Source organism: Pseudomonas sp. NPDC098747, from assembly GCF_044760045.1.
In the GTDB taxonomy this organism is placed as follows: Bacteria; Pseudomonadota; Gammaproteobacteria; order Pseudomonadales; family Pseudomonadaceae; genus Aquipseudomonas.
In genome coordinates this window covers 1-47,096 of sequence record NZ_JBIWAL010000045.1, presented here as the reverse complement: position 1 = coordinate 47,096, position 47,096 = coordinate 1, and the positions used below count along the sequence as shown (strand labels likewise).

At 51.4% G+C, this 47,096-nt stretch carries 32 protein-coding genes and 7 pseudogenes; 18 read left to right on the top strand and 21 right to left on the bottom strand.

Features of this window, described 5'->3' with window-relative positions:
* Nucleotides 1-13: 13 nt before the first annotated feature.
* The gene (locus tag ACIQVE_RS22505; RefSeq protein ID WP_402812343.1) at nucleotides 14-1,417 is read right to left on the bottom strand and encodes a hypothetical protein; all 1,404 of its coding nucleotides are present in this window, start codon (nucleotides 1,415-1,417) and stop codon (nucleotides 14-16) included.
* 388 nt (nucleotides 1,418-1,805) lie between these two features.
* On the opposite strand from ACIQVE_RS22505, the pseudogene ACIQVE_RS22500 reads away from it, so the two are divergent.
* The 6 genes and pseudogenes from ACIQVE_RS22500 to ACIQVE_RS22475 all read left to right on the top strand — a co-directional run bounded on the left by ACIQVE_RS22500 (nucleotide 1,806) and on the right by ACIQVE_RS22475 (nucleotide 6,689).
* Nucleotides 1,806-2,824, top strand: a pseudogene (locus ACIQVE_RS22500) (IS30 family transposase).
* A gap of 32 nt (nucleotides 2,825-2,856) precedes the next feature.
* Nucleotides 2,857-3,087, top strand: a pseudogene (locus ACIQVE_RS22495) (transposase); the annotation flags it as partial.
* A gap of 583 nt (nucleotides 3,088-3,670) precedes the next feature.
* Nucleotides 3,671-4,195 carry a helix-turn-helix domain-containing protein gene (locus tag ACIQVE_RS22490; protein WP_402812340.1) on the top strand — a complete coding sequence of 175 codons (525 nt, stop codon included), beginning with the start codon at nucleotides 3,671-3,673 and terminating at the stop codon, nucleotides 4,193-4,195.
* Nucleotides 4,196-4,352: 157 nt separating this feature from the next.
* On the top strand, nucleotides 4,353-4,973 hold the full coding sequence (locus ACIQVE_RS22485) for a hypothetical protein (protein ID WP_402812337.1): 621 nt from the start codon (nucleotides 4,353-4,355) through the stop codon (nucleotides 4,971-4,973).
* A gap of 157 nt (nucleotides 4,974-5,130) precedes the next feature.
* Nucleotides 5,131-5,628: a DUF1353 domain-containing protein gene (locus ACIQVE_RS22480; RefSeq protein WP_402812335.1), complete on the top strand. Its 498-nt coding sequence runs from the start codon at nucleotides 5,131-5,133 to the stop codon at nucleotides 5,626-5,628.
* Between the two features lie 91 nt (nucleotides 5,629-5,719).
* Nucleotides 5,720-6,689 (top strand): annotated as a pseudogene (locus tag ACIQVE_RS22475) (IS30 family transposase).
* Between the two features lie 52 nt (nucleotides 6,690-6,741).
* On the opposite strand, the pseudogene ACIQVE_RS22470 reads toward ACIQVE_RS22475, so the two are convergent.
* The 5 genes and pseudogenes from ACIQVE_RS22470 to ACIQVE_RS22450 all read right to left on the bottom strand — a co-directional run.
* Nucleotides 6,742-7,397 (bottom strand): annotated as a pseudogene (locus ACIQVE_RS22470) (IS3 family transposase); the annotation flags it as partial.
* A gap of 71 nt (nucleotides 7,398-7,468) precedes the next feature.
* On the bottom strand, nucleotides 7,469-8,272 hold the full coding sequence (locus ACIQVE_RS22465; RefSeq protein ID WP_402812345.1) for a DUF3560 domain-containing protein: 804 nt from the start codon (nucleotides 8,270-8,272) through the stop codon (nucleotides 7,469-7,471).
* A 21-nt stretch (nucleotides 8,273-8,293) separates the two neighbouring features.
* Nucleotides 8,294-8,434 (bottom strand): annotated as a pseudogene (locus ACIQVE_RS22460) (ArdC-like ssDNA-binding domain-containing protein); the annotation flags it as partial.
* A gap of 3 nt (nucleotides 8,435-8,437) precedes the next feature.
* Nucleotides 8,438-8,602, bottom strand: a complete 165-nt coding sequence (locus ACIQVE_RS22455; protein ID WP_402812333.1) for a hypothetical protein — start codon at nucleotides 8,600-8,602, stop codon at nucleotides 8,438-8,440.
* Nucleotides 8,603-10,040: 1,438 nt separating this feature from the next.
* Nucleotides 10,041-11,015 (bottom strand): DNA-binding protein, encoded by a 975-nt coding sequence (locus ACIQVE_RS22450; protein WP_402812330.1) that lies wholly within the window; start codon nucleotides 11,013-11,015, stop codon nucleotides 10,041-10,043.
* A 246-nt stretch (nucleotides 11,016-11,261) separates the two neighbouring features.
* On the opposite strand from ACIQVE_RS22450, the gene ACIQVE_RS22445 reads away from it, so the two are divergent.
* Nucleotides 11,262-11,930 carry a hypothetical protein gene (locus ACIQVE_RS22445; RefSeq protein ID WP_402812327.1) on the top strand — a complete coding sequence of 223 codons (669 nt, stop codon included), beginning with the start codon at nucleotides 11,262-11,264 and terminating at the stop codon, nucleotides 11,928-11,930.
* Nucleotides 11,927-13,069 (top strand): tyrosine-type recombinase/integrase, encoded by a 1,143-nt coding sequence (locus ACIQVE_RS22440; RefSeq protein ID WP_402812324.1) that lies wholly within the window; start codon nucleotides 11,927-11,929, stop codon nucleotides 13,067-13,069. Before ACIQVE_RS22445 ends, ACIQVE_RS22440 begins: the two co-directional genes overlap by 4 nt.
* A gap of 266 nt (nucleotides 13,070-13,335) precedes the next feature.
* Here ACIQVE_RS22440 and ACIQVE_RS22435 read toward each other — a convergent pair whose 3' ends face one another.
* The 5 genes and pseudogenes from ACIQVE_RS22435 to ACIQVE_RS22415 form a co-directional block, all read right to left on the bottom strand.
* A complete protein-coding gene (locus ACIQVE_RS22435) occupies nucleotides 13,336-14,334 on the bottom strand; it encodes a ParB/RepB/Spo0J family partition protein (RefSeq protein WP_402812321.1) in 999 nt (332 codons plus the stop codon).
* Nucleotides 14,335-14,442: 108 nt separating this feature from the next.
* Entirely contained in the window at nucleotides 14,443-15,576 is a 1,134-nt protein-coding gene (locus tag ACIQVE_RS22430; protein WP_402812319.1) for a ParA family protein, read from the bottom strand.
* 84 nt (nucleotides 15,577-15,660) lie between these two features.
* Entirely contained in the window at nucleotides 15,661-15,894 is a 234-nt protein-coding gene (locus tag ACIQVE_RS22425; RefSeq protein ID WP_402812316.1) for a hypothetical protein, read from the bottom strand.
* Nucleotides 15,895-15,961: 67 nt separating this feature from the next.
* Entirely contained in the window at nucleotides 15,962-16,372 is a 411-nt protein-coding gene (locus tag ACIQVE_RS22420; protein WP_402812315.1) for a hypothetical protein, read from the bottom strand.
* Between the two features lie 48 nt (nucleotides 16,373-16,420).
* Nucleotides 16,421-16,691, bottom strand: a pseudogene (locus tag ACIQVE_RS22415) (hypothetical protein).
* A gap of 172 nt (nucleotides 16,692-16,863) precedes the next feature.
* Here ACIQVE_RS22415 and ACIQVE_RS22410 point away from each other — a divergent pair.
* Nucleotides 16,864-17,165 (top strand): annotated as a pseudogene (locus ACIQVE_RS22410) (type II toxin-antitoxin system RelE/ParE family toxin).
* Nucleotides 17,162-17,458, top strand: a complete 297-nt coding sequence (locus ACIQVE_RS22405; RefSeq protein ID WP_402812312.1) for an addiction module antidote protein — start codon at nucleotides 17,162-17,164, stop codon at nucleotides 17,456-17,458. The pseudogene ACIQVE_RS22410 and the gene ACIQVE_RS22405 overlap by 4 nt, the downstream one beginning before the upstream one ends.
* A 359-nt stretch (nucleotides 17,459-17,817) precedes the next feature.
* Here ACIQVE_RS22405 and ACIQVE_RS22400 read toward each other — a convergent pair whose 3' ends face one another.
* The 3 genes from ACIQVE_RS22400 to ACIQVE_RS22390 all read right to left on the bottom strand — a co-directional run bounded on the left by ACIQVE_RS22400 (nucleotide 17,818) and on the right by ACIQVE_RS22390 (nucleotide 19,157).
* Nucleotides 17,818-18,480 carry a recombinase family protein gene (locus ACIQVE_RS22400; protein ID WP_402812309.1) on the bottom strand — a complete coding sequence of 221 codons (663 nt, stop codon included), beginning with the start codon at nucleotides 18,478-18,480 and terminating at the stop codon, nucleotides 17,818-17,820.
* A gap of 132 nt (nucleotides 18,481-18,612) precedes the next feature.
* Complete coding sequence (locus ACIQVE_RS22395; protein ID WP_402812306.1) at nucleotides 18,613-18,903, bottom strand: type II toxin-antitoxin system RelE/ParE family toxin; 291 nt, start codon at nucleotides 18,901-18,903, stop codon at nucleotides 18,613-18,615.
* Nucleotides 18,900-19,157, bottom strand: a complete 258-nt coding sequence (locus tag ACIQVE_RS22390; protein ID WP_402812303.1) for a type II toxin-antitoxin system ParD family antitoxin — start codon at nucleotides 19,155-19,157, stop codon at nucleotides 18,900-18,902. Before ACIQVE_RS22390 ends, ACIQVE_RS22395 begins: the two co-directional genes overlap by 4 nt.
* A gap of 100 nt (nucleotides 19,158-19,257) precedes the next feature.
* On the opposite strand from ACIQVE_RS22390, the gene ACIQVE_RS22385 reads away from it, so the two are divergent.
* A complete protein-coding gene (locus ACIQVE_RS22385) occupies nucleotides 19,258-19,572 on the top strand; it encodes a hypothetical protein (protein ID WP_402812301.1) in 315 nt (104 codons plus the stop codon).
* A 564-nt stretch (nucleotides 19,573-20,136) separates the two neighbouring features.
* Here the strand turns inward: ACIQVE_RS22385 and ACIQVE_RS22380 are convergent.
* From ACIQVE_RS22380 to ACIQVE_RS22365, 4 genes are all read right to left on the bottom strand, one after another.
* Nucleotides 20,137-23,016 carry an RHS repeat domain-containing protein gene (locus tag ACIQVE_RS22380; protein ID WP_402812298.1) on the bottom strand — a complete coding sequence of 960 codons (2,880 nt, stop codon included), beginning with the start codon at nucleotides 23,014-23,016 and terminating at the stop codon, nucleotides 20,137-20,139.
* Entirely contained in the window at nucleotides 23,013-27,554 is a 4,542-nt protein-coding gene (locus ACIQVE_RS22375) for a SpvB/TcaC N-terminal domain-containing protein (RefSeq protein ID WP_402812295.1), read from the bottom strand. Before ACIQVE_RS22375 ends, ACIQVE_RS22380 begins: the two co-directional genes overlap by 4 nt.
* Nucleotides 27,555-28,235: 681 nt before the next feature.
* Nucleotides 28,236-32,168 (bottom strand): neuraminidase-like domain-containing protein, encoded by a 3,933-nt coding sequence (locus ACIQVE_RS22370; RefSeq protein WP_402812292.1) that lies wholly within the window; start codon nucleotides 32,166-32,168, stop codon nucleotides 28,236-28,238.
* A gap of 10 nt (nucleotides 32,169-32,178) precedes the next feature.
* Entirely contained in the window at nucleotides 32,179-37,425 is a 5,247-nt protein-coding gene (locus ACIQVE_RS22365) for a hypothetical protein (protein ID WP_402812290.1), read from the bottom strand.
* 376 nt (nucleotides 37,426-37,801) lie between these two features.
* Between ACIQVE_RS22365 and ACIQVE_RS22360 the strand changes: the two genes are divergently transcribed.
* From ACIQVE_RS22360 to ACIQVE_RS22350, 3 genes are all read left to right on the top strand, one after another.
* Nucleotides 37,802-39,619: a Tc toxin subunit A gene (locus ACIQVE_RS22360; protein WP_402812287.1), complete on the top strand. Its 1,818-nt coding sequence runs from the start codon at nucleotides 37,802-37,804 to the stop codon at nucleotides 39,617-39,619.
* Nucleotides 39,620-39,664: 45 nt separating this feature from the next.
* Nucleotides 39,665-40,762 carry an RHS repeat-associated core domain-containing protein gene (locus ACIQVE_RS22355; RefSeq protein ID WP_402812285.1) on the top strand — a complete coding sequence of 366 codons (1,098 nt, stop codon included), beginning with the start codon at nucleotides 39,665-39,667 and terminating at the stop codon, nucleotides 40,760-40,762.
* Nucleotides 40,763-40,845: 83 nt separating this feature from the next.
* On the top strand, nucleotides 40,846-43,233 hold the full coding sequence (locus ACIQVE_RS22350; RefSeq protein WP_402812282.1) for a hypothetical protein: 2,388 nt from the start codon (nucleotides 40,846-40,848) through the stop codon (nucleotides 43,231-43,233).
* A 119-nt stretch (nucleotides 43,234-43,352) separates the two neighbouring features.
* Here ACIQVE_RS22350 and ACIQVE_RS22345 read toward each other — a convergent pair whose 3' ends face one another.
* Nucleotides 43,353-43,847 (bottom strand): LPD29 domain-containing protein, encoded by a 495-nt coding sequence (locus ACIQVE_RS22345; protein WP_402812279.1) that lies wholly within the window; start codon nucleotides 43,845-43,847, stop codon nucleotides 43,353-43,355.
* Nucleotides 43,848-44,328: 481 nt separating this feature from the next.
* Between ACIQVE_RS22345 and ACIQVE_RS22340 the strand changes: the two genes are divergently transcribed.
* Both ACIQVE_RS22340 and ACIQVE_RS22335 read left to right on the top strand, forming a co-directional pair.
* Nucleotides 44,329-44,460 carry a hypothetical protein gene (locus ACIQVE_RS22340; RefSeq protein WP_402812276.1) on the top strand — a complete coding sequence of 44 codons (132 nt, stop codon included), beginning with the start codon at nucleotides 44,329-44,331 and terminating at the stop codon, nucleotides 44,458-44,460.
* Nucleotides 44,461-44,568: 108 nt separating this feature from the next.
* Complete coding sequence (locus tag ACIQVE_RS22335; RefSeq protein ID WP_402812274.1) at nucleotides 44,569-44,793, top strand: hypothetical protein; 225 nt, start codon at nucleotides 44,569-44,571, stop codon at nucleotides 44,791-44,793.
* A 234-nt stretch (nucleotides 44,794-45,027) separates the two neighbouring features.
* Here ACIQVE_RS22335 and ACIQVE_RS22330 read toward each other — a convergent pair whose 3' ends face one another.
* A complete protein-coding gene (locus tag ACIQVE_RS22330; RefSeq protein ID WP_402812272.1) occupies nucleotides 45,028-45,501 on the bottom strand; it encodes a DUF6392 family protein in 474 nt (157 codons plus the stop codon).
* A 94-nt stretch (nucleotides 45,502-45,595) separates the two neighbouring features.
* Nucleotides 45,596-45,937, bottom strand: a complete 342-nt coding sequence (locus ACIQVE_RS22325) for a helix-turn-helix domain-containing protein (protein WP_402812270.1) — start codon at nucleotides 45,935-45,937, stop codon at nucleotides 45,596-45,598.
* Between the two features lie 133 nt (nucleotides 45,938-46,070).
* On the opposite strand from ACIQVE_RS22325, the gene ACIQVE_RS22320 reads away from it, so the two are divergent.
* Both ACIQVE_RS22320 and ACIQVE_RS22315 read left to right on the top strand, forming a co-directional pair.
* Nucleotides 46,071-46,733, top strand: a complete 663-nt coding sequence (locus ACIQVE_RS22320) for a transcription termination/antitermination NusG family protein (RefSeq protein WP_402812268.1) — start codon at nucleotides 46,071-46,073, stop codon at nucleotides 46,731-46,733.
* A gap of 108 nt (nucleotides 46,734-46,841) precedes the next feature.
* The gene (locus tag ACIQVE_RS22315; protein WP_402812265.1) at nucleotides 46,842-47,039 is read left to right on the top strand and encodes a hypothetical protein; all 198 of its coding nucleotides are present in this window, start codon (nucleotides 46,842-46,844) and stop codon (nucleotides 47,037-47,039) included.
* Nucleotides 47,040-47,096 lie beyond the last annotated feature (57 nt).

Below are 47,096 nucleotides of genomic sequence, written 5' to 3'. Positions count from 1 at the left end.
GATTGGGGTTGGATCAGCTGTTATTGGGTGACGGTTCCTCGCTGATAATATCCCACTTGCTACCCTCATCAGTTTGGACAGAAACGAAGACAATGACGTCATCGCGCGCCATGGAAATAGACTTGAGGTCGGGAGTGATACAGTCATCCAGCGTCAATTCCCATTCCAATGTTGTATTGGATGAAACCACGACTATCTGCCCCTCAATGAGGGTCGAGTCGGGTGACGGCAAGGCGACAACTGGAGCCCAACAGGTGTCATCGATTTCATGACTGATATGGGTTTGAGCAGAGATATCCAAACGACCATTATTAGAGGTATGCAATTTCAAACCTGGGTTTCTAAACTGGTTCGCATAGATGCAATTATCAACAAACCGATGGCGTAGCGACCAGTCCGTATTAACGATGTAGTATTTTTGGATTGGGCTGTTTGCATTGTCCGCCGAAAACCAGCTCATGACATCGCCAGACATGTCGTCAGGCACATGAAAAGGCAAAACATATTTGGCGGCTTGAATGGCTCGCAACTCATTCGCCGGTTTGGTCTCCGCACCTACTTTGTCTACGAAGGCTTTTAGTTCACCGCTCGAGGGGGTGTTATGTCCAATCCATCGCTGATTGACCCCATTCCAGAATAGCGCGTCCCGAGGCCCGGCGTTATAAGCGATCACAACGTTTTTTCTCAGCTGCCAGAGTTGGCTAACAACCAGGTTATTATAAGCCGGACTGATTATTTTATCTCCGAACCATGCTTTCAAAACACGGGCCAGTTCGTGATGGGCTGCGTCGGTAAAATTCTTAAATTCGTGGAAATCTAAAATAACGATCTCTTTATCCGCGGCCGAGTAAAGATTAATTGCCGCTGGAATAATATCGCCCACGATGGTGCGTCCGCTGTTCCCTCCATGAAAAATCTGGAATGTCCGCGGATCTGAATAACCATAGCCAGAATAGAATTGCACCCGTATATCCAGCGCCCTGATGCCACACTGAAGCTGAACGTTTGGAGAGACATCCTGACAGGTTTCCCAGTTGCTTTGGGACTGCGCTTGTTTGTCGTAGCCAGAATTATGCGTTCCCGGAAGAATGGTGTCTTGAATCTTGCTGTTACTTACCGTTTGATAGGTTCCCATCCAGCTACTTCGATACGCATTGTTGAATGGCCGGCATACACCACCGTCCCAACTGCCTCCAGGACACCATCCTGCCTTGCTTTCGATGAATGTGTCAGCATCGGTCGGCCCAGGATCGCCAGGTAGAATATCAGCCAGTGTTGGGAACGCTTGATTCCGCTCATCGCTTGAATACACAGTTTCAAGAACAGGAAAGACATAGGGGATTATTGATCCGTCGTCATTCAAGTCTTGTGGATGTACGTCTAGTTTTTTAGCCAGTAATGCTTTTTTTTCAGTCATGTCACACTTCCATGGACGGGGTTGTTGTTGAACTCGATGTAATTAATAGATGCATCGGTGTAAGTTCAATCGAATGCGTGCTTGTTGTAGCAAGTCATGGTTAAAACTGCAAGCAGCAGTATGAAATTGGACTTCCTGAATTCAACACATAAGTGCAACGCTCACCCCTGCATACACTTCGTACGGTGTCTTCCAGCCCAAGCGCTTGCGCGGGCGTAAATTGATCTGCGTTACAACGCCGAAGCGTTGCCACTACTGCGACCTCTATCGGATACAGCCGGTAATTCCGTTGCGCACGATGTAACTCGAGCCTAAGCCGGGATTACCGAGACTGTTTGATCTCGGCGGTCTCAAGGACCAAGTGCAACACCTGATGTAAGGTGTTGCCATGCCAACAAAGTACACACATCTCAGCACTGAGGAGCGCGTCGCCATCATGGTGATGCAGCTTCAACAACTCACTCTGCGAGCTATCGCCGTTTTGCTCAGGCGTCACCCCAGCACCATCAGCCGTGAGATCAGGCGGCACAGCCAACTGGGGCGATACGATTCAGCTCACGCCGCAATCAGGGCACGAGTACTGCGTCACAAGCCGCGCCGTCAGTCGCGTTTGTGCTCTGGCTCTGAGCTTTTAAAGTGATCATAGAAATGTTGCGCATTGGCTGGTCACCCCAGCAAATCGCCAGCAGACTACGCTGTATCTGGCCCGATCACCCCGAGCGACATGTGAGTCACGAAACCATCTACTTGGCTATTTATGCCTATCCGCGAGGCGAGTTGAAACGCCAGCTCATCAGCTACTTGCGCCAAGGTAAAGGCAAGCGTCGCCCGCGAACCCAGAGTGCCATACGTCGAGAGCGCTACCCTGCTGAGCTCAGCATCCACTTGCGTCCGCCGGAGGTTGCCGATCGCCTTGTTCCAGGACACTGGGAAAGCGACCTGATCATCGGGGCCAACAATCGCTCTGCTGTCGCCACGATGGTTGAGCGCACCAGCCGTTACGTGATCTTGGCAAAACTCGACGCACCGACCGCCCAGGCAGCCGCTCAAGCCATTACCCGAGAGATGTCGCGCATGGCGCCATCGCTGCTGAAAACCATGACGCACGATCAAGGCAGTGAAATGGCCCGCCACGCTGAAATCACGGCCCACACGGGCATGAAAATTTACTTTGCGGATCCGCACAGCCCCTGGCAACGCGGGAGTAATGAAAACACCAACGGCTTGCTGCGTCAGTATTTGCCCAAAGGTACTGATCTCTCCCTGGTCAGCCAGGAGCGACTGGACGAAATTGCCGACATGCTGAACACTCGACCACGTCAGACGCTGGGCTGGAGATTTCCGGTCGAAGTACTGGTTGATTACCTTCAGCTATTAGCGAGCAACAAGCTCGAAACCATTAACTGACTGTTGCACTTGGTCCTTGAGACCGCCAACCGATTACTCTGATCGAACCCCATTACCCGAAGGCTGATGGCGGTCGTCCGGCCTATCCGTTGATGGCGATGCTGCGTGTCCACCTGCTGCAAAATTGGTTCGGCTACAGCGACCCAGCTATGGAAGAGGCCCTGTACGAGACGACTATCCTGCGCCAATTTGCTGGGCTGCGCTTGGAGCGCATCCCCGACGAAACCACCATCCTCAACTTCCCGCGCTTGCTGGAGAAACACTAGAGAATGGCATAGGGGAACTATTTGTGAATTATTAATTTATTACATAATGCTTCGCTATGGTGTTTAAGTTCGTGCAAATGGATGACCTCAAAGTTGTTGTGTAAAAATTCGTAATGTAAAAAACCAGAATTATCTACTCCAGTACTTTTTCAGACTGTGCTCGGTGAGGATGATGCCAAAACCGCTTGAGCTCACTCATTATATATTGATGTCATTCGTAACCTTCTAATCACCTCGGCCCATCAAAAAATGCCACCCTCAAGTAGCTTTAAGGTGCTGACTCCAGTATTGGGAGCTTGTGGGTTGAGGTCTGATTTAATATCGAGGTTGATTTTTTTGTTTTGTGGGGTAACTATATAGGTGGCACCAAGGAAATAATGAGTTAGAAATCTATGATGGCTTGATTCAAAATATCTAGACAGCTATTGAAGTTTGCTATATTGCAGACGGCATAATTAACAAGGAGTTTTTTTGTGATCTCTAAGTACAATATCGTTTCTGATAAAAACAGAGATAACTTTGACTGCGTGAAAAATTATATTAAAAAAAAGGGATTTTTCACATAGATGAAGCCGGAACAGTGTTATGGCCGAAGGAAGTTCCAAGAATATATTTGCTCATCAGCGGCGTCTGGGAAATTAGAGTAGGTCATTCAAAAATATTTGATTTAGCCTGGGACGACCGTTTGGTTCTTGTCGACAAATCATCGCCGAATCATAATGAAACTCAGGTCTCGTGCAATATTATACAGAGTTCGTCATATGTCGAGCTGTCGATACAAACGTTACTTGTAAATGGCGATAAAAGTTCGATTGATAATTTCCGGGATTTTATCTCTTGGCGATTCAATTATTTTTATAGGCGCTGGCTCCATTTGTGCCTGAATGACTCTTATCGGGAGGTAAGGTATTCGCTCGAATGGCTGGCGAGCACGCCAACAAAAATAAGAATGGCGATCAGCGCTATATATTTCGTTACCAATACATCCAAGGTATCCCGCTCGCATGCTTTATCTATTATTAAAGCGCTTAGAATTGGGGGGTACGTTGAAATGAAGGAAGGATACCTTATTAGGTTGTTAAAAGCGCTCCCTGAGCGTTATTGAACGTAACCATTACGATGCTTGGCGATGAGCAAGATAATAGTAATGTTTTGACTCATCTCGATTGATGCGTGGGTTATTGTTGAAAGGTTTAAACAGCTAGGCGAGAGCAATTTGTATGCCGTGCTCATTGTTGCTAATAGAGAGTTTGGTAAATATTATGCCTGGTCGGATCAGTATCAAAGAAGTTATCGAGTTTTTCAAATGGTTTGTTGGACAACTAACGTGGAAACTCATTGCGCAACTTTCTGTGGCTTTCCTGCTCACCGGGATTTTTTATATAGTCTGGGATAAGCGAGGAACATTAGTTTCCATTGCATTGAGCCAGTGGGGTTATCCCGAAATTGATAAAGAGCGTCTGCCGGAGTTTGTCGATGGCTTATCAAAAGAACTGAATCCGGCGACAATATTTTTATGGTCCGTCAACGTATCTAACAACACCCGCCGAGCAGTGTATGTTTGGGCTAATGGCGTGCGGCGCCAAGAGTTGGAAGGTCGCGTAGAAATGTTATTCCCTGATGATATCCAAGGGGTAAATAATGTAGTTAGGCTTATTCGAGGCGAACAGTTTTGTGACGAGATTAAAGCATGGTCGCCACATATAACATTATTAAAAGAATCAGGGGTGATGTGGGGCTGCGCTGTTGCTATTCCGCCGGAAATATCGCGATTAATTGGTGCTGTCACTATTGGGTTTTCCGAATCTCGAGTTGAGGAATTTCCGAAAATACGAACATCCATTATTCGCTGGTCGCAATATTTAATTGGTGAGGCTTTGTGATGTCGATAATGGATAGCAAATTGTAAACTCTGCGTGCTGAATGATAGAAGAGGAAATATGTTGGCTGAATGTGAAGTGGTTCGGTGTATTGCGCCACATACGAACAAGGTTAGGGTTTTCAGTGCATTAACATTTATCTAGATTAACTGGTGGTATGATGAGTGGCTTTACAGAATTTAGTGCGCCTCTGAATCTTGAGTACGATTATGAGGCGAGCAAGATTTTAGATGCTGATTATTGGAGGGTCACCCAAGAATTTCGTTATTACATAAAAGGGCAGGATGACCGCACATGGGTCGATGTACCGGCTGGCTATCTCACTGACGGCGCGAGCGTTCCCCGCATTTTTTGGTCATTGATTCCTCCTTGGGGGGCTTACGGCCAAGCTGCGGTAGTACACGATATTCTCTGCGAATCTTTGAGTTTCACAGTTAATGGTAAAGCGCATTCAATCGCACGTAAAACCTGTGATGACATTTTACTAGAGACTATGAATGTACTCGGCGTGCCTTTTTTAAAATGCCAAATTATTCATAAGGCTGTCAGCCTTTATAGAATTTTCTCGGGTGTTGACAAGGCCACTATTAGTGAAAAAAAGCGTGCTCTTGAGGTGGAGTGGACCGCTCCCCCTCCAGCCTGTCAATACGAGCTCTGAATTCACAGAATAACTGCAACGCTTGAAACGAGAGGGAGAGTGCCCGCCACCGGTAGAATCCAGGCTCTCACACCAAAGGATTCAAGCGGAGATGACCACGCCTTACCGGCAGCTAACTCAGGGCCAAAGTTACCAGATTGAGGCTGGCCTGAGGGCCAACGAGAGCCAACGAGAGCCAAGCCAGCATCGCTAAACAGGTAGGCGTGCACCCTTCGACGATCAGCCGTGAGGTTCGCCGTAACAGCCCTAAAAAGATGTACATGGCGGTTTGTGCGACCCATGAAAGTGATACCCGGCGAGCCGGAGCGCGTAAGTTTTTCAAGCCGCTTACCTGGCTGAGCCATCACCTGGTGATATGGCTCAAGCATGGGATGAGCCCGGAACAGATTGCTCATCGGTTGAAGCAAGAGAGGCCGGATCAGACGGTCAGTCACGAGTGGATTTATCGGTTTATTGCCAGCGACCAACGAGGTGGCGGCCAGCTTTATACGCATTTTCGCCACCGTCGAAAGCGCTACCGTAAACGCTATAGAAGCCACGACCGGCGGGGGCTGTTGCGAAATCGAGTGTCGATCACCGAGCGCCCTGAGAAGGTTGAAACCCGAGAGCGGCTGGTGGATTGGGAAGGAGACACGGTGCATGGTGTGGGCGGTAATCTGGTCACCCTGGTTGAGCGTAAAAGCGGCTATCTGAGCGCTTACCCGGTCAAGCGCGAACTCGCCGTCAGTCTCCCGGGCGATCAACTTACAGTTCAAAAGACATGTGGTGCACACACTGACGTTGGACAACGGCAAGGAGTTTGCCGGTCATGAGCACATCGCGCGTAAGAGCCGTTGCCAGGTGTATTTTGCCGATCCGTATTCATCCTGCCAGCGCGGCACGAATGAAAATACCAACGGTTTGCTCCGCCAGTATTTCCCAAGGGTAGCGACTTCAGCAAGCTGACCGTTGCCGGCGTAAACCGGGTGGTCGCGCAGATCAATTTACGCCCGCGTAAGCGCTTGGGCTGGAAGACACCGTACGAAGTGTATGCAGGGGCGAGCGTTGCACTTATGTGTTGAATTCAGGAACCATTAGCTTCGTAGAAGAGAGTGATTTAGCCCGCAGAGTTGCAAGTTTCGCGTCCGGACGCGTGCCCACGGACCAACTGACCACGAGCCCGTCGAAGCAGTCGATCATGGGCGACAGATATACTTTGCCCGCTGGCAGCTGGAATTCAGTAAGTCGGTAAGCCATTTCTTGTTTGGCACCGCAGACCGGAAGTCTCGATTGATTAGGTTCTCCGGGGCGGTGTCCAGTTCCCTTGGTAGGAGCTGTACCGGCGCCGCTTCACTGTAGCGACTAGTGAGCTGCTCCTGCTTCATCAGCCGGCGCACGACCTTCTCGGAGACATGCCCGCGTCCTCTGGCCAGTGCCGCGTGGATGCGACGATATCCGTAGCAATGGTGATTGGCTTTGAAAAGAGCGACAACGGTCTGGCGAAGCTCTGCGTGCTGGTCACCAAGGCGCAACTGCGCCCGATGATAAAAGTAAGAACTGCGAGCTAGGTCAAGCTGTGTAAGAAGCTCCGGCAGTGCGTGGATCTGTCGCAAGGCATCAACCAGCAGCGTCTTCTCCCGGTTTGTCAGGAGCCGCAGATCGATGCCCAGATCTTTTTTTAACAGTTCATTGGCCTTCTTCAGCAGGTCGTGTTCGAGTTGCAGGCGCTGAACATCCCTACGCAGAGTCTCAAGCTCGCGTTCCAGCTCTTCCTGGCTGGCTGTTTGTGGTAAACCGCGATTGAAAAATGACGTAATATGGCGACTTTGCTGGTTATTTATGAAGCCAGCTTTCAGCCGTGTCAGTGCCATATTGTTGCTTCCATGGTTTCAATTGGGTTTTCTTCCACGTCTTCGCGATAGGTGTAACCCTCGGTTTGGACCTCGACGGCCTCCCAGTTGCGGCGCGCTTCCAATTCCTGGATACGCTTTTTGATTCGGGTCATATTGGCGTTGTTGTTGCTGAGACTGTAGGCCGCAAAACCCACGCGGCCGCAAAAGTCGCCCTTGAGCAAGCTGCGCGCCGTCGCTTCGCCGAAGCCCAGAGCCACAAGGGCCGGGATTTGTTTTTCTGGTGTTTTGCCGGCGCGAATCGCCTTGTTCGCGGCTTTCATCCGCTCTTGGTCGGCTTCACGCTCGGCCAGCTCGGCGCGCAGCTTTACCAGCGCGTCCGGGTCGTCACTGGAAATGCCGCCAGTGCCTACCGTCTTGGCTTTTTGCGCGTAATGCTTAGCTTTGCCGAAGGTGGTGTCGATCTTGCCCCGATAGTTGCGGTCGCGGCGCTCGCTGTGGTGGCCCACCAGGATCGATTGACCGAAAGGAATCACTGACGCCATGTCCCGCGCTCGACTATAGGTCGCAGCACTGGCAGCTTGCGCGTCGGTGGCTCGATCTTCATAACGCTCGCGGCGGGCCTGTTGTTTCAATTCATAGGCGTTCAACGGACGCGGCGCAGCGGTTTCAACGGTTTCAACAACGCTAGCCGGGGCCGATTCGATGGGCAAGCTTGCGGCTTGGCAACCTTCGGCTGTGTCGGTGGTTGGTTCGCTATCCAGTGCCTCAGTCTGGCTGAGATGGAAAACGGTCGTGGTTTTGACCTTTTTCACCGGCACGCTTTCGCCGGTGGCCTCGTCCTTTTTGGTGCATGGAATCACCGTGACGATTTTCACACCACGCTGACCTTTTTTGACCACACGGCCCAGCGCTTTCCAAGCGTTAAAAGTAAATACGTTGATACGCGGCTTGATGTTCTCAGGGGTAATACCCATCGCCTAAAACCCTTCAAAAATCGCTTGATAGTTGGCTACGCTTTGGTTTGTCAGCGCGTTTTCCAGGGCTTGCTGTTGTACCTCGGCCTTGCTTGGCTTTTCGCTGTAAACCATTGCTTTGCTAGATGCTTGGGCCGGCTTTTGATGTTGCTGTGTCGAGTGATTCATGTCGGTTTTCCGCCCTGGGTTGTGAACATTGCTTCGCTGAGTGCCTTTCGCCGTGGCACGTAGGTCGATCAGCCGGGAAAGGAGCGTTGCAAGGGCGGAAGCCGAGGCCGCAGCTAAGGGAGCGCAGCGAGTCTGAACGGGGGAGGATGCAGGCCGTAGCCGGCCCCTTGAAACGCGGCCCGGCTGATCTACCGTTGAGTGCAGGTGAAAGGGATTCAGCGAGGCATACACCCAATCGCACCGACGATATGAACAAGGCTTTATTGCAGGGCGCAGCACTGCAAACGCCGGTTAAAAACCGGCGTGAGTGTTCGGCACGAATACTCGCTGTTGATCTGGCTGTTGCTTTCGTTGGCAGGCTATCGCCAGGCGACTACCAACGCGAAAATCGAAGTCGAAGGGCCCTGCCCTACCACCCGCAACGGCCGCGTTGACCTCAGGAGCGCGGGGCGGTGAAGCAACCCCACACTCCCGAGGCAAGGCTTGATCGGATTGGGGCTGTTCAAGGGTACGCTCCGCACGGGACTCCGTTCGCCGCGACGATGGAGCGGTCACGACGAGCCGGGGTCGCGCCCCTTGACCTGGGGCGAGTAATTAATAAACTTCAGGCAAAAAAACGCCCTCACCGAAGTAATAGCGGCCTTCCCAGTTCAATTGCTATTCAAGCCAATTGTCCCAGTTGTCACGGATGAATTCGTAGATGATGTTACTCACCAACCGGATCATCAACCCTTTCAGAATATTCGGCTTGCGCGTCATATTGAAGGCCCTCTGAAGCGGCCTTACCCCCGGCGCTTTTCCGGAACACAGCACGCCTTCGGAACACGTCAATGCTTCCTGTGAGGTTCAGCCGGGTTAAAGGGCCTCGGGTTTCATCCGCGCGGGTTAGTAGTCCGCGCCCGTGGTCCAAAATTCGTTAAGCAACCCGACCCACATCACGTTTCACGTTTTGACTGCGCTCATCTTACTTGAGAATTTCGCGCTGTCATGGGGCAAAGCGGCGCATTCCTGGTGCAGCAAAGCACCGATCACCGCCCGAGGCCCGGCGCATGGGCCTTTGGCCAGTGCATATTTTTTTCGTGGCGCATCAACCACTTCAAAAGCCGGTGAAAACCCACTCGGTGATAACGGCGGGAAACCACAAGCAATCGCTTGTAATTGCTTGTGTACGGTGGCACCACCTTGTATTCTTCATTACGTCAATGCTTCCTGTGAGACGGTAGAACGCTTAGTAACCGGCCTACCAAGAAAAAAACCGCCCTAGTAAGGCGGTTTTTTTATGCCTGCGATTTTATGCGGAGCCGCTGTCGCTTAACCACTGCACTGGCGTGGCTGGTAGTTGATCGCCAAGACGCTTCTCCACACTATCGAGCAACAAGTCGCAGAAATTCTTTGCTGGCATTTCCTACGCCGCAGCAAATTCTGCGCAGGATCTCTGTTAGATCATTGCTTCATCTTGATCAGGCACCTGCACCTGTACTTTGACCCTTTCCAGCAGAGCCATTTGCAATTTTTCATGCTGCTCACTGAGCTGAGCGTTGCGCTGCTCCAGCTTCTCCAGATTGCGATCTGTGGCCTCCAGTCGCCCGCGCAGGTGCGCCGCCTCATCACGGGCTGTCGATCGCAGTTGCCGCAGCTGATCTTTTTCGTTCCGCTCCTGCTCGAGTTCCTTGCTCAGCTTGTCGGTTTTGCTCTTGTGCTCATCACGAACCCGGGCGGTTTCGCGCATCAAGAAGTCTTGGGTCTTGACCAGTTCCACCTGGTGGCTTTCAGCCAGAGCGGACAGTTGCTGCTGGGCGCTCGTGCGCAGGTCCGTCAACTGCTGCTGCAGGCTGTCCACGAGCCCTTGCAGGCGCTGCTGTTCGTGTAAATGTTGTGCCTGCTGCAGAGCCGCTTTTTCGGCCTGATCTTTGAGCTCGGCCGCCAACCCTTTGCGCTCCGCCTCATTGGCCTGGAGCCGCTCGGCAAGGCTCTCCTTGTCAGCCCTGAGTCCTTCAATTTCTCGCGTCTGGCTCTCGAACCGCTCGGTGGCGACCTGCTCATGGGCGCGCGCCGTGGCCGCCGTCATCAGCGCGGACTCCGTCTGTGCCTGGAGCTGACGTCGCTCGAGTTCATGCCCCGCGGCGGCGGCCTCCAGGGCGACGTCCCAGATGGTATCGAGGCTCGTACACACGGCCTCGGGGATGCCCGGGCGGCGCAGTCGCGCACTGAGGGCCGGCCCGGCCTTCACCCAGAACTTCTTGATCTCGTCGTTGACCAGGTTGGGGGATGCAGTGATGCCGTGTTCGACCGCAATCAGCTCGCGAATGGAGGACTGGCGGACTTCCTCGCCTTGAGCGAGCAGGCGTGCCGCGCAGTCATGCACCCATTGCCGGGTGTTTTTGAGGGGGACGCTGGGGGGGTGAGTGGACATGGCGTCTCGAGCAGTGGAGGGCAGGTTGTCCCAGCATACACGAAAATGCTTTGATCATTTCGTACTGATATCGATATAAATCGTATTATATAATCCGTTAATTCGTGAATAACTCAGATTATCACGAATTGTTGACGCTCGGCCGAGCCGGAGCGCTGTCTAAGCGTAGCGGGCTCGAAGGCGAAAGGCCTTGCTGCTCCGACAGAACCCTTTAGAATCGGTTTTTTAGCTGAAAAGACTTGCGCTGTGGAACAAGCCCAATCACGCCGGGTGGCAAAGGGGTTGCCCTTCCTCCACCCGGCGAAACTGTCTCGCGAAGCCTTCAAAGCGTGCATTGCCCAGCGTGGCTGGCGGATGGCCGACGTCGCCTGTCGCTGGTCCATCCGCCCCGAGCACCTGAGCCGGCTTGCCGCGGATGAACAGCGCGATCTGAAATGGGATGACCTGGTGCGCGCGCTGCCGACGCTGACCCCCTTCGAGCGGGCGTGCGTGACCGCGGCCAGGCTTCAACTCGTGCCGGCGAAACCGCGAACGCGCAAAAGCCAAACGACCCACGAGGCGGTCCTATCTGAGGTGAGCGACGCGGTCGTTCCCACCGTCCCACCCGCGTCCCCCTTCCTGTGGGAGCATGGCGAGGAGGACGAGGACGAAGCGTTCGTGCCGGGCGTCGACGGCTTTCGCTACAACGGCTATCTGTCGCGGGGCGCCGAGCTGGTGGTGGTGCAGGCGATCGAGGATTTTGCCCGCGAGCAGTCAATCTTAGTCGTCATCGCCACCCGGCTCGGGATCGACCCCAGCGGCGGGGCACAGGAAGAGTACCAATGCGAGTCAGCCACCGGGGATCGACGCTGGATGGCCCCGGATCAGATTGACGACTGGCTGGTGTCCAATGGAAAAATACGGGAGCTACGATGATCAATCAGTCACCCACCCGCCTGGATTTTCAGGACAACACCGCGATCGCCTTGCTCGATCGCCATGACCTGGCGGGACCGGGAGAGACGCCCGACCTGATCCAGGCCGACAGCGACATTGAGGCGGCAGCGATCTGGTTGAAAACCACCGCCATCAATCCGAAGACGCAACGGGTCATGCGCAAGGAGGTGGAGCGCTTCATCTTGTGGGCACTGCACACCCGCGGCAAGCAGCTCTCGCAGATCAACGTCATGGACGTGAGCGACTATGCCGCGTTCCTGACCGATCCCCAACCCCGCGATGTGTGGGTCAGTGAAACCAAGTACCCGCGCCAGCATGCACAGTGGCGCCCGTTCGCCGGGCCCCTGAGTTTGAGCTCGCAGCGCTACGCCCTGGTGCAAATTGGCAGCCTGTACACCTGGATGGTCAAGGGCGGAAGGCTCCAAGGCAATCCCGTCGCGCTGGTGCGTAAACCACAAGCGCCGCAGGACACCACGATCAAGCGCCTGCTGCCTGAAGCAGGCATCGCCCTCGCCTTTGAAGCGATCAGCCTGACCCCAAGTCCCCGCAAGCGCGCCCGGGATCACTTCATGCTCAGCCTGTTCTACCTGACCGGTGTGCGCACCTTTGAAGGCACCACGTCCAACATGAGCAGCGTGCGCCGCTCGGCCAGCGGGACCTGGTGGCTGACGGTCCTCGGCAAACGTAACAAAGTCCGCGACGTGCCCATTTCTGACGAGTTGTACCAGGACCTGCTGTGCTACAGAGAGGCCTTCGGTTTGCCGCGAGAGATCCCGGCGCAAGACCCCACTCCCCTCCTCCTGGCGGCCAACTCGAAACTCAAGCGGGCGCACACCAGCACCGTGCTCAAAGCCATCATCGCGATCATGACCCGGGCGGCGGATCTGGCCCTGCAGCGCGAGCAATGGGAACTGGCCGAGCGGCTGGGGGGCGCGACCACCCACTGGCTGCGTCACTCCTGCTTCAGCCATCTGGCCAAGGCCACCGGCGACCTGGTGATGATCAAAGCTCTGGCGGGCCACAGCAAGATCGAAACCACCAGCCGTTACCTGCACAGCGAAAATGAAGCACTGCATACCCGTGTCGTCCAGACGCTGAGTACACCGCGGCTCAAGTAGCCACGTTGTTTGGGGACCGCTGGAGCTTGAAAGTTGAGCTGAGGCGTACCGGGGAGCAACCAGTAACCGTGTCAAATCGCTCGGCAGAGCCTGTGTCCGAGGCCACGCGATCAGCGGCTTGAAACATCCACCGTGACGCACATCGCGCGGTCACAGGGGCACCATCAGGATTGCACGGGTATCGTGCTCAATCTGGAGCGAGTCAGGCTTCGGGCCTCCTGACAAGGGTATCAGCAGGCCCAACCTGGCGCTCACGGAAAATACGACTACGGTACTTCGCTGCGTACCGCGCTCAGGTCGAGTGTGCGCAGAAACTCTTCAAAGTGTTGACTCAGGCGCTGCGGATCGATGCCCTTCTCGCACTTAAACTCAAGACGCGTACCGGTCACTTTTATGGTGCCGACCCCCTCAATCGACCGCCTCTCATTTTTTGGCGGCGTCGGATCTTTATTCAGTGCCGCGATTTCTTTCTCGATCAATCTCAGAGCCGCTTCTTGCTGGACGCCCGCCTCGTCCATTGCCTGAACAGCTTTTGCCACTATCCCCGGCTGAGCCTCGACATGATCGACAAACCGTTTGGCGTAGTTGCAAGTAATCAGCCCCGGACTCTTATCTAATACCGCTCTGATTGATTCGGGGAGCTGCATCAGGGTCAGACAACGGCTCACTATCGACACGTTGACACCTAGGCGACGCGCAAGCGCCCGCTGACTTTGTTCCTCGCCGTTTTCCAAGATACGGTGATAGCTTCGCGCATGTTCGTAGTCCGTCAGATCCTCCCCGCCGTTGTCTGTAAGCGCGAGTATCATCGCGATGCCATCGGTCATGTTCTGGATGACTGCCGGGATCGTCTCGTCGCCGTTCAACCGTACCGCACGCCAACGCCGCTCCCCTCCGACCAGCTCCAGCTTTCCATCTGGTAATCGTCGAACAATGATCGGTTTGCCCAGGCCAATCGTTTGAATCGAGGTTGCCAGTTCTTCAATAGCTTTTTCGTCAAAAACCAATCGCGGCTGATAGGGCGACTTGACGATCTGATTGACCGGAACGTTTGCGAGAATCCTTTCACCGTCGATCAATTCGCCCTCTAAGAGAGCTGCAGATAATGTTTGATTAACCTCAGGTGCCGCGTTCAAGCCCGCTTTTTCAAGCATTAAAGCCCTTGCAGTAGCCCGCGAGACTTGCGGTTTAGGGATGGCTTCCGGGGTTCTCAGACCGTGCATTGTTTGGCTATTGGGATTGCCTGGGTAGTCGTTAGATTTCATCTGATGCCTCGTTTTTGTTGGTGTTGCTAGTCGCAACACTTCTGCCAGCATCGGGTGTTGCTAGTAGCAACACCTCACCGGCAACCATCCTGTTGCTAGTAGCAACACTCAACCCGCCTTCGCCAAACCGCGTATCCGGTCCAGAATTTCGCCGTAAACGGTCCTTGCAGCGTTCAATGTTTCTTTGTTCGCCCCCTTCCAGAGCATCAGGGGGATACCTGCGTCCAAGGCCTTTTCGTAATCCTCCGAAAAGTAGATTTTTTCTTCCGTGACACCACCAGGGAACAGCTCATTCAGCCGCAGCAAGTTGTTCAGCAATCGAGTTCGGTTGCGTTTGAACATCGTAGGAATGGCCGCGATGGCAGGAGAGTAGCTGTACTCTTTAGCGAACCGCGCGCACCAGTCATGCAATCGAATCAAGGCGCGGAAGGAAAATTTATCCATCCGCACAGGGCAAAGCAGTAATTCACTCGCTGCCACAGAGTTTTTCGTCAGGCGCGAACCGGATGGTGCGTTGTCGAAAATAATCAAGTCATAGCCAGACAGATCGCACCCGGGAATCCTGCCGTTGGTTGCGTCATCAATCCATTTTGCGTACCACATATCCGAGTTGTTGGAGGCATCTAAGGCAACCCCCAAATCTTCCAAATAATTGTCAGCAGGAATAAGGTGAATGCCGTTTTCGCCAAATGGTTTTTTAATCACTTGATCTAAAGTTTTGGCTTCAAATGGACGCATGCGGAGCAGGGGACTGATGAGGTTTCCAAGGTGACCATCTACCAGCCGATCAGCAGGGATACCCATCTCTGCCAGATCATCAGGGCCAAGATCAGGGTCGTAACCCAGCATGCTGGATGTATCGCCTTGAGGATCGTTATCAATGATCAGCGTTCTTAACCCTGCCAACTGGCCACACACTGCCAAGCCGACTGCTGTAGTAGTTTTTCCCGTGCCACCTTTCTGAACGAATGTAGACACGACGATCTGCCGACCGATCCCCTTGGCTTGACCCAATGCGCGCCGCAGCGCGGAGATTTCGAATATGTCCGTCGTGGTGTAAGTACGCGCCGATGACGCTCCGCGCTGGATACGACGGATGTCTAAACCGTTTTCCGCTTCAATGTCTGCGAGGCGTCTAGTGGTCAGTCCAAAGCACGCAGCCGCGAATGCGGGGGTATAAAAAAGGTTGTTGTAGTCGACGAAATTCACCAGGTCTTCTACGGAGAAATTGTCATCAGTCATTGCTTTACCGTCAAAATTAGGTTAGCTCATTCTAATTCCTAAATACATGGTAAAAAAAGATTAATTCCGGATAAAGATATTAAATCAGGAAAAAACCAGAATTAACTGATTTATGAGGGAAAGGGCGGCCTTGCGGGTGCAGCCGATAAGAAGCACCAGATCAGCGACCATTTTGCTTATCAGTCCTTCTGCGATGCATGGCGGTGCGAACTTGGCAATGAACTCAAGCACGTGTGGCAGGTTTTCCGGGTTAGCCAACGCAACAAGAGGCAAGCTCAGAACTGAAGGATTCTCTGTGGTATATTTTGCGACAGACATAATTGCTCCTAACCAGGTAGTTTTTGTCTCGCGCTGGGGGTGGCTGCAACCATGCCCCGGCTTTTTTTTACGCCATGAAAGCCAGCACAGGAATAACATCCTGTGGAACCCGGCCGGTCAGTACAAGAAAGTGACGCCATACCCCATAAGGCACCGGGGTACTCCCTTCCTTAAAAGCTCTTACCCTTCGATTGGTCGATAACCCCAACAAATCAGCAAGCTTTGCATCCGTGCCGTACTCCTTGAAGTGCGACTGAAAATGCCGAAAGTACGCGCCGATAATGTCCGGATGCGGTGGCTCCCAACCCCCACGCTCACGTAGTAGGTGAGTGCGCGGGTATTGGCATTCATCAACCTCTGTTTGCGGCGATACCCTGGGCGCGTCCAAGTTGGCTTTTAGCTGCGCAATCGCGGCCTTCGTGCCCTCCTCGAAAATCATCGCCTGTTGTGTCGCGATACCGGGTAATTCAATAACCATGTCTAAATCCTTGTGAGGTTCAGAGCAAGGGGCTTACGCCCCCTATTCCTACCGTGGCGACAGCTCGATACGTCGAACGTCTGAAACACGGATGTTGACCAAACTCAGAGTCCCCGTGACTAGCGTTTTCCAGTAACCGCCCTGGTGAACATGCAACAGCGCGTAGAAAAGGTAATAAACGGGTAATCCGAATGCCGATATGTTCTGGGTTGAACTCTCGGACAGGCTCCCCGCATCGATCCGCAGATCCCCTCCGAACGATCCAGAAATGCGCCTCTGGAAAATTCGTCTGAATGGTCGCCACATCTGAAAGTCTCATCTCGTTCTCCGTCAGCGGCAACGACCAGCCCCCTCAAGAGTCGAGTGGCTCTCTGCGCGCCACCAACAGACAACATATTGGGCTAATTTAGCCTACCCTGGCAAGCATTTTTTAGGCTGATTTAGCCTAGATAATTGTTGCTCGTTCGTAGTTTATAAACTACAATACCCCCATGAAGACAATCAAACAAACAGCGACCTACATGACGTGGGAACGCAAACTCAAAGACCAGCGAGCTAAAGCCGCAATCGCAGCTCGAATCTTTCGGTTAGCAAACGGTTTGTTAGGTGACGTGTCGTCGGTAGGGCAGGGCGTCAGCGAGTTACGGATTCACTACGGACCCGGCTACCGCGTATATTTTCAGCAGCAGCGTGGCGAAGAATTCGTTTTGCTGTTGTGCGGCGGCGACAAAAGCAGCCAAAGCCGTGACATCGAGGCGGAAAAAAACTCGCCAGTGAGTGGAGGCCAGAATGAAAGAAGCAATTTACGACTACGACCCAGCAGCAGCCCTAGACGGCCCTGAAGCCATGGCAATTTTCATGGCGGATGCGTTTGAGACGGGTGACGCTGAATACATCGCCAAGGCAATGGGCGTCGTTGCCCGTGCCAAAGGCATGACCGAGCTGGCCCGTGAAACAGGCCTTTCCCGCGAGCAGCTTTACCGGTCATTTAGCGATAAAGGGAACCCAACGCTCAAAACCATGTTGGCTGTTATGCGTGCCCTGGGCATTGATATGACCGCTCGACAGCATGTAACCCCGCTGTAACCCCTTCCACCACTGCGCCGATCTCCCTCAGGTCAAGGGACGCGACCCCGGCTCGTCGTGACAGCTTCACCGTCGCGGCGAACGGAGTCCCGTGCGGAGCGCACCCTTGAACAGCCTCGATCCGTCAAGCCTTGCCTCAGGAGTGTGGGGTTGCTTCACCCCCACACTCCTGAGGTCAACGCGGCCGTTGCGAGTAGTAGGGCAGGGCCCTACGACTTGGATTTGGTTTTCTCCCTTTCTTGGCGAAAAACCTGCCCGCTCTGATGCGCCGTCCATGTGTCCGAAACCGAACCATTCCAACCAGGTGACGAACATCTGCCCAGAATTAAGCGAATGGCTGTTTCGGACACTGCACGGTACTAAAGACCGTTAATGGCGCAGGGGAGAGCGTCACCCTCAGGTTTGACCGGGCGCTGTGCCCAAATACGCTTTACCTGGCTAACGCTACACCCGGCTAAACGTGCAGTGTCAGCGATACTGCAGCCACTGCTTTTAAAGGCAATGACACGTTCGTGCATTTTTGTATTCGGTTGACGTCCGTTATACCGACCAGCCCCCTTGGCCAAATCGATTCCTTGTCGCTGACGTTCACGTCGGTCTTCGAAGTCATCAGGTGCTATCTGCAAGGCCACTCTCAAAAGCATGTCCTGTATTTCTTGCAGCACCACCCGGGCGACTCCACTGGATGCCTCTGCCAACTCCGATAGATCGACAATCCCTGGCACAGCCAGACGAGCGACTTTATCCCTGATCGCGTCAACAAGCTTTTCTGCTTCGGCCAGGGGGAGGCGGCTTATTCGGTCGATCTTCTCCGCGATAACGACTTCACCTGGTTGCAAGTCCTCAATCATGCGCAACAGCTCCGGCCGATCGGACCGGGGGCCCGAGGCTTTCTCGCGGTAGACCGCTGCCACGTAGTAGCCCGAGTTTCGAGCATTGCCAATGATCGCTTCTTGGCGCTGCAGGTCTTGGTCTTCGGAACTGACGCGCAGGTAAACCCGCGCAACATTGAGAGTCGTCATGACATGGCCTGTTTAGGTATACCCAAATAGGCCTAGCTTAACAGCTATGGCTCAATTGATCTAAACGCAACCTTAAAGAGCCATGCCAGAAAGAACCACCCTTTTGAGCCATTTAGACCGACGCAGCGGCGCTTATTCAGAGTCGATGAAGATTGCCGCGTAATCCATCGCCCCATGAAGGACGTGCACGACCACAACGCGATCAGCTTCTATCTGATAGAAGATCGCATAGTGGCCATGGACTCGGCGCCGAAGGGCGTAGCGGGAAATGAGGGGGAAGGATTGGTACGTGCTCGCCAAGCTTAGACACTTGTCACGCAGCTCAAGGACAAAAGACAGAGCACGTTGCGGATTATCTTGGGCAATGTAGTCGCCGATTCGCTCTAAATCGCCTTCAGCTTCATCTGTCAGGTGAACGATCATTCTGGCTTATCAACCATCGCCTCGTATCTTGCTGCCAGTCGGTCAAAGACCTCTTTTGCAGGCTTCGTGCGGCCAGCTTCGATGTCGCCCAGGCCGCGAGCAATCGAGGCGTCCAGCGCCGCCAGGCGGGTTTCACGATCCTGGACCAGCCGAACACCTTCACGCAGAACTTCGCTTTTCGAGCCGTAGCGACCGGACTCGGTCAGTTGCGTCACATAGTTCTCAAGTGACTTTCCAAGATCAGCACTAATCATGTTTTTTACCTCCCAATAAGCATGCCTTCAGGATAGCTGACTTGATAACTGTTATCAAATCAAGTCGTAGCCCTACTCTGAAGCTGGTTTTTGGGAGGATGTGAGTGATATTCCGTTACCTAATGCGCGGGATCAGATCATCGCTGATTTGAACCAGAAGATGGATCAGTTCTTCGCCTCCGGCAAGACTGCCGAGCAAATTTCCAGCGTTGTCAGTGGCGAAAAACAAGGATTAGGTGCCCCCTCGTACAGCAAGCAGCTCCGTAGGGCTCGTGACAAGGACGCTGTCAGACTTGAGGAGTTGGTCGAGGCTGGGATGACGCTGCTTGAGGCTGCCAAGGAGATGGGTATGGAGGCCAAGTGGGCACACCTGATTGCCAAGGAGAGTATTATCCGGTTCGCCGAACCATCGTGATGCGCCCCTCAAATAGCCGGTCGGTAGGTGTGCAGTGGTCAACTAATTCCGGGCACGACGTTAAGTTTTTCTCGGCCTGAGCGGGCGCCAGCCCGTGGTTGAGTTGATAGGGGCGACTCAAGTTGCCCTTGAGGCCTTGCTTGCTGCTCGTAAGTCATATCCAGCGCCAAGAGGGCGAGATCCGTGTACGGTTGCTGTGAAACCGAACCGGTTACAGCGAACAAGCTCGCTCAACTGATTGAAAAGAACATTGCCAGCCCCAATGTTCTGTCAATGTTTCTGACGACCCCATACTTCGATGGCCAGCCACTGTTTTCTGCACCGATGTAGCTCAAACAGTTCACTAGGATGACCTACGCCCGAGTTTGATTTGATCCCGCCCCTGCGATTTGTGGATTTAATACACTGAGCGCGCCGTCAGATGAGGTCCATGAGTGCATACAGATTAGTTCTACTATCATAAGAAAATTATCGAGGTAGCAGATCACTGTCTGACACCTCGATACCGCTGGATTGTTCCCCTCAATTAAACGACAGATTAAGAGGGTTAGCTAATCGGCAACATCAACTCCACTGACTGGGGGGGTTGTTATAGTCAAGACTTACAGAGAATTTATTTCCTGCAACACCTGTCTTTGTTGGGTTGGAGAAGAGTTTTTTTCCCGTTTTTTTCATGCTTTTTTCAATTCTAAGTGAGGTGTTTAATGTTCCAGATGCAGGCACCATGCGCCCAGCTGTCGGGGCAAAATAGCTAAAAGTCATTTCGTTTTTGAAATAAATAACGACGCTTTTAGCTGATGATATTATATTGACGTTGGTGATTGAGAAACCTTTGAATTCTCCACCGAATCTTTCTTCTAGTGGTTGTTTTGTTATGTCGTGTAGTCCTTGGTGGACAACGCTTTTTATATATTCGCGTTGTTTGCTTTTTATGTTTTTCATGGCCTGTTTAATGTTTTTCTTTGGTAAGGAATAATAGGTGTCATCCATTTTTGGAAGCGCGGTTCCATTGATAAAAACTGTCGCTGAAGAGTCGGCAACCAAGTCGTAGAATGGTTTGGTTTTATTCTGACCAGACTTATATCTGATTGGTTTTCCAGTCAGCGGGACGATGGCAGCGTGTGCTTCTAGGGGAAGGCTATTTGCAGGGAGGGCGGAAGCGGGGGCCGCCACCTGTGCGAAGGGGCTGGAAGCACTCGCCCCCCCCCCTGCGAATGGGTTCGCACTTAAATCGGTTCCATCATCATTGACTATTTGCAGTACGCTTGGTGTTGCCGCTCGCGACGGTGGTGCCAGAGATAGCGGTTCCGCTGCGTTGCTATTGATTAAAGCGTCACTCATCCCTGACGTTGCGTCCCCGCCGCCGCAACAGCACAGGTCCGCGAAGCTGAAAAGTCCATCGGCATCCTGCTGGGTGATCGGGTTATTGCACACCATACAAAACAAGTTCAAACCGTCGACGGTGCCGGCCGGATCGGGATTTAACCAACGCCCCAGCCACGGCGCGTAATAGCGGTATCCGTAGTAATACAACCCGGTGGCATCGCGCTCCTTGCCCGAGTAGCGCACATATTTGTAGGCGGCATCAGTTTCATTGCGCGCCGACCAGACGGCGGTACCGCCGTACGGGAAATATTCTTCCCAGGTCAGGATGTCGGCCTGCTGGTCCAGTTCGAGGACCGAGGAGCCGATCGAATCGCTCAGGCTGTAGCGCACCTGGTCATTGGCGATGCTTTTAGGTCGGCCCAGCTCCCAATGCAGCAGACTGACCGACTGACGTCCGGCGGCACCGATATTGATCACATGCAGTATTTCTGTCGGTGTGGTGCTGCCGCCCACTGTCTGCTCGGTCTGGCGTAATTCTAGGCCGGGCAGGTAGCGCACCCGTACGCTGCGAGTGGTGCCACCGGTGAGTGTGGTGCGTAACTTGGTCGCTCGCTGGCCCGCGTTGGCATACCAGTAAACTTCGGTGTCGTCGGTGGCCCCCGAGCGCGCCACTTGCGTGGTGCGCAGCAACTGGTTGCGGCTGTCCCATGCCAATGCCTGAGCGGCCCCCAGACGAGTCAGATTGCCGCAGGCGTCGAAGCCGCCGTCGACGTCGTCCGAGGTGAGTTCTCCGGTCTGCTCAAGTGCGCGATTGGACGTGCTGGCGACCACCATCTGCCGAAAATGGGAGTGCAAGCCCTGATGGGCGACGGTGGTCAGGTTGCCACCGCGGTCATAGTGGTAGCGGCGGGTGTAGTTGCTCAGCTCGCCGGCATCCTGCCACAGCGGTATGAGCGCCGACGGCAAGGCTGCGCTGTGTGATCCGGCATTGGCGTTCTCGCGCCCGCTGGCCCGGCATAGTTGGTAGAGCGCATCGTAGTCGTAGCTGCTGGCGGCGGCGACCTTCTGGTTGCGCGTGTGGCGGATGGCCTTGGTGGTGTCGCCCGTGTCCAGCAAATTGCCGACCGGATCGTATCGATAGGACAGCGCCTGCAGGACTTGAGTGCGTCCATCAGCGGTAGAGGGGCGGCGGGTGGTCAGGAAGGACAGGCGCCGGGTCTGGGGTTCGTAATCATACTCGGTGATGACGCCATTGCCGGCTTCCTCCCGCAATACCTGGCCGGCAGCGTTGTAGTCGATGGCGTGCAGCAGCGTTTGCGGCGGCTGGCCGGGCAGGGTGAGGTCGCTCTGGGCCAGTTGACCAGCGATGTTATAGCGCTGGCGCTGGCGATTGCCCTTGGCGTCGGTGCGTTGCACTTCCATTTCCTGCGCGTTGTGGCTCCAACGGGTGGTATAGGCTTGTGGCGCTAGGTCGCCCTCCCAGGACACCGGATCGTTGCCGCTCCAGTCGCTGAGCAGTACCGCGTCGCGCAGAAATTGCTGTCGGCTGCTCAACAGCTCGCCACTGATGCTGTAGGACGAGTAGACCGTCACGCCGGCAGGATTATGGTGCGACAGCAATTGCCCGCGGCAATTGGCATCAACCGAGGATGCACCATCGCCGTAGACCATGCGCTCACTGATTCGGCGGGGCCCGCCGGTGGGTTGTTCGCTAACGAGCGTCAGGCGATGGAGCGTGTCGAAGGTGCGGCGTAATTGCAGGTCGCGGCTGTTCCATTGCAAGACAATACCGCCCTCGGCGTCAGGCAACTGCACGCGGTCGCCGTTATCCTGACTGCGGATGGCCAGCGGCTGGCCGGACAGAGAATTCAAATAACGCAGGTTGGGCAGCACGCTGGGATCGCGCCGCTGCTCGTCGAACAAGCGGGGGTCGATGCTGCTGGCGAGCTGGCCCCGTTCCGTGTAGGTCTGCCGAGTGACGAGCTCGTCCAAGACATCTTCGGTGTGCGTGCGGTTGTACTGTACGGTGCGCACCACCAGGGCGCGGTTGTCGACGATCGATAATGTGGGCGTGCCTTGGCAGCGCCGGGCGGTGGTGATATCGGCTACGGTGGTCATGATGAAAGCACCTCATGCAGAGTATCGTTCAGGTCCTCGGTAATGCTGAACCAGGGGTAGTAACTTTGACGTTGCAGGAAGCCCTGCGCGTTGACGACACACTTTTCGCGTCCCAACGGGTCGTAATAGTAGGTGTCGACGTAACCCCATCGGCGTCCTGACGCAGCGTTGACATAGATTGGTTTGTCGACGAAGTACGGCTGGTATTGGCGAACCGGCAGTCCTTTGTTGTTGTAGTCGACCTTGCCTGATGTCATCCAACGGCAAACCGCGGCATCGTCAATCACGAGCTGGTTTTCGCTGTCCAAGACCAGTTGGCCATCGTGATCGACGATATAGGACAAGCCAGTCTCTGCCTTTTGTTGGGATTGCAGGGAACGACCAAAGCCATCGCTGAATTCCAGCATGATTTGAATTTGCTGATCGGGTGCATCGGGAAATTGGTCTGCTGCGAATACAGCGCTATGTATCGGCGCTCGTGGCAAATCACGGAACAGCGTGCGCAGCGAGGAGGGCACGCCAGGGATGTCGGGGCCATGGCGCGCCCATTGACGACCTTTGGCCAACACATGACCGGAGGCAGTAATGAGACGGGCTTGCTGCAGTGATTGCCAAAGTGCCGCCGCGGCTGATGGATCCAAGTAAGCCTTTAGTTGCGAAGTGGAAATCTGTCCCATCCAGCTGTGTAGCTGATACAGACTCACCGAAGCAGCTTGTTGAAGCGCACCCCCAGGGTCGGCGATTGCCAGGGCTATAGCGTTCAGAGCGGCGGCATTGGCATCGAATTCGCTCACGGGCGCGAACCCGACATCAACAGGTGCGAGCTCATCGGGCGCCAATTGCGTACCGAAAAAGGAACTGGCAATTACTCTGCCCAGCGGGTCATACAGGACTTGGCTCTGGTTAAAGTTCGGGTCCGTTATTTTCCATGGCGTTAAAAAACGGTAGTCGTATTCGGCACGGGTCTGGTTGCTCGCAGCATCGGTTGACGATGCGACTACACAATAATGCAGGTCGTACTCCAGACGTTGAGGCCCGACAATGAGCGTGCTTTGTTGCGCCCTGGGAAGGAAGAACGGCAAGCAAACACCGGAATCCGCATAGCCGATGTAGCCACTGGGGACGACCCATACCGTGCTGGCCGGCATGCCTGCTGCATTCAGGACTACGGGCTGCTGACGATAGCCCGCGTCGGTCAGCGCACTCTCGATGTCTTGAATTTCGTTGTAGACAGCCAGCATTTCGTCATCTAACTCGGCCGTTTCGGTATGGTGAATCAATGCCAGAGGCGGGGGCGGGACACCAGCAGGCAGCGGCGCAGCGCAGTCCTGGTCAAAATAATAGGTGACCTGTTGACCGGAAAGGACCCGTGTCTGGGTGATGCCGATTACGCCATCGACCCGAAGTAAATCCGTGTAATCGAGCCCCTCGTTATTGGCGGGATAACCCGTATACCCATGGGGGGCGGTGATGAAGTTTTCCCGAAGCTGGTGCGCAAGGCTCATACGCCACGCTTGCGGGTCATCCAGGTTGTACACGGCGCGACGGGTTTCGATCAGCCGCAGCACATCCTGATCGTTATCGTAGCTACTATGCCACTGCGCATCCGGCACTTCGGGGGCATAAGGATTGGTCGGTGCTTGAGGTCGACGAGCATAGTAAATCTTCACTTCATGGAGCGGCGTACCAAACGGGTCTATGTGCAAGCAAACCGCTTGTTCGACTTGTGGGTCATTAGCGATTCGGTCATAGGTGGTCGTCAATTGCGCCAATTCGCTCGGCATGGCGACACAATAGGGGTGAGTCAGGCTGGCGGGTTGAAGCAATCTGACTTGATACTGCCTGGTTTCAACCGTATAGGGGACGCCGTCCCGCAGGCTGCCATCGACGCCATAGACTTCCATCCGCAACAGGCGCCCCTTCAATGCCCGGTACAACTGATAGCGGGTGTTGGTATCGACCGTACCCAGCGCCTCATCCTGGGTGGTTTCGGTATTGAAAGAAGTGAGGCGTGTGAGCCCCACCGGGAACATCGCTGGATCTTCATACGGCGACATTGTCGGACTGGTTTCCGAGTCTTCGAGGCCGGTGTGAAACCAGGTTTTGGTCAACGTAGGTGCTGTGTTGGGAACATCCGCCGCGGTGGGCAGCGCCAAATCGGTGGTGTCTAATTGCTGAACAAAGCCAAACCCACGAAATTCGCGATCCAGCCCCGCATAAACACCTTGCAGATAACTGCAGCTCTGTGAAAGCTGGTTGCCACTGATTTCATCCAGGCTAACCGTGCTGGACAGTAGTGGCATCGGAAATGGCAAGTGGCAGCGAGCGTCCGGGTTCTCCTTTTTCTCATCAAGCCATTCTTGTGCCGAGCTGCGGTAAGTCAGTGTGCTGCAAGCACCCAAATTATTATTGATCTGTTCCAGCAAAAAGGGCTTGGTGTTTGTAAATGCATAACAGAAATGTGCTGGCGTCATATGGGAAATAGTAAGCACCAGATTGGCCATGCCGGTTCCGCTCATATCGACGAAACTGACCTGGGAGAGCATGTCGTAGCGAACACCTGACGGCATGGGCAAGATGAGCGGCGTAGTCTCGTATCCATTGCCAGATTGATTCAGGAATATCTTGAAGTGGTCAGACTCTGCGTAGATCAAGTCTGCGGCACCTGAACCATCGATATCAGCCAGAAACACACGCGCCGGATCAAAGGTAGCGGGATCAAAATCGAGCGTGGTCAACATGAGCGCAGAACCAAACTTCCCCCTGCCCAAATTTGGCCAGCACTCGAGGCTGTTACAGCGAACACGCACCAAGTGCGCCTGGCCGGAGCCCAGCACGTCGCTGAATGCAACCAGTGCGCCGGGGTCGCTATTGAACACCGGCAGTGTTTTGTCGCCAGCATAGGCGACATCCATGCTGGGGCCGAAACCAGCGAGTCCTGCATTGGGGTAGAGGCGCACGCTATTTGGACCTATCAGCGCCAGGTCGGCCAGCCCGCTACCGATCAGGTTTGCCAGCTGTGCGGAGGGCTGTAGGAGTTCGGTAGGGAAAGCCGGGAGGGGGATAAATCGCGACCAATTGTGGTCAGGATTCAGGGTGAAGTACCCGGCCATTGCTGGCTCGGCGATGATCCAGTCCAAACGGCCGTCGCCCGAGATATCCATCAACCGCTGACGTTCGGGGTTGAGAGAAGGGACAAGCGGCAGGCTCCGTGAGGGTGAATAGGCGATGGAGTCCGGGCCATCGTTACCGCGCTGCGGTGCCTGATAGCGCCAATCGCCTTCGACCTGGTACAAGATGCCGGGCACGCCCTCGCCGTACAGGTCAACCAACTGATAGGGAGCACCGTCATTCCTGCCGGGGAACGCCGGCAAGCGACAGTATGCGTCGGTAGAAAAGTCCGGTTTGAAGGCGGTATACATCAATTCAAGTGGTGGCAGTGATTGCACCATGCCGTCAACGTCATAGGCGCAACTTTGCGCCGACACCAGGCGGCTTAGCTGCCGGGTTTGCTCGTATCGCAACAATAAACGGTGGACCAGGAACTCGGGCTCACCCAGTTCATCCGGGAAATGATGAAACATGAGAACCTGGTGACATAGACGATGGGTGCGAACTTCGAATCCCAGCGCATAGTCGGAAAATGAATCCTGCCGGAATGCCCATGGCTGGTCGGGATGCCATGCGGGGGCGCTTTGCTCCAAGAGCGTACGTTCGCCGTAATCGAAAACCAGCGTAAACAACCATCGGGGCTGGTCAGCGGCAGGCACCATCCCCCATGCATAAAGAGGGGCATAGGGACTGGCATTGCCATATTGAACCTGCATCAGGTAGCGATTCGCACTCTGCGCTCGGCCAGCCTCTTGGCCCTGCATGTCGACGTTTTCGCTGTTTTCGCATTGATAGACATAGCGGATGTGCTCGCCGTTTAACGTGCACGATTCGTCCAGCAGCCACTGGCCGATCTTGCTTTGATCGGTGGGGTCGGCAATTCTGGACAAGGGGGATTTTCCCAGGCAGTGCAACTGGCCATCCACAGAATGGATGAGCCAGAAGTCTCCACCTTCCCCTGTCCCTAGCCAATGTTCAATACGGTCAGACTCTGTCATCAGAGCAGGAAAGTAGCGAGTGACTTCATACGTTTGATCCAGTGACAGCCCGCCGTATTGCGATACCGCTGTGGAAACCACCTGGCCGGCTTTATCCAACTCAGGGGCCATCACTTCACCGTTCGGGGCCAGGTAGTCGTCAGTGCCCTGGTAGCGCGGCACCCCTTTGCTGGTACGGCGGCGTATCGTGAGCGTCGCCACGTCCCATCCGACACCGAAGCGACCATTGCCTTGGCCACTGCCGTACTCCAACGACAATGGCGGCGCATAACCACGTCCTGACGAAATCGGTAAAGGAACCGATAAGGTGGACTGGCCAGTTGCACCGCCGCCTCCCAGTGTTTCGCCCATGCCGCGAATGGAACCGCCGCCTTTAGGCAAGCTGAGTTGTGACACCGCAACATTTTGCGAGAGCGAGGTTTTGTCCATAGATGTACTCCATTTTCACTAGGTACTGCACGAGATAGGTTGAAATGTCTGAGCGTGGAAAATCGCCGCCTTAAATGGTGGGGACTTTTGAAGGCAACGCGATACAAACTCAGCGGCGCGCCTTGGGAAGTAATCAAGGATCTGATTGCCCGGAGTCAGAAAATGGGACGCCCACAAAACATGAGCCGTTGACGATATGAAGATGTTTTGATCCGGACCAGATTCGGGGAGCGAAATTGAATGCTAGATTTTTCCAATACTCATTAAGTAACACGTTAATTTTTACCGGGCGATGGCGCATCAGCAATTACACCTGCGTCATTACTCAAGTCCTTCGGAAATATCTCTATTATTTCAGTCAGTAATATTTTGGGGTTATTCATAACGCGCCATCCATAGATGGATTTATCGTGAAAGTCCAGAAAAAACCTGCAGAAAGGTAACTCTTGAAATTTTATTTTAATAAACTTCAAGAGTGCCTGCTTTTTTATAACGAACTTTTTGTAAAACTGAAACTGGTAGTCTGATTTTGGACTAATTGATCAAGCGAATGTTTGGATGACCGAAGGAGAATCGCCGCGTTATTACGCGCTTCGACAGATCGCGAAAAGTTTTGCGGCGATGGTCTCTTTGGCCTATGCCATGCAGTGCTTGCGAAAACTATTTTTCAAGCTTTCGCGATCACTGATCTTTAAGGGTGTAACGCAATTGATAGATGGCATCCGCCAGACTCTCAACCAGCGCGCGTTGCTGTCCCAAGGGGCCGACTTGATAAAAGCTTAGCACCAGTGTTCCAGCTTCGGTGGGAAGCCCTTCAAATGGAAGGTATTTGCTGGTGTTATAGGTCTCCATCGTGAACATTCCCGAATCATCCAGGCCACGAGAAAGGGCGATCATCGTGCCAGGCATGTTCAGCGAAGCATTTTGATACTGCATCTCGAGGGTGGCATTCAGATCCTGATAAGGACCCAGCAAACCTGGCAAGGTGACGCTGATGCCGTAAAACCGCCCGATCCTGTCATTGCTGTTACAAGCGTTCGCCAGTTCCAATGTGGAGATGTCAAGCGTGACGCGCAGGATGCTGTCTTCCTCTTGTTCGTTATTGTGCATATAAGTGACGGTGATTCCGCTGGCGCCGGAATCTTGGGGCTGGGGGCTGTCGGATGCTGTGAAAGCTGCATCGATGACTGAAGCGAGCGAGTCCGGGGGATTGGCTTTCGCCAGCTGCGTATTCAGAGACACGGTCCTCTGAACTTCCAAGCCTCTCTTGTCATGTTGGAGATAGGTATTTTCCAGCCGTTGCAGTTCCAAAACCAAACCTTCACCGGCGAACAAGCCCTGGTACAAGTCATTCCACATTGGCGCCGTAAACAAATTCTGGGCTTTTTCGGCACCAATTTCCCTTACCAACGCAGCCTTAGCCGTAAGACATAGGGGCAAAGTAGCGTCATACAATTGATAATACAGGGCGGACAGACGGCTAGTCATCCAGCTATAAAGGGGCTGCCCGGTGAAACGAGTGCTTTGCAGCTGGTAAACAGCTTCCTGATTGGCGCGTTCCAATTCATTGAGCGAAAGCTGTTTTTGTGCCATGTGGATCTGCTCAGTTTGAGCAGTTATTTGGCTTGTGATCTGCCCTACATCCGCTTCAGCATTGTCTCGCTGAATCAACCAGTCTTCACGCCGACGACGATACTGCGCATCGAGCGTGAGGCGGGTTGACGCATTCTGGCAGACCAAACCTTTGACTGAAGAGTCGGCAGCAAGTGCGCTAGCGAACCCGCCAAGCCTTATTCCGCCAAAGGCCAATCCAAACACATTGGGGAAGCTGTCCAGCACAGCGGCGGCATGGGTAAATACCTGACTGGCCTCATAGTGCGAAGCTGATTCGGCTTGTAGATTCATCGCCTGAGTTTCTGTTGTAGAAATCCAGTTGTTGTACAACGCGCCGTAATGGTCACGACGTCGTTTTGCACCGTCCAGGGATTTTTCCAGGGCATCCAGCGTACCCTGCTGTATAGCCATATTAATCTGTTGAATATTCTGCGTTTGCGCAAGTACACTTTTTTGCTGGGTTTGCAATAACAATGTCATTGTTTCATTGTCACGTTTTTCCAGGACACTCAGTAATTGAGCACCAAATTGCACAACGTTATTGGCGGCGCTTCTTGCCCTGTCAATCAATACCGAGAATCGCAGTTGGCTCGGCAGCGCTTGCACCTGTGTGATATTTCCGCCGGGGCCATTGCCCGCACTATTCCTGCGTTGCAATTCCGTGGGAGATAGAGGGGTAGCGTAACTCGGGAGGGTCAACGGCTGCCCGTTCAGGCTCAGATTGTGTCGCAGATTGTAGAACCGTACCGCCAACTTATCCCAGTAGAGCAGCAAATCTTCATTGAAGGGAGGGAGGAAATGTCCATTTTGGGAAAACATATAGGTGCATAAGTCATGCATTAAATCCTGATTGGGACTCAACGAGATGTCTACCACTGCTTCTTCGGCCAGTGTAGGATTTGGCCAGGAGTTGTTGTAATCGATTTCTGGACGTGCCCCCAGGTATTGCGATGCCTGTAAGTAATACATTCTGGCTTGCGTAAGCATATCGGGCTCTAATTGCCGGTAGCAATGATCGCCATTCTCAATCAACATGTTGACGGTTTTGAGAAAAATCGCCATTTTGAAGTGCATGGGATCGTTCATTGCAATGGCATCGGGATCGGTGGTATCCAGGATTCCGGTGTTCCAGCAGTAATCTTCTTGCAGGGGGACTACATTCCAGTAACGAACCTGCAGGTCACCTTCAGAGTCTTCGACTTTTTCAACCGCGCCATCAATGTCGCGGTATCCCGTACTATTGAAAATGTACTTGTACCACAGGGCTGAGTTTTCGTAATTTTGCTCGGTCAGGTAGCGGTCGGCGATCAAGAAAGAGGTGTAAAAGAATATTTCCCAAAAATACAGCCCATAAGAACTATCGAAATTAATTGGTGCAGGTGAAATGCGATTTGGAAGAGAAACATGGGGTGGAAAATACTCTATTGGTTGCTTTTGAGTTTTATAGCTCAGCAGGCCAGAGATTCCTTTTTTTGCCAATTGTTCGTAAAAGAAGGGGCCGGAATTTGTACTGATCTCGGCCAAGGGATGAACCCACAAACCATCATCGTGTTGAAGTTCATCTTTTGTAAATTTGAAGTATGGACTGCGGAAGTATGTATTCGCAAACCCTGTGTTCAGCTCTGCAACTTTGATATTTAGGCGTAGATCCGGTTTGTCCGAACCTTTCAGGGTGATGTAGGAAATATCCTCGTTCAAGGGGATAGTACAGGAACCATCGACTTGACTCACGCGCACATCTCTTTGAATTACTACGTCATTAACATTGTAACTGCTATAGACAAGGCTGAGTATGCTCGCAATTTTGATGTTGTCTTCCGTCACACTCTCGACAACACAACGAGTACCACTAACGTAAAATGTATCTCCCGCTTGAACGGGTACGATATTGGCAAATACAAACTCAACATCAGAGTGAATGAACCCTTGAGGTGCCCACTTTGATCCACAGAGTGTCCATGAGTTGTCATTTAAGTAGGCGTAAAGTATTGGACTTCCATCCACATCTGCGACCTCAGCAAACAAGATATATTTTTTTGTAGTGACATCATTGGCACACCAGACACGCCCAGGCATGCTGAATGGGATTGGAATCTTTCGGAATGAACACCATTTTCCGTCGGAGTTCAAATAGTACAGGTTTGCTATATAGGTGGTAGCGGACTGTGTGTCGTCAGGGCTACCTTCTGTATTGCAGCTAAGCCAGCAGACAAAATAGCGATTGTTGAACCAGAAGGGCGCAGGGGGGGCGATAGCGGAATCACCTATCGGAGCTGATATCATTGTCCACTCACTCCAGGCGCCACCGGTCAGTCTGTTCGCGTCGTTCTTGATTGATAAATTACATCGACGCAGGTAGTACTCAGAAGGCTCGCTTGTTGTTTTTCCAATAAAGTAAATCGAATCATTGTTGTCTGGGTACGCAGAATTGACACCTGATTGATAAGCGCTGATGGTGGTCAGATTGGCGAGCGTTTCAAACTTGTTGAGGTATTCGGTATAGGCCTCAGTAATTCTATTGGTATTGATTTTTCCTTGCGAAATAGTTTGCTCCAGCGCTGAAAACAGTGATGTTTTGTTACTGCGCAAGGCCGGTGTGATATAGATGGATGGGTAATGTAGCAGTCGCTTTTTTCCGGCCCAGGTGGAGTAGGCCTGATTGTAGTCGGACCAGTTGGAGAGGAAACCACCGGGTCTGGATTCCTCAACCATCGCAGACCCAGTTCCTTCGTCTACTTCAGGATCATTGCCGCCAAGACATCGATTGATGTAGGTTTGCAGGCTGGAAATCATATCCGCGATGAATGTGGCATCGACTTGCGCAGAGTTCTGTGGATCCATGAGTAAATACTCATACAGGTCATCTGCTGTATTAATGGTTTCGTTCAACGGAACGCCATTGACCTCGGTGTCAGGGATGCAATGTGCAATGTAGGCAGGAACCAGATAGTCACGCCGTACTTCAAGCAGGTTCTTCAACACTGTAGCATTAATAGACATAGTGGTTTCCTCATGCAGGATTATTAGGGGCTACTTTCACGCTAGCCATCAAATTGTCAGCCACTGCCTTTAGCAGTCCCGGATCTTGCGCAGAATAATCACGCAAGGACATTTGATAGAGCTGATCGATACACAGACTGCCGGTATTGAGTTGCTGGCTGGCTCGCATCCAGCTATCAAGGCGGTTAAGTTGCTGGAAGGTGCGGGGATAGTCGTCATAAACATTTTTGTGAACCAATATGATGTTCATGTGTTGCACCGTCTCAAACTCCCAGCCGTGGAGATAGGCAAGGAGTTCGAGTGCGCTATCATTTGTTTGGCCGAGCTTATTGGCAAATCGGAAATAACCGAGCGCTTCGGTATCGGAAGAGACCACTGTTTTCTGCCATTTTTTCGCGCGTGACAACATCAGCAATACGGGAAAAGACGGTGCTGGAGTCGTTTCCGGGGCTCCATCAAAGAACCAGGCGGGTGTTTGCACAAACAGTAACAAGTCTTGCTCTGTCAATCCGAGCCATTGCGCGATCATGGCATGTTGACCAATGGCATTGCTGTAACGCACCAGATTGGGTGGCAACTCCACCAGATCCATTCTGGATGCCTGCGATGAGGAAAAAACGCTGTTGATTTCAGACCAGAAGTCGTCCAGGCCGTACGGTACGGAGGAACCGTTTTCCTCCAGGGTGCTAAAGTGCGAATCCTGCCAGCTCATCAAGTGCGGCATGATGTTTGTTTTCAGGCCGAATTCGCCGGCAATAATGCGACACAACATGTCGCGCAACGAGGTCTCGGTGGGAGTTTCGCTGCTGAGCGAGACATAAATACCTTTGAGGAAATTGAATATTTCCGGGGTGGCCTCAGTGCTGTGGACATTCGAGACCATAGCAATGGCCGATACCAGATCCAGTTGGTTCTCACTCATCCAGGACAGAACGCTCTCGGTCTGGCGAATGATGTCGAGGGTCTCGAGAGTAGGGGCGCCTGCCACAACGGCCGCCAAATCACGACCGGGATCCAGTGATCGCCAGAGCATGCGAGCGGCGGGCAAGCTGATGCCCAACATGCGCGGAATGATCGCCAATCGATACAGTTGCGCATATTTGTTCGGGTTCATGTCGATCGGCTGATCGGTGCCGAAAGCCAAACTCGCCATTTCGGAGAGTTCATTGGCGGTGACCCCAAGTCCGCCGCAAATGAGCGCCGCATCGGTGGTGGCGGAAGTCGGGTTAAAGTAAACTTCGCCATATAACACCGCGGTCCTGCCGTCGACGGGTGAGGTAAACAGCGTTTCAAACATGCTTTTATCGAACTGGGCGGCATACACATTCATGCTGCCAACAAAGCAGGCAAAGGTATTCGCCGAAATCGCATACGTTTCGGCAAGGCGCCCGAACTCCGCGAGCGCATCAAGCACAGGCGTATCCACTACCCAATCGGCTGACCGTCCCGATGCCTGGTTGCAGTTTTTGATCATCCAGTCGAGCTGAGGATAGTCGACCTTGACCTGACGTTGCAGACGGAGCAGACGTTCCGCGCGGTCGGCCAACTGCACGACGTTTTCCGAAGTGAAATTGAGTTCGTACTTGCCGGTGATGTTTTGCGCGGGAACAACCAACATTGGCGAGTCAGATACATTGGCTAAATAAGTCTGGCCATATTCGGTGACCGGCGCAGGGGAGGCCTCGCCATAGGCGTAATAGCGACTGAGGGTGAGGTGGGAAGGCTCGCTCGACTGGTAATCTTGCTGTGCCGTCATGTCAATGAGCTGATTGAACGTCAAGCCGGCACGCTCGGTAAAGACAGCGGCATCCTGTAACGCCTCAGCGATGTTCTCGGTTTGCAGATTGTAGTGTTCCTGAATTTGCGCAAGGTCGCCGGGTGGCGAGATCAACAGGGAATAAGCGCCAGGCATTAAGCCGAGCTGCTCGCGGGCGAAGGGTGACGGAATCCCGTTCACATCATTGGGTCCATTGGCATTGATAGGGTTAAACATCCCCCATTGATAATCGGTCAGTGCGGCCCATACGGCCTGTATAGAAAATTGGTAAGCGGAAAAAACGCAGCGAATTTGCGCCAAACTGTCATCATATGGCAGAACCATGGGATAAAACGTTGTATCTAGCGAAGAACTGGCACCATCGTTAACGATGGCAGTCTTGATATACTTTGTTGTCGGAAAGTAGGTGAGTTCGCGCTTGGATATTGCTCGGTTTTGTGCATCTTTAATGGTTGATGTGTTTAATAGTTGGGTGTTGCCGAAATAAGTGTTGTGAACGGATCCAGAGGAGGTAATTGACGCAGGGGATTGTGCTTGCGTTGATAGATAAGTATAGACTTCCTCGATTGAGGCAAGGGTAGCACCTGGCGTAATTTGTTTTATCAAACGACCAAACCCATCGAGTTCACGCCTTGCATGCATGACTACGTCGCTTTCAACTGCGCTCTCTAGTTCGACAGGTACGTACATGAACGGAGTAAGATAACTGTATACATAGTCTGTCGTATCGGATCCATTAGTTTGCGTGCCAATCCTGCTGAACTCGTCGTATGTAAAGGTCGTCGCCATTTTGTCGTTTGCTGACTTGCGCGATGTTAACCGGCCATAACCGTCATAGCTATTCGTTTCGAGTTGTTTATTTGATCGGGCGAGCGGTGCGCCTTCTGTCGGATCGGGATAATTAATGGTGACATTATCCACCAGGCCATGATTGTTGTAGGTGGTAGTGTATTTCGCACTGAATTTTTTGTCGTCTCCACTCCCTGTATAAGTATCTTTGTAGGCAGTCTCGCAAAACTTGGAGCTGACGATGGAATACTCTATGCATTCTTTTGCGCTGTTAGAGTTGTCGGTGGCAACCAGTGCGCCCAATTGATAGGTATAACTGGTCGTACTTTCCAATTTGGAAGGGGGGATAGGGGGAGCAGGTGGCTGCGGTTGTCTGTGAATAATATAATCGATTTCAGTATCTGTTTTGACGAGGGGGGCTGGGCTATTCCGGTCGTAGGTTAACTTTTGAGAGACGTTTGCATAAGTTGCAACGTACGGTGGCGTGGCGCTTGACGGTCTGTTTTCTTTTGCGACAAAAATTAGATGCCCATCACGGTTCAAGTAGTAAGATAGCTGCAATCCACTGGCATAGTTTACTGTATAGCGATTTGCCCAAAGGCTTGTGCCGTTCTCGTCTTCCGAAGGGGCATCGGTAATTGCCTCATACCAATGCTGAAAAGCATAGCTCTCTATTTCCTTATCCGTTGAGCCGTTGTAACTTGTCTTTTTCGTTAACATATTTGTAACGTCGTACTCATAGAACGTTAGGGCATCAAAAGGTGAACGTTCTTCAATGATTCTTCCTGAGGATGGCTGGAACGTTACATCTCCGCCTTTTGCCGTAGTTTCACTAGCCGCCTCCTCTGAACCTTTTGCGGCATAAGTGGTTACGGTTTTTACCTTTTCCTTTTGACCAATTACGCTCCATGCATATCGAGTTTCATTCCATGCAGTACCAGAAGTCATTTTGGTTTTGGTTTTAACGCCCAATAGCAAAAAATTAGTTTGACGAGTCTCGTAGGTGTGGGTCTCCATTAGAAGGGAGTTGACGGATTTTGTCAGCTGTAATGTCATTGATGGGGTAACATACACTTTTGACGTTGGCACGCTAAATATTGGATCCTCATAGCGCTTGCCCGAAACTCCGGTATAAGTATAGGAAGACTTTGTTTGGGAAGGGGTGATGCCAGGGGCGGGCAGAGAAGGGGTGGTAGTTGATTCTTTTAGGTGACGTTGAAATAGAGGGCTCGGCGGGCACCCCGTTGCGGCAGTAGAGTCTTTAAGATAGTAGGTATTGGTTTGAGTTATTCCTGATGCTTGCGTAAACGTGAGCTGATTTCCATAATCATCCCAAGTGCATGTTTGTGTCTCTGTGCGCGTATTTTCACCGATGGTATAGACAGTAGTCATCGTGGTCCAGAATGAAAAATTGTTCTGTTGAGCCTGAATGTTCCCTGCTACCAAAGGGTATGTGTACGTAGTTACAACGCTTATGACCGGGCTCGCTGATATCGCATGTGTTTCTTCTTTTACAAGCAAATGAAAACGGTTATAGGTTTTTTGAATGGTTCTATCACCATATGTTTCAGTGACAGTGTATTCATAATCACTGGAAAGCATGATGCAGTTATCAATGTCATTGCGTTGTACTTTTCCGACAGACCACCCGCTATAATTATTACTGTTGAGCACATCGCCGTCGGAATTTTTTAAGCCGTAGCTATACGTAACTTCTGATTTATTATTTCGTGCGGTGCCTTCTTCGGCATCATATGAAGTAAGTTTTTCAACAACCGGATAGCTGACCGAGTCAGAGAATTTAAGTAATGTACTGGACAGTGTTGCTTCCTGCACCTCCCCAGTTGGTTTAAATATAGATTTAAGTACGTAATAATCAATGTTTGAGGGCTTTTCATAGTTAAACATTGTTTGCTTTGTGCTGACATTTGGTAAGCTAATGCGACTTATATAGTAGTTGTTTGGTTGGGAGACATTGGTCCGCTTGGTTATATCAACGATAACTGTGGTTTCTTTGCCATCCATTTTCTCAACGATAGTGAGTTGGTAGTTTTGACCCACCTCCGCCGCTGTTATGGTTAATTCATTTTCGGAGTCCAGTGATTTAATGAGCCTTGGATATAATCCCAGTTTAGGGCTTAGTACCCAATCGAATTTCAGGCCAGCACCTGAAGTAGAGTACATGTATGTGAGATAACCTTGATCGTCGTAGTACTCTACGTTTCCATTTTTATAGGAAACTTTCCAGTGAGCATCCACGTGCACGCCGATGAAGATTTCGTCTATTACCAAATCATTGACGCGGTGATATTTTGGTCTGTAACGCGTCATACTTCCTGGAATAAGCTCAACGTCGTCAACCTCACCACTCGCAAAATAAATCTTCTTCAATCCTTGATGCAAGTGAAGTCTTGGAGTGTTAAATCCAAACTCAAGAAGTCTGGTTCCGATAATTTCAAAATTAGCTGAACTACTGTAATAGTTCGATACCCCAACAGATAGAGCTAGGCTATAACTGACAGAGTTGGCCAGTCCATTTACAACCGTCCCCAATACTGAGGTTGCTTGCAAACATCCTGTTCTACTGTTAACGCCGGACGTCGTACTTTGAAAGTTATAGGCCTCTGAGAAAATCGGGGGGGCGATAGCCGTCGTCATTTGCGACGAGGTTGTGTTGTCGAGCTCTGTCATGGCGTTCTCTTTAAATTAAATAAAGTAAAAGTCGAGAATGGCTTGGAAATATCGTGTGGCCAGCTGTCTGCCAGGCAACCATAAAGTTTTTACCCGGTAGCCACTCGTAGCGTTCCACGAGCATTTATACATATGAGCACAAGATACTTATACCCAATCTAACATCGAGCAAAATCGAAAACAAATTAAGTCGCGGTCTAAAATCAGACTTCCAAATTTTCAAGAATTGACTACAGTCGTGACAGCGGTGTTGTCGAAAGAAGCCAAAGCGATATAGCAGCCGATATTTTAACAAGGAACAATTGACAAAACTTACGAGCGCCTTGACTGATGCACTCTATCTATTCGATACATCCAACCAAGAGGGAAGTAATACATGAGCAATGAATCAGACATTCAGGGACTTTCATTTTCCGCGGAAAACGCCATAACTGAGCTCATCGATCAAGGGTGCTCCACGGTCTTTGATATTGCGGCAATGCCTTGCGATCATTTGCTGGAAAAGCTGCCTTCTCACGATAAAGAGCAGGTCAAACAGATTCATGAGCTTGCGACGTCTCGTGTAAACCTGTTGACATGTCTATACCGGGCGATGCAGGCACGTAATGAGCCCATCATGCAACATTTGCCAAAGTTAGGCATTCACCCGCAGCCAGAAGCCTTGTCTGTAGCTTTGCGTCAAGCATTGAACGGTGCACCTGATTTTGACGATCTGTTCCCGCCTCGAGCGGCATCCTATGCCAACGTAAGCTCTATCCAGTCTCTATTCTCGCCTGGTCGATATCTAACCGAGCTATATAAAATTGCCAGAAGCCTGCATACCTCAGACCATCCACTAAATATCGATAAGCGTCGTCCGGACATGGCAAGCATCATTCTCAACGAGCAAGCGCTCACAGAAAAGGTGCCTGCGTTATTGATTCTTAATGAAATACTGTCCAAGGGGTTAGATACCACGTTGACGGCAGCTGTTCAGCAGTGTTCTCTGAGATATGTATATAATGATTATGGAGCTAAAACGTCTATACATGCTGGCTACCCGGACGAGGCAACCGATCCCTATCGAATATTTGCAGGTTATACAAAGTTCTCAACACATGTGACTAATTTAGGTTTTCCACATGTTGATTTTACAAACCCACTACAGGGTATTGATCTAAGTAACAGCTATAGTGCTGCGGGGCAGCTGACGGCGCAAACCTATGCTGCCACCAGCGGTCCGGATCGCGTATCAATTCTTAAACTAGTGAATAGATATGTCAGTAAAAATGCATATGGGGGCGGGCAAGTAGAATCAATTAAACTGCGCTTTGGCGGCAATGAGTTGGATACTACTATTGTAGAAATAAATTTTGAATACAATGAGTTCGGCTTAGAGCGCTCCAGAAGTTTTTACGTGAATGACAACAGAAAACTGATGATGGAGTATACCTATACTCCTGATTCTGTATTGAGCACGAAGAATACCACCTTTGGAAATAATCAAGGTGTAATGCAAAGCTTTGCTTATGATGGTATAAATCAACTAGACATCAGCACGATCGGAAACACCACTAATAATAAAACTATTGATTATAATTTCAAGGGGTTTTCTCGACTCGATGGCACATCATCGGCAACTCTCCCGGCAACAACAACGCCATCGACGACGTTCAGTTTTCTTTATGATCGAGTTAGCCAATATACTGAAAAAACAAGTGAAAGTGACCCCGGGGTCGTTAAAACATACGGCTATGATATCAATGGGAATGTTTCTACTGATCCAAGTGGCAACACCTTGATGTTTAATTCTGCCAATCAACTAGTTGAATTCAAAACATCAGGTGAGGCAACCGCAAGCAGATATTTATATGATGCTCTGGGGCGTTTGAATCAGATTATCAGTCCAGACGGCAACAGTGCACTCAGGTATGTTTATGACGACAGTGCATTGGTGGGCGAGGTGAGCGTAACTAAGTTGTCGAGCGGTGTATTCGAAAAGCGTGAAACCTCCTTGTATCTTCGGATGGGCGATATCCTGCTTGGCCGTCTTCGCCGTCAAAAAAATGATACTCACTACACGCTGGAGGTCTTTGGAACAGAAGTATCCGGTACGGTTCGCAGCGTGTTGACATTTAACCTGTCTGACGGTTCTCAAGTAGGTTCAATTCAAAATTATAATTACTCCGACTATGGCGAGAGAACGTCGGTTTGAGGAGACAGCGAGTGCAATGGCTCATCATCTATTTAGGCGTTTTTCATGGAAAACAAAATGAACTGTGCTCAGAAAGAAATATCGGAAATATTGAACATTGACTCTGGGGTGAACGCTAGTACGCCGTATGGAATACGTACGCTGGATAGTACTCCTGGTTTTAATGGTCTTACCCTTGACGGGAAGACGGGTTGTTATCATTTGGGAAATGGCTACAGGCTTTACAGCCCGACGCTTAAAACGTTCTATTCACCTGACAGCCTAAGCCCCTTTGACGGAGCCGGCGTAAATCGATATCAATATTGCCTGCTTGATCCAGTCAATTTAATAGATCCGACAGGGCATCTCAGTTGGCAAGCCGGGCTGGGCGTTGGATTGGGCTTAGCCTCTGTTGTTCTGGGAGTATTGGCTATCCCTGGCGCGATTGGAGGGATAGCTCTGGGGTTGTGGTTGGGAGGTGGATTAGCGCTTGCTTCTGCGGGAGTGGCGATCGCGGGAGGTGCTGTACAAATTGCCTCCGCCAGTTACTTGGACAGTGATCCAGACTATGCAGAGACCTTAGGCTGGGCCGCTTTGGGTCTAGGCATTGCCTCGGCAGGTCTCGGCGTAGCGGGTTATGCAATTTGGAGTCGTATGGCGAGCGCTGCGGCGGCGAAGTATTCAACCACCCTAACCTTCCGAAATGGTAGTAACTATTTGGGAGGGGTGAGATTCATTGGAAAAAAAAACGCCGTGTTTGCACACGGATATCCAGGTAATTCGATTGCTGGCTATAACGGTGTCGGCGCAATGAATGGAACAAAACTGCATACCCTTGTAGCAAACTCCGGGTTAGTTTTAGATACGGGTGAGTTCACACTTATGACTTGCTTTGGTGGGAGGGGCGGAATGTTTTCAACTGGTCAACTTTATGCCAACGCAAGGGGTACTGTAGTTAAGACGGCAATGAATCGTACTAGTGTGGCTTCTGCAAAAGAGACCATTAATGTAGCCTTTCAGCCACTGGCCGGGTCCGCTAAGTCTATTTCAAATGCCGGAGGGCACGCGCTCTCTTCCCTTACCCGTGCAGGTGTTGCTCAGAAATTTGGAATGGCTCAACTGGCTCAGCCTGCCATTGCAGGATCACGCTGGGCATATAGCTGATCAATCTTAGTTTTTGATCAAGTCAAAATCTATTTGCCGCGTGCATGTATCCGCATACTCATTAAAATGAATGGAAGAGCAATATGAAAAGTGTTTCGGCAGGAAATTCTCGCGCTGACGTTTTAAGCTGGCTGGATGGTAAATCCTGTACATTGAAGTGGGACTCTATTGTTTGCTATAATCGCACAAAAATTAACACTCTATTTTTTGAGCAGTTTATTTCAAAAGCGGGTGAGGCGAATATTATTCCACCCATTTCCGATAATATCCCGTTGTCTGCTGGCACCTATTTGGAAATCAAAAATCTGACGCTGGGTAATCCCGTTTTATCTTTCGAGAATGCCAACCTGAACAACTCAAAGGCCGGCCTGATGATGCTGTTTCAGGGAGGATCTTTCACTCAGGTAATGGGCGGGGAGGGGCAACTTTCGCGCGTAGACAACTTCAGTCGAATTATCCTTAATAGCGACTGTCGATTGACAATGGACATTGATTTGGAGGAGTCGTTGGGCTCCGTTAGCGAAAAGGGTGAAGTTTTTATTAATCTCGGTAACGGCGTCGACTTCAAGGCTGATTTTCTGAGCGGGATGAATGATCAAATAAAAATAGGGGACTATTTCGAGCAACTGTATAAAGCTGCCGACGAACAGAAAAAGAAATACTTGTTGGGCATGATTGATAATTCCGGAAATGACCCGCTCACACCAGAAAGGTTTCGAGTGCGCACCCAGCCCGCTCCTGGTGGAAAGGAGAGGGACAGCACTGCCTATGGTGATGGCGCGGTCGTATTGTTCATACGAACCAAGGCAAGTGCAGGGCTTCCAGATGGGGATATGCCAACACAAAATTCTGATTTCAAGTATCTAATTCCTGACGATGTGGATTCCAGCGGCGAGAGGCTATATTCTGGAGCTGTTTTAGTATCCAGTAAAGTTGTATTCGAAAATATTATTATGCCTGCTTATAAAGCGCAGTTTCCAAGTGTTGATTTTGATGTTGAGCATGCAAATACATCTGACTTGGCCTGCTGTTTGGTGGCGACCGGCGGAAGTATTCCTGTGAGTTCATTTTATTATAAAGAGGAGTCGAGAATTGCTGATGGTGCAATTGTAACTAAGGAGTTAGGAACTTCGTCGACTACTCCACCCTATGTTTTAGCTCCTCCATCGACGCCGGCAACAGGAATGAGGGTAGAACCATCCGGAGCAAGCTTGAAGGCTCGGTGGAGTGTCGCTTATCCGCAAAAACTTTATGCTCTAAGATCAGGTTTTACGCGCCCACAAGATAATTATAACTCTTATGGAGAAAGCCTCTTTACCTGCAGCTCCGATGTGACATCGAGTGCAACGGTCATGAATCACAACGTCGTGCAATTTGTCCACCAGTCACCCTTGAGTACTGTTGGGAGTGTAAATGAGCAATGGGTATTGGATCAGAAGTTCGGGTGGGAGATGATGTATGGATTTCTGGCACAAATGAATCATTTTCTGAAACAACCCTTTGTACAGTTTAACGCCTTCCAGGTACCTGGAATTGATACATTCACATTAGCTAATCTACTCTTCCCGGAAAAAAACAATTTGCAATTGAGAGACGCCGCTATTCCGGGCGACCTCGCATGCTTCGGTCAGTTGGATCCAATAAAGAGTTCCTACAGAGTTTCGCCATCACAACCAACAGTAGTTGTGGGCGGAGATTGGCAGTTCACGCTCGCTCCCGTCCCAACGGTCCCAGTGAACTGGACGGTTCGCTCAATAGATGCAGGGACACCCGGCACTATTGGTATTAATGGGCTCTACCAAGCGCCGCCCACGATTAACCCTGAACTGACAGCCCAAAGAGTCATGGTGACTGCTACGATTAACGAGCCAGGAGGTCCAAAAATCGCTAATGCACTTGTGCATGTGATCTCTAAGTCCATCACTGTAAGCCCTTCCTTCAAGGTAACTGTTTCGCAGATTTCCAGCGCCCAGAATGTCCCGCTATCTGCCGCCACAAGTGTTGTTGAACCTAGCGTCAACTGGACATTGGATGGGCCGGGGGCACTGTCACAGGCGAACGGTATTGAGACGGTATACACGCCACCAACAAGATCCGCTATGGATGTGGGAAATCAAGCCTTCAATTTTGCAAAGGTGACAGGCAGGGATAACGCGACCAACACTATTGACACTGCATTCATACTGACACTAAGAGAAAACTTGCAGTGGAATATACAAATCACACCAGTGACTATGGATGCACTCCGCCCTTCACAACAAAAGCGTTTGTTCGTCTTCAACCAAGGCGCGGAGATAGGCGCGGATCTATTAGACTGGAAATTGATCGGCGATGGACACTTTGACCCCGTTAGCGGCGTATACACGGCCCCTTCGAATATTGCTGATAGCTGCGCAGTGTTAGTTGGATCAAAATTTAACCCGGTTTTTGGTTGGGTGGTTGGCTATTGTGTGATTCCTTTGGCTCACTAAGCGAAACGACAGCGTCAAGTTCTAAGAATTTGTTGCGTTAATTTTTTATAGTTAACTTCAGATTCTCATGCCGACCCCGTACCGGGTTCGGCATGTTCTTCTCGTTCAATCAAGTATAGTCACAGCTTCACTTTACAGAAACCTGAAAAACATTGAGATCTAGATAAATCAATCAAAAAATTGACCCGAAGCTTTCGGGTATTTACCGCATGGTGGAACGGTTCTCTCATACTTGTACATATCGTCCTGCCCGCAGGAATAACCGCCTTGAAGCTGCCAGCAGCTTCCTCGATTTCCTTCTCTGTGGGGCCATCTGTCCACTCGATAGTCAGACTGCCATAGCTGGCTTTACGCACCGAAAAATTCACAGCAGGGAAAGCACGTTTCAGCATCTTGCGAATGTTCTTCGCTGCCAGGACGCCACTGTAACGGTCTTCACCTTGTACCAGGTTCGCGGACTCCGGCGAAGCCTTCAGGTGCTGCACCTCTGCCGCAAACTGCGCAGCTTCAGCGCGGGCGATTGTGTCTCGCTTGGCTTTTTCTATCGAGGCATTGTCCAGCGCCTGCCTAATTTCGGCGACGGTGGCCACGTCGTCGAGGACACGCCATTGCACCGATCCACGCACCAGGGCTTAGGGCAGATTACGGCTGACGGTGCCGTTCAAGAACACAACTCACTTTTCATGGAGGTTAGTGGACGTGTACATCACGTTTCCGATTGCTGTGGGACCAGCGATAAGGTCAGCAGAACGGCTTCAGCTTCGGCTGGGGCGGTTTCTTTTTTGCTGAAATTCAGGATTGTTCGCTCAGATCAAGGGACGCGACCCCGGCTCGTCGTGACAGCTTCAGCGTCGCGGCGAACGGAGTTCCGTGCGAAGCGCACCCTTGAACAGCCCCGATCCAATCCAGTTTCGCCTTGGGAGTGTGGGGTTGCTTCACCACCCCGCGCTCCCGAGCCCAACGCGGCAGTTGCGGGATAACCAAGGGCAGCGCCCTTGGTTTTTCGATAGTCCCACCACCTTTATTTCTGCAATGGCGCCGTGCGAAGCGTTCGGCTGCCTGTTACATCTACTTTATAAACACAGGAACGAAACAATGACTGAACCAACATTGATGAACGGCACCACCCATTGGACCCTGCAAGGCAAAGGCGGTGTGGGTAAATCCTTGGTGTCGTCGATTCTCGGTCAATACGGTTATTCGACCCGCTGTTTGAAGCAATATTGAGTGCTGACAGCGTTTCGGTAATCGATAACGGTGCCTCGACCTTCTTGCCGATTACCCAGTTTATCGGCTCCAACTCGATTCTGGAGGCCATGGAGGAGAGCAATAAGCGTGTTTTTGTTTGCCATCGTTGCCGACACGCGGGCCATGACGCCGCCACAGCGTCAGCAAGTCCGTGCCGAACAAAGTCGCCCCCTGCTGGCCCAGATAGAGGCGATGCTTTTGCAGCATGGCCAGCGAGTCCGAGACATCGGGCACATGACCGATTACGCTTCTTACAGGTTTGGTGAGATGTACCTCAGACGCTTCGGCAATCCGTTGAAGATTACTCAGTAATGTTTGGCCAAAGCCCCATTCAGCGGTGGGCTTTGGCATTCCTTCTGCCTACTTCATCTGTTTGGCGTCATTGCGGGCTGTCATTGAGGACCAAAGAAGGGGGCTCGGTTGGCCGTCCGTCAAGACAGTTTTTGAACACAGTCATGTGGCCGTTCCCTGCGTTTAGTAGCCGTGAGAGATGCCGTACGCCTGTGTATGGAATGAAAAAAGGTGAAAGTGCAGAAGGGGGTTAAGTTAGTTTCGATCAAAAACCGAAAACTCAATGCGATCTACGCGCAAATCTGGAGCGTACTGAAAATACACAAAGGCCGTTCCATTAAGATCGGGGTTGAGTACATAGCTATCTATGGCTCCTATAGTGATATCCGTTCCAGGAATCTCCATAGGCCCTTTAGTCTGGAATGGCGTTCCAAAAATTGCACGGACAAGAGATTGATTTGTTGCGATAGCATAACCTTCAGGCAGCTCCCCTTTATAAATCTCCAGTTTTTCCCCCATGTTGTTGCCCAGTGTTATTTGAATTGCCTCAAAGCGCTCTGTGTCAGAATAAAAAATAAGTTCTAACCCGGGCTCTGGCTCAAGTTCAAGCGAATCTGAGTCTTGATAAAGACGTTCGAGCGGTTTGTTTGATACTATTCCATCAGAAATTAAATTTGAATGCGAAGCTCCCAACTTTGTAATCAATAGCTCTAAGTTTGTTGATTTCATAATTGCCATCGCTCTTAAAATTTTACGCTTGTGAGTTTCTGCACGCGCAGGCCAATTAAAGCCAGGGTGTCAACATTCTGAAGTAATATTTTTGCTATTTTTTTTGGTAAATTATTTGAACGGCATTGATGAGGTTTTCAAGAATATCTGCGTCTTCGATTTTGTATACCAGACCTACCAGTTTTGATTGTAGCTCTCGAATGCGCTGCCGTTTAGCATCTTCTTCGACCGGGAGAAAATCCATCGGGGACACACCGAAATATTTTGCAAGCTTCAGCAGCTGCTCACTGTCGGGTACACCGCCTCCGTTCTCATAGCGACTGATTGTTGAGATTTCGCAATCCATCATTTCAGCCAACACGGCTTGAGAAACCCCTTTCGATTTTCGATGGGCTCTGATCCGGCTGCCTATGAATTTTTTGGTGGCGGAGGTCATTTTCAGCGCCTGAAATCTTGCATTTTTGGCAGATTGCAGGGGAAAAAGAACACTAATAATAGAAAATTACGATTTTTGACTTGTGTGCTTCACCTGAAACTACAATATTTCGTCAGCTAAAAATGCATCTGTAATGAAAATACGTCATCAAAAAATGCTGTCGTCTTCCCAGCCAGCAGCCAGCAGCCAGCAGCCAGCAGCCAGCAGCCAGCAGCCAGCAGCCAGAGCCTGCCACGTCACGGCGCGTTTCGGGCGGAGCTTGCCTACAAGGAAAACATTCGGGATGAAAAGCTGGTATTTGATCATTCATAATCGCAACGCTTTGCCTGTGGTCGAGGCAAAAATGCAGTTTTTGGGGATCGAAATTTACTCTCCAACCCTGACCGAAATAAGGGCACGTAGCGATTGCGGGGAGACAAGAACCTCGGAAAAGCAGCTTTTTCCAGGCTATTTGTTTCTACGCTTCGATCCAGAAGAGGTGCACACGAGCAAGCTAACAGATGTCCCTGGAGTGAAGGGCTTTGTCCGATTAGGTGTATTAATTGTTACCGCGTCAGATGCATTGATCGATGCCCTAAAACAGTCGTTGCTGCTAAAGGTGGATCGGGCCATGAGTAATATTGAATTCAGGAACATTTCTCCTGATATGGTTGATGGCCTTCTTAACCTTGCAAATATGAAAACTGTCGAAGAACGTCAAGTTGCTCTATTTTCATTGCTGCAAAAAGATGCAGATCTTCTGAAATCTTCGAGTCTTTATTCACGTATCTGCTCGGATACTGACAGCGTAAGCTGAATAAGCTCGAGTTGCTAATGTGTTGTTGCACTGCCATTACATATTATTGGCGGTGTCTTCGTCATTCTAGGAGGTTGTATGTGCCCGAACAAAGTCGGGAGTAAGTCAGTGTCTGCGGTTGCTCATGTTGGGGTTGAACGATTCGACAAGGCAACGCAGGCGGCTATCGACTTAAGCGCCGATGCGCGAAGACAAATTACTGGGTCTCAATTTATAAAGTATATAATTGATAACTACGCTGATGAGGCAAAGGCTAAACTGCGCGAAGAGATATTGAAGGAGAGATCTAAGTCTGATGAACGTTAGCGTGCTAGCAAGGAATCCGTCTTTACACCTTTATATTTCAATTATAATGATGGTTGT

Excerpts from the sequence above, each read along its gene's own strand:
- ACIQVE_RS22375 (WP_402812295.1), bottom strand. The coding sequence starts at position 27,554 with ATGGACAAAACCTCGCTCTCGCAAAATGTTGCGGTGTCACAACTCAGC.
- ACIQVE_RS22320 (WP_402812268.1), top strand. The coding sequence starts at position 46,071 with ATGAAAATACGTCATCAAAAAATGCTGTCGTCTTCCCAGCCAGCAGCC.
- ACIQVE_RS22455 (WP_402812333.1), bottom strand. The coding sequence starts at position 8,602 with ATGAATCACTCGACACAGCAACATCAAAAGCCGGCCCAAGCATCTAGC.
- ACIQVE_RS22330 (WP_402812272.1), bottom strand. The coding sequence starts at position 45,501 with ATGAAATCAACAAACTTAGAGCTATTGATTACAAAGTTGGGAGCTTCG.
- ACIQVE_RS22440 (WP_402812324.1), top strand. The coding sequence starts at position 11,927 with ATGATCAATCAGTCACCCACCCGCCTGGATTTTCAGGACAACACCGCG.
- ACIQVE_RS22365 (WP_402812290.1), bottom strand. The coding sequence starts at position 37,425 with ATGACAGAGCTCGACAACACAACCTCGTCGCAAATGACGACGGCTATC.
- ACIQVE_RS22355 (WP_402812285.1), top strand. The coding sequence starts at position 39,665 with ATGGAAAACAAAATGAACTGTGCTCAGAAAGAAATATCGGAAATATTG.
- ACIQVE_RS22420 (WP_402812315.1), bottom strand. The coding sequence starts at position 16,372 with ATGGTTATTGAATTACCCGGTATCGCGACACAACAGGCGATGATTTTC.
- ACIQVE_RS22350 (WP_402812282.1), top strand. The coding sequence starts at position 40,846 with ATGAAAAGTGTTTCGGCAGGAAATTCTCGCGCTGACGTTTTAAGCTGG.
- ACIQVE_RS22360 (WP_402812287.1), top strand. The coding sequence starts at position 37,802 with ATGAGCAATGAATCAGACATTCAGGGACTTTCATTTTCCGCGGAAAAC.
- ACIQVE_RS22395 (WP_402812306.1), bottom strand. The coding sequence starts at position 18,903 with ATGATCGTTCACCTGACAGATGAAGCTGAAGGCGATTTAGAGCGAATC.
- ACIQVE_RS22390 (WP_402812303.1), bottom strand. The coding sequence starts at position 19,157 with ATGATTAGTGCTGATCTTGGAAAGTCACTTGAGAACTATGTGACGCAA.
- ACIQVE_RS22340 (WP_402812276.1), top strand. The coding sequence starts at position 44,329 with ATGACTGAACCAACATTGATGAACGGCACCACCCATTGGACCCTGCAA.
- ACIQVE_RS22485 (WP_402812337.1), top strand. The coding sequence starts at position 4,353 with ATGCCTGGTCGGATCAGTATCAAAGAAGTTATCGAGTTTTTCAAATGG.
- ACIQVE_RS22505 (WP_402812343.1), bottom strand. The coding sequence starts at position 1,417 with ATGACTGAAAAAAAAGCATTACTGGCTAAAAAACTAGACGTACATCCA.
- ACIQVE_RS22435 (WP_402812321.1), bottom strand. The coding sequence starts at position 14,334 with ATGAAATCTAACGACTACCCAGGCAATCCCAATAGCCAAACAATGCAC.
- ACIQVE_RS22405 (WP_402812312.1), top strand. The coding sequence starts at position 17,162 with ATGAAAGAAGCAATTTACGACTACGACCCAGCAGCAGCCCTAGACGGC.
- ACIQVE_RS22450 (WP_402812330.1), bottom strand. The coding sequence starts at position 11,015 with ATGTCCACTCACCCCCCCAGCGTCCCCCTCAAAAACACCCGGCAATGG.
- ACIQVE_RS22325 (WP_402812270.1), bottom strand. The coding sequence starts at position 45,937 with ATGACCTCCGCCACCAAAAAATTCATAGGCAGCCGGATCAGAGCCCAT.
- ACIQVE_RS22430 (WP_402812319.1), bottom strand. The coding sequence starts at position 15,576 with ATGACTGATGACAATTTCTCCGTAGAAGACCTGGTGAATTTCGTCGAC.
- ACIQVE_RS22425 (WP_402812316.1), bottom strand. The coding sequence starts at position 15,894 with ATGTCTGTCGCAAAATATACCACAGAGAATCCTTCAGTTCTGAGCTTG.
- ACIQVE_RS22380 (WP_402812298.1), bottom strand. The coding sequence starts at position 23,016 with ATGACCACCGTAGCCGATATCACCACCGCCCGGCGCTGCCAAGGCACG.
- ACIQVE_RS22370 (WP_402812292.1), bottom strand. The coding sequence starts at position 32,168 with ATGTCTATTAATGCTACAGTGTTGAAGAACCTGCTTGAAGTACGGCGT.
- ACIQVE_RS22400 (WP_402812309.1), bottom strand. The coding sequence starts at position 18,480 with ATGACGACTCTCAATGTTGCGCGGGTTTACCTGCGCGTCAGTTCCGAA.
- ACIQVE_RS22480 (WP_402812335.1), top strand. The coding sequence starts at position 5,131 with ATGAGTGGCTTTACAGAATTTAGTGCGCCTCTGAATCTTGAGTACGAT.